A 40,826-nucleotide genomic window follows, 5' to 3' on the forward strand; every position below is an offset into this window, starting at 1 on the left:
CAGCAAGTGACGGATTTGTCGTAACGAATACTATCACGGGTAAAGTCAGTGTAGGAGTCACGAAAGAATGGGTAGGCCCCAAAGCGAAAAGTGTGACGATTCAATTATTAGCGAATGATAAAGAAGTATCAAAAGCGACATTAACAGCTGAAACAAATTGGCAACACACATTTGATAAGTTAGATCAGTATGACAAAGATGGAAAAGAAATCACATATCGAATAACCGAAACGAGTATCAAGGGATATGACAGTGAAATTAGTGGAAACGTAGCCGAAGGCTTTGTGGTACGCAATACGAATACTGAAACAGTATCCATCCCAGTTGAAAAACGTTGGGTAGGAAAAGCTGGAGAAACAGCAGAGATTCATCTAAAAGCAGACGGTCAAACCATTGCGAGTCAAACAGTGACAGCGAAAACAAACTGGGAACATATCTTTAAAGAGTTGCCAAAATATGATGCGACAACAGGCGAAGTCATTGATTATACGATTACTGAAACACCAGTTAACGGTTATAATACAACCATTAGTGGGACAGCAAGTGACGGATTTGTCGTAACGAATACTATCACGGGTAAAGTCAGTGTAGGAGTCACAAAAGAATGGGTAGGCCCCAAAGCGAAACATGTGACGATTCAATTATTAGCGAATGATAAAGAAGCGTCAAAAGCGACGTTAACAGCTGAAACAAATTGGCAACACACATTTGATAAGTTAGATCAGTATGACAAAGATGGAAAAGAAATCACATATCGAATAACCGAAACGAGTATCAAGGGATATGACAGTGAAATTAGTGGAAACGTAGCCGAAGGCTTTGTGGTACGCAATACGAATACTGAAACAGTATCCATCCCAGTTGAAAAACGCTGGGTAGGAAAAGCTGGAGAATCAGCAGAGCTTCATTTAAAAGCAGACGGTCAAACCATTGCGAGTCAAACAGTGACAGCGAAAACAAACTGGGAACATATCTTTAAAGAGTTGCCAAAATATGATGCGACAACAGGCAAAGTCATTGATTACACGATTACTGAAACGCCAGTAGACGGTTATAATACAACCATTAGTGGGACAGCAAGTGACGGATTTGTCGTAACGAATACTATCACGGGTAAAGTCAGTGTAGGAGTCACGAAAGAATGGGTAGGTCCCAAAGCGAAAAGTGTGACGATTCAATTATTAGCGAATGATAAAGAAGTGTCAGAAGCGACATTAACAGCTGAAACAAATTGGCAACACACATTTGATAAGTTAGATCAGTATGACAAAGATGGAAAAGAAATTTCATATCGAGTGACGGAAACACAATTAGAAGGTTATACAACTGAAATAGTTGGTGATATCTTAACAGGGTTTAGAGTAATAAATACAAAAATTTCTAAAACAACAGAAGAATCTTCAACTAATAGTTTGAATCATCCAACTTCTAAGAAAACAACTAAGAAGCAAAATGATATTAGTAAACTTCCACAAACAGGTGAAAAAGAAACAAGTATTTTAATGTTGTTGGGGGTTATATTACTATTAGGTTTAGCATTACCTCTATATAACAAACTAAATCATTAATTAAAAATCCATATTTATCGAGAAGATACTCTCGATGGATATGGATTTATTTATATTATTTTGCTTGAAGCAATTCTTCTTTTGAATGAACCAGCTGTGTCAATAGTTTGCAATAAGGAGTAGGAATATTGTATTCTAATCCTTTTCTTACAACTTCTCCATTAATGTAGTCTATTTCAGTTAGGCGATGCTTGATAATAAGATCTTGATACATGGAAGGATGATGAAGACCAACTGTCTCTCTATTGAAACAACAAGTGATTTGCTCGATAATATCTGGTTCATCAAGATAGATTTCTTCGTGCTTTGCAACAGCTAAAAATTCTGACACAATTTCTTTAATAATAGGAAGGGCAGGTTTCGTATCGCCAAAATCTGCTACATTAGAATCAAGAATAGTGCATAAACAATTAAGTGTTCCATTAACACAGGCTTTACGATATATTGTCGCTAATATGTTTTTTGATACTTTGGCATTTAAATTAGCATGTGAAAGTGTCATAGCTATTTTTTCAGCCATATCATGTTTAGTTGGACTAAGATTTTGTAAAGCGACACTACCATCACCAAATAAAGTGACTTTTCCAGGACCATCAAGACTAGCCGTCCACATGGTGTTTCCAATAAAAATATTATCGTACAGTATCTATTGCAATAAAAAAATTAGAAAATGAATTAAATACAACTTTATTTGATCATCGAGTAGAACCGTTCAGATTAACTGATTCAGGTACTTTTTTATATGAAAAAGGTTCAACTATTGTTGAGATGTTTGACGATTTAGTCGATGACATGCATCAACTAAATCACATATCAAAAAAGAAAAAATAAAAGTGGGTTTAATAACAATTTTCTCAATTCAATTTATGAAAGAAATTTCGATTTTTCTACAAACTCATCCTCATATCGATTTAAGTCTTATTCAAGATGGTTCCCCTGAACTACAAAAAAAATAAAAAATCAAGAAATTGATATTTGTTTAACGTCATTTCCTAACCTGTTTTCAAAATATATCGATATAGAGCCACTAGAAACAACTACAAATGGGTACAATATTCATGTGGTTGTTCCAGAAAGTAACCCGTTATCTAAAAAATCGTTCTTAACGTATAAACAACTTGAAAATCAACGTTTTTCGACTTTGACGATTGAAAAGTATACTATAAGTCGTCTCCTTTTAGATCGAACTCGTTATTATGGATATGAACCAAATATCGTGTTAGAACATGATGACTTACAAGTGTTAGTGAGTAGTCTTGATAATAGTCAATCAATTTGTTTGTTGCCTATAGAGTATAAAGATATAGGTAAAAGTAGTGGTGTGAAATGGATTCCTTTAAAGGATAAATATGCTCATTTCTCTATAGGGATTGCTTTGAGAAAAGATTTTATATTAAGTCCTGATATGGAAGGATTTATTCAATTTATCAAAAAAATTGATGCATCTTGGCTGTAAAAAAAGGGTACAAGACGTTAAGTGTAATGCAGTGTAAGAAAACATATCGATATGCTAAGTAAATTACATTAATACTTTAACAACGGATATATGCTCTGACAATTTAATCTTTTTTATGAAGGTATTAACAAGTTTTATAACAAAGAAAAAAGCTTCGAGCCTTGGGTTATTCCATGGTTCGAAGCTTTTATAGATTAGTCCACCCAATTTTTTGTTAAAAACTCATAGGTTAATTCGTCGGTGGTTGAAACTAGTGTGATGTCTGTACCTAAATCTTGGCTGTTACCAACACCAATTGGTAGAGCGCCACTTTTTTTGATTGCTGTAATACCTGCTTTTGAATCTTCAATCCCAATACAACTTGATATCGGACAATCAATGGCTTTTGCAGCAGCGATAAAAATATCTGGTGCAGGTTTGCCAGAAGCCACACTACTAGGATCGACAATAGCATCAAAATAACTCGTTAATTTCATTTTTTCTAATAATAATGGGCCATTTTTACTGGCGGAGGCTAAGGCTATTTTTATATGATGTTGCTTTAATTCTTTTAGTAGGGGAAGAATTCCTGGGAAAATATCGTCTTCTGAAAAAGATTGTATCATCTCAACGTAAACATCATTTTTTTTTGCAGCAAGCTCTTTAAAGGTATCGTCATCAAAATCAGACCTCTTGCTACCGTGTTTTAAAATTAAGTCTAACGAATCTTCGCGACTCACACCTTTTAATTGCTCATTAAATTCTCGGTCGATGTCAATTCCTAACTCCTTAGCTAAACTCTTCCATGCTCTATAATGGTATTCTGCCGTATCTGTGATGACACCATCTAAGTCAAATAGTACTCCTTGAAACATATTATTTCACTCCTTTAGTCATTAGTTTAACTGTTAATGAGTCGGTTAGTGTGTGCGTATTACCATAAATTGTGACATCTAAAGGTTCGCCATTTAATAAATCAATGTTAATGTTGTCTGATACACTGATATAAAGTAGACGACCTCGATAGTTTATATGGAAAGCATAACTGTCCCATTTTGTTGGTAAGAAAGGAGCAAAGCTAAGTGATTCGTTGAAAACTTTCATCTGAGCAAAGCCTTGTACGATGGTCAACCAACTTCCAGTCATTGATGTGATATGTAGCCCGTCATCTGTGTCATTATTGTAGTTATCTAAGTCTAGTCTGGCAGTTCGTTGATACATTTCTACCGCTTTTTCTTCCATCCCTAATTCTGCAGCTAATATGGAATGGATACATGGAGAAAGGGATGATTCATGTACGGTCATTGGCTCATAAAATTCAAAGTTTTTACGTTTTTCTTCAATAGTGAATTGATCGTTAAAGAAATAAATTCCTTGTAGTACATCTGCTTGTTTGATAAAACAAGAACGTAAAATTTTATCCCAAGACCAGTTTTGATTCAACGGAACATCTTTTTTATCTAAATTAGTGACAGGCATTAAATCCTTGTCTAAAAAAGTATCGTGCTGAACAAAAATGCCAAGTTCTTCATCTTTCGGTAAATACATTTTATCGATAATATCTTGCCAATGTGCCATTTCTTCTTCAGACAAGGATATAGTTGTATCGTTTTTATAAAGTTGATAATTTTCGAGTGTGTAGCTTAATACCCAGCGTGCAATATAGTTTGTGTACCAGTTATTATTAATATTATTTTCATATTCATTTGGTCCAGTAACACCATGAATCATATAAGCATCATGACGTTTAGAAAAATGAACTCTGTCAGCCCAAAAACGTGAAATTTCAGATAATACTTCTAGTCCTTCGTGTTTCAAGTAAGAGGTGTCACCGGTATAGTTTGTATAATTATAAATAGCATAAGCAATAGCACCGTTTCGGTGGATTTCTTCAAAGGTGATTTCCCATTCGTTGTGGCACTCAACACCTGTGAAAGTAACCATTGGATAGAGAGCGCCTTGTAATCCTTGTTGTCTGGCATTGTGCTGTGCTTGAGGCAACTGATTATGACGATATTTTAATAAGTTTTTCGTTACATTCGGTTCTGCTAAAGATAAATAAAGCGGAACAGCATAGGCTTCTGTATCCCAATAAGTAGCACCGCCATATTTTTCACCAGTAAATCCTTTTGGACCAATGTTTAGGCGTTCATCTTCACCATAGTAAGTTGAAAATAATTGGAATAAATTGAAGCGAATGCCTTGTTGAGCTTCGTCATCTCCTGTAATAACCACATCTGCTACTTCCCAACGTTTTAACCAAGCGTTTTTATGTTGAGAGATTAATTCTTCTACAGTATTTTCGTTAACTTGATTTAATAAATTTTTAGCATGATCTAATTGATTATTTTCTGAAATGTCTCGGCTTGTAACGACAATCACTTTTTTATCTAATGAGATGACGTCGCTAGTTTGTAATGTCGTAGTGATTATCTCTGAAGCTTCAAACTCTTTAAATTCTTTTTTAGTAGGTAAGTTTGGTTGAGATAAATCATTTTGCATGAACGTTGTCACACAGAATTCATCTATGCCGAAAGGGTTGCTGATAGTTTTTGCTGTGACAAAGTTCTCACCACTTTGTCTATGTTCCCAAAACATATCATCGTAATTGCTATCTTCATTATGAACATGATTGTCTAATTTAGAGACTAATGTAATCTCACCTGATCCTTCTATCATTTCGACAGATACGTTAACTAAAGCAAGTTCTTTAATAGTTAAGCTAAGCAAGCGTTTAAAAGAACATTTTATAGTACAGTTTTCTAAGGTTACTGTAAAATGACGTGACAGAATGCCATGTTGCATGTCCAATTCTTGATAAAAATCTGTAGGTGCTATCGTGTTTAAATCGATTTTATGAGTGTTAACATATATATCAACAGCAATAAAATCAATTGCGTTAATGACTTTTCCAAAATAGTCAGGGTAACCATTTTTCCACCAACCGACACGTGTTTTATCAGGATACCAAACACCTGCCAAATAAGTTCCTTTGTGATTATCTCCTGAGAAACCTTCTTCAAAGTTTCCTCTTAATCCCATATAGCCATTTCCAATACTTGTTAAAGATTCTTGCAAACGGATGTCTTCTTTGTGTAATGAGTGAGTGGTTAATTTAAATGGGTTAATGTCAAACAGTCTTTTTAAATGAGTCATATTATTCCCTCCATGAATTAAAGTTGTTAATTACATAATATACGCAAACGATTGCGAAAGCAATATAAAAAATAAAAATGTTTTGTTTGCAACATTTGAATATCAATAAAAAAAGTATTTACTTTTCATAAACTGATACGTATAATATGAATTACGCAAACGATTTCGTTTAAGATTAATTTAAGGAAAGAGGTAAGGAAACAATGAAAAAGTTGCTAAGTTTTGAGTTTTGGCAAAAATTTGGAAAAGCATTAATGGTCGTGGTAGCTGTCATGCCTGCTGCTGGATTAATGATTAGTATCGGAAAAACGATTCCGATGATGTCACCAGATATGGCATTTTTAGTAACAACTGGTGGGGTAATTGAAAATATAGGATGGGGAATTATTGGAAATCTTCATTTATTATTTGCACTAGCAATTGGTGGTAGTTGGGCTAAAGAACGTGCAGGAGGAGCTTTTGCTGCAGGTATTTCATTTATTTTGATTAATCGTATTACTGGTTCAATTTTTGGTGTGACTTCAGAAATGCTAACAAACGATGAAGCATTTACTCACACATTATTTGGAACTAAAATTATGGTTAAAGGATTTTTCACTAGTGTACTTGAAGCACCAGCGTTAAATATGGGAGTGTTTGTCGGAATTATTGCGGGATTTGTCGGAGCGATGGCATATAACAAATATTATAATTATAGAAAATTGCCAGATGCTTTGTCTTTCTTCAATGGTAAGCGCTTTGTTCCATTTGTTGTCATACTTTGGTCAACGCTAGTTTCTATTGGTTTAGCGATTGTATGGCCAGTTATTCAATCAGGAATTAATAATTTTGGTTTGTGGATTGCTCAATCACAAGAATCTGCACCAATTTTGGCACCGTTTTTATATGGAACACTTGAGAGATTATTATTACCATTTGGATTGCATCATATGTTGACCATACCAATCAACTATACTCAACTAGGTGGAACCTATGAGATTTTATCTGGGGCACAAGCAGGAACACTTGTTTACGGACAAGATCCTCTATGGCTCGCTTGGGCAACTGATTTATTTAACTTAAAAAATGCTGGAAATGTCGAACAATATAATTATGTGTTATCAAACTGGACACCAGCTCGTTTTAAAGTAGGACAAATGATTGGTGCATCTGGTATTTTAATGGGCTTCACTTTGGCGATGTATAAAAATGTGGATAGTGATAAGAGAAAACAATATAAATCAATGTATGTCTCAGCAGCGTTGGCAGTATTTTTAACAGGTGTTACAGAACCGTTAGAATTCATGTTTATGTTTGCAGCAGTTCCGTTGTATCTAGTGTATGCAGTGATTCAAGGAGCGGCATTTGCGATGGCCGACATCATCTCGTTACGCGTCCATTCATTTGGAAATATTGAGTTGCTAACAAGAACACCATTAGCCATTAAGGCAGGATTAACACAAGATTTGATTAACTTTGTGATTTGTATTATCGTGTTTGCTATTGTTTCTTATTTTATTGCTGGATTTATGATCAAGAAATTTAATTTAGCAACACCAGGAAGAAATGGAAACTATGATGTGGATACGTCAGATAACCCAACTTCATCAGGAAGTTCTGAAGGAATCTCTCCGCAAATCGTATCAATCATCCAACTACTCGGAGGAAAATCAAATATTTCTGAAGTAGATGCTTGTATGACTCGTTTAAGAGTAAGTGTCAAAAATGCCGATTTAGTTGGAACAGAACAAGAATGGAAAAAAGCTGGTGCACTAGGGCTAGTCTTAAAAGATACAGGAGTACAAGCCATTTATGGCCCTAAAGCAGATGTTATTAAATCTGATGTACAAGATGCGTTAGATAGTGGCGTTGATATTGATTCTCTTATTGTCGATACTGTTATTGATGAACCAAATGACCAAACAGCTGTTCAAAAAAATGTTATTATTCCATTTGTTTCTGTAGCAGATGGGGAAGTCATTTCGATAGAAACTGTTTCAGATGATGTGTTTTCGCAAAAAATGATGGGCGATGGTTTTGCGATAAAACCGTCGAATAATCAAGTGGTTTCACCAGTATCTGGTGTGGTTCAGTCTATTTTTCCAACAAAACATGCCATAGGATTATTAACATCTGAAGGATTAGAAGTGTTAGTACATATGGGACTAGATACTGTAGAGATGACTAAACAAGTATTTGACGTATCAGTTAAAGAAGGTGATACTGTAAAAGCGGGTCAATTATTAGCAACAGTCGATTGGGAAACAGTTGAGAATGAAGGAAAGGGTACCACGATTGTAGTAGTTTTTACAAATACACAAGAAATTAAAACGCTCGAGTTATCAACTGTTGGTGAACATAAATCATCAGAAAAAATTGGTCAAGTATCATTATAAAGTGAGGAAAAAAAGATGAAGTGGTTAACACTAAATGTACATAGTTGGATGGAAGAAGATACTGAAGAAAAGATGGATATATTGGCGCACTATATTATATCTAGTGGGTTAGATGGAGTGTCTTTACAAGAAGTCAATCAACGAATTGATGCGTTACCAGAGGAGAAGCCACTTCATTTTGTTCCATCAATCAATGAAAAGACAATCATTAAACAGGATAATTATGCGTTATGCTTAGTTAAACGATTAGCTGAATTAGGGGAAAGTTATCATTGGAGTTGGACTTATAGCCATGTGGGATATGATATCTATGAAGAAGGTGTGGCAATTTTATCAAAAAAACCTTTACAATCACAAGCAGTGTTAGTATCATCAGTGGATAAGAAGACAGATGTAAAACGACGAATGATGCTTTGTTCAAAGCTAACAGTGGAGGATAAAGAACTATTTGTAACAAGTAGTCATTATTCTTGGTGGAGTGAAGAAACAAAACAAGGATTTCAAGATGAATGGACTTTAAGCAAACTCTTTTTAGATAAATTATCTGGTTTCATGTTGCTATGTGGAGATTTTAATGGCCCTGATACGATTAAAAATGAAACATATGATTTAGTCACGAAAAGTTTTGTGGATACATTTGAATTAGCCAAGCATCCAAGTGGGCGTTACACCATTCCAAAAGAGATTGATGGGTGGAAACACACGAAAGAGCAGTTAAGGATAGATTATATATTTGCTTCTGAACCTTGTCAGGTGAGGTCGCATGACGTGATCTTCGATGGAGAAAATTATCCATGTGTTAGTGATCATTATGGTGTCGTTGTATCGATTGATATGGAATAACTAATGGGAGAGTAGATTATGGGAGTTACAATTAAAGATGTTGCAAAAGAAGTAGGTGTTGCCCCTTCAACTGTATCGCGTGTTTTGAAAGATCATCCAAGTATTTCAGCAGAAACAAAAGAGCGCGTAAGAAAAGCAATGGACAAGTTAGGCTATGTTCCAAATATTTCAGCAAGAAACTTAGTTAGTAAACTATCTAATGCTATTGGGGTAGTCTTGCCAATTATTGAAACCAAAGAGCGAGCAAGTGAGCCGTTTTATTTAGAAGCGATTACGGCAATGAATGAAGAAGCAAGTAAACATCAAGTAAGTATCGCTATAGCATCAGGTAATACCGAAACGGAATTACTGGAAGCAGTAACACTACTTTATTTGCAAAGACGAGTGGACTCTTTTATCTTGATGTATGTAAAAGAAAATGATCTCATTTTAGACTTTTTAATTGAGAAGAATATCCCATTTACAATTATTGGACACCCATATCGTTATTACAATGACACTAGCTGTGTTGATAATGACAATCAGCTACTAGGTAGGAGTGTCACACAGTACCTTATTGATAAGGGACACAAGGATATTTTATTTGTAACAAATAATTCAACTGAAAATTTCTTTAAGGAACGTTTTTATGGGTATGAAATGTGTTTAAAAGATAATCACTTACCCTGTTATCCGGTATGTGATTTAGAAAAAAGCAATGAATTTATTCAGCTAGATAGCTTATTAAGTGAAAGGAAAATCTCAGCATGTATTGCGATTGATGATATGTTTGCTTTAAAAGTGATTCAGTTTATCCAATTGAGTGGTCTAACAGTTCCTGATGATGTATCGGTTATTAGTTTTAATAATTCTATTTTTTCAACCTTGATTCACCCTTATATTACGTCAGTCGATATTAATACACGTGAACTAGCGAAGTCTGCTGTATTAGAGTGTCTAAACCAAGTTAATTATCCAGATGAGTTGAAAAAGAGAGTGATTATTCCACACAAATTAATTGAACGAGAAAGTGTCATAGACTGTTAATAAAAAAATTCACCAAATTCTTTTTAGAATATTGGTGGATTTTTTTATATAATACAAGAAAGACAACTTGAGATAATTAAGGAGGGAAGATAATGAGTTTATATTTAGAAATACCAGAATGGGATAATAGCCTACCTTTTAGGGCATTTGAAAACCAAGGTGAGATTGTTGTACCACCACATTGGCACAAAGAAATTGAGATGATATATGTGACGAAAGGGCTAGTCAATATTGGTTATGATAATCAGTTGTTTCAAGTGCAAGAAGGGGAAATTTTTATTTTTGGTAGTGGTGAGTCTCATTATTTTTTAGCTTCGCCAGGCAGTACACGGATTGTTTATCAATTTGATTTAGCCGTTTTTCAAAATTATTTAGTGAATCAATCAGATTATAAAGACATTGTCACGCTATTTGAAAAAGCGGAAAATCTTAGTCGGTTTTGGGAGAAAGATGTCGAGCAAGAGATGAGAAGTCTTGTAGAAAAACTATTTAAAGAAGTACAGCAAAAAAAATTTGGCTATGACTATGCTATATTAAGTCTGTTGCATCAACTATTGGTCTTCTATTATCGTGAGATTCCTCAAAAAAATCGTACACTCAAAGAAGGGAATTTTGTTGAATCAACCCATCAAAAACAGACGCTAGAAAGACTGAACGATGTGTTTATTTACATAGAAAATCATTTTCAAGAGGTGATTACACTAGAGGATGTTGCCAAATATGTGGGATTTAGCCCATATTATTTTTCACGCTTTTTTAAAAAAAATACAGGACAAAATTTTAGTCATTTTTTGACAGAATACCGTTTAAATCAAGCAAAATATATCTTATCCCATGAAAATATTCCAATGATAGAAGTGGCAGAACGTTCAGGATTTAATAGTGTTAAAACCTTTCATCATGTATTCAAAGAACATGTTGGACTATCCCCTTTAAAATACCATAAGACAATATATGGGAATAATTGACCAAAATAACAGGAAGAAAACCTTATCATTTTTTTGTATGATGAATGTATCAACAAGAAAACGATGGAGGTTTTTTTATGACATTAAAAGTAGGGATTATTGGTTGTGGTGGTATTGCTAATGGAAAACATATGCCAGCATTAAGCAAAGTAGAAGAAGTTGAAATGGTCGCATTTTGTGATGTGATAGTGGAACGTGCTGAAAAAGCAAAAGTAGAGTATGGGACGATGGATGCAACTGTATATCAAGATTATCATGAGTTATTAGCAGATAAAAGTATCGATGTGGTGCACGTTTGTACACCAAATAATTCTCATGCGGAAATTTCCATCGCTGCAATGAAAGCGGATAAACATGTGATGTGTGAAAAACCAATGGCTAAAACAAGTGAAGAAGCCAAAGCAATGCTAGAAGCCGCAAAAGAAACAGGAAAAAAATTAACAATTGGGTATCAAAATCGCTTCACAACAGCTGCTAGCTACTTACATCAAGTATGTGAAGAAGGCGAGTTGGGAGATATTTATTATGGAAAAGCACATGCGATTCGTCGCCGTGCGGTACCAACTTGGGGAGTATTCCTTGATGAAGAGGCACAAGGTGGAGGTCCGTTGATTGATATTGGGACACATGCACTAGATTTAACATTGTGGATGATGAATAACTACAAGCCAAAATATGTGGTAGGAAATACGTATCATAAATTGTCACCAACAAAAAATGCTGCCAATGCATGGGGACCTTGGGATCCAGAAAAATTTACTGTAGAAGACTCAGCATTTGGTTTTATTACGATGGAAGATGGCGCAACGATTTCTTTAGAATCAAGTTGGGCATTAAATAGTCGTCAAATCGGAGAAGCCAAAACCAGTTTATCTGGCACAAAAGGTGGGGCAGATATGTTTGATGGCTTGACTATTAATGGTGAGGATCATGGTTTACTATATGAAAAACACATTGAATTAGAAACAGGCGGCGTTGATTTTTATGATGGTGAAGGAAATGACCCAGCCTTTTTAGAAGCACAATCTTGGGTACAAGCTATTTTGAATGACACAGATCCAGTGGTATTACCAGAACAAGCCTTAGTTGTCACAGAAATTTTAGAAGCGATTTACCAGTCTTCAAAAACTGGCGAACCAGTATATCTTAATAAGTAGGTGAAAAGATGATTCACGTAACAGTGTGGAATGAATACAGGCATGAAAAGACAGACGAAGAGGTAAAAAAAGTTTACCCAGAAGGCATTCATAACCAATTAGCTTCTTTCTTAGAAGAAGAGTTTGACGTTAAAACAGCGACACTTGATGAAGCAGACCATGGTTTAACGGAAGAGGTATTAAATAATACAGATGTATTGGTTTGGTGGGGACATATCGCCCATAATGAAGTGAGTGATGAAATCGTTCAACGCGTGCACCAACGTGTCTTACAAGGTATGGGATTGATAGTGTTACATTCTGGTCATATGTCTAAAATTTTTATGACTTTAATGGGAACGTCATGTGATTTAAAGTGGCGTGAAGCGGATGAAACCTGTCGTATTTGGAATGTTAATCCTAGTCATCCTATTGTAGAAGGGGTTGGAGAATACATTGAACTAGAAAAAGAAGAAATGTATGGCGAACATTTTGATATACCAGCACCTGATGAATTGATTTTTGTGAATTGGTATAAAGGTGGCGAGGTATTTAGAGGAGGGTGTACCTTTAGACGTGGAAACGGTAAAATTTTCTATTTCCAACCTGGGCATGAAACGTATCCATCATATTACAACGAACAAGTTCAACTAGTGATTAAAAATGCAGTGAAGTGGTGTCAGCCAATGGATAGTACTTATCCAACATATGGTCGTCATGCACCATTAGAAGAGTTATAAAAGGAGGAAACAAACATGAAATTAGGCGTTTTTACCCCATTATTTAATAATTTGTCATTCGATGAGATGATTGAAAAAGTAGCAGAGCAAGGGTTACAAATGGTTGAGATTGGAACAGGTGGCTCTCCAGGAAGTGCTCACTGTGATGTCGATGCGTTACTTGCGAGTAGTGATAAACGAAAAGAATATCAAGCAAAATTAAATGATAAAGGATTAGAAATTAGTGCTTTTAGTGCGCATCATAATCCTATTTCACCAAAACCAGCAGAAGCAAAAGAGGCAGACGAGTTATTAAGAAAAACAATTAAATTAGCCTCTTTAATGAATGTGCCAGTGGTGAATGGCTTCTCTGGTGTGGGTGGAGGGAACGACACAGACACTTCAGTGAATTGGCCTGTTTTACCATGGCCAACAGATTATACAGATATCTATCACTATCAGTGGGAAAATAAATTAATCCCTTACTGGAAAGACATTAATAATGACTGTCAAACAGCTGGAGTGAAAATTGGGATTGAACTTCATGGAGGTTTTTTAGCTCATACACCATATACTATGTTGAAATTACGTGATGCAGCTGGGGACAACATTGGGTGTAACTTGGATCCCTCTCATTTATGGTGGCAAGGAATTGAACCAGTTGGTGCGATTAAAATTTTAGGAAAAGAAAATGCGATTCATCATTTCCATGCAAAAGATACTTACCTAGATCAAGATAACATGAATATGTATGGTGTAACTGACATGCAACCTTATACAAACGTTCAATCAAGAGCGTGGACATTTAGATCAGTAGGATGTGGTCATAGTTTACAAGATTGGTCAGATATAGTTAGTGCGTTGCGTTTGTATGGTTATGATTACGTATTAAGTATCGAGCATGAAGACCCATTGATGTCAATCGACGAAGGATTTTCTCGAGCAGTAACTAATTTAAAATCAATCATGATTAATGATAAACCAACAGACATGTGGTGGGCATAGGAGGTTTTCAAATGCTTAATATAGGAATTATTGGGTATGGTGGTATGGGAAGCTATCACCATCGTGAATTAATAAAAAAAGAAGACGGTGTACAAGTAGTCGGTGCGTATGATATAAAAAAAGATCGTTTGGATGCAGCAAAATATGCGGGACTAAAAACGTATGAGTCATTAGAAGCGTTATTATCAAATAATACGATTGACGCAGTGCTGATTGCGACACCTAATGATGTCCATAAAGACTTGGCTATTCAAGCAATGACAAGTGGAAAACACGTGATTTGTGAAAAGCCAGCCATGATGTCAACCGAAGAATTAGATGATGTGATTCTGGTATCAAACGAAACGGGCCAAGTGTTTATGGTGCATCAGAATAGACGTTGGGACAATGACTTTTTAATCATTCAAGACATGTATCAAAAGAAACCGATTGGTGAGTTGTTTCAAATTGAGTCACGTGTTCATGGAGCGAATGGCATTCCAGGAGATTGGCGTCATTTAGAAAAACACGGTGGGGGAATGTTGCTTGATTGGGGTGTTCACTTACTGGATCAACTGCTCTTTATGGTTGATAGTCCAGTAAAAGAGGTATCAGCTGATTTAAGCTATATCTTAGGTGATGAAGTGGATGATGGCTTTATTGCTTACATTACTTTTGAAAATGGTGTCAAAGCATTAGTTGAAGTTGGCACAACTAATTTTGTGAAATTGCCACGTTGGTATGTCAAAGGTCTTGAAGGAACGGCTGTCATTGATGATTGGGATTTGTCGGGTAAAATAGTGAAACAAACCGGCGTGATTGATCATCACAATTTAGTACCAATTAAAGCGGGACAAGGATTAACTAAAACAATGTCCCCACCTTCAGAAGATGCGACTACAACCTTACCAATCGTTGAAGTAGACGCAGATTATGATGGATTTTATGAAAATTTCCATGATGTCGTTGTTAATAATGCAACACCAATTGTAAAAAATGACGAAGTTAGAAATGTATTAGCACTGATTGAAAGAATATTCGAAGTGGCGCAAAGTTGTATATAGTTAACAGTATAAGAATAATATAGAAAATAATGCATCTGATAATACAATCAGATGTATTTTTTTATATCTATTTAAAAATCTATTAAATGGTAAAATTGAAAAAAATAAAAAAATTATCTATAATGATTTAACAAATAACCTAGGAGATGATTATTATCAATAATCGTAAATATAGAGATATTTTTTTTAATGAAGAAATATTTTCAGAATTATTATTCTTGAATGTTGGTCATGAAACATGTTTACCTAAACATTCTTATGGACCTAAAATAAGAGAACATTATGTGATTCATTATATAATTAAGGGAAAAGGTATATTTAAGATTAATGGGAAAACATATCATTTAAAAGAGAAAAACTTTTTCCTAATTCGTCCAAATGAGCTAAGCTACTATGAAGCAGATGCAGAAGAACCTTGGGAATATTATTGGTTGGGATTTAATGGCTCTAGAGTAGAAGAGATATTACTCAGCCGATTTATTGATCAATTTACTGATACGGGTATGTTCCATTCAAAAGGGAATAATTTGAACTTTAAATTTGAAGATTTACTTAATAGCAATCCTTTTGATTATTCGAAAATGCTTTTTCGTTACTCCATATTTTTTGACTTGATTCGTATGGTAAACGGCGGGATACCAAGTACAAAATATTATGAAGGAATTAGCATGAAAAAAATGTATAGTAAAACATTTATGTTATATATTCAGAATAGTTATCATTTAAAAGAGTTAACTATCTCAAGTATAGCGAACTCAATGAATTTAAATCCATCTTATTTAAGCCAAATAATTAAAGAAGAGTTAGGAATTACACCGATAGGATACTTAAAAGAATATCGTTTACAAAAAGCATCAGTGTTATTGGAATTAGGAAATATTACAGTTACTGAAGTAGCTGATTTAGTTGGTTATGAAAGTGTACCGTCATTTTCACGAGCTTTTAAAAAATTATTTGGTCAAGCTCCATCAGTGTATAAAGGCCAACATTAAAGCAAACTTACGTATATAAAAGTTTTATAATCTAAAATAAGGATAAATATATCTAAAATAGGGAGAGTATCTTTGTAAGCGCTTTATGTTAAAGTGGAATTACATTAGAGAAAGGCGTTGGGATAAATGAAAAAGAAATGGTTACTTAAAAGTTTAGGATTAATGTTTATGGGAAGTATGCTAGTAGGTTGTTCATCAAATAATTCACAAAAGGATAGTAAAAATGAAAAAGCAACTATAACTTATGCTATATGGGATACTAACCAAGAATCAGGGATGAAAAAAATGGCATCGGAATTCGAAAAGGAGAATCCTAATATTAAAGTAAATGTGGAAGTAACACCTTGGGATCAATATTGGACTAAGCTTGATGCTGCCGCAACAGGAGAAAGTTTACCTGATGTATTTTGGATGCATTCAAATGAAGCATATAGATATATGAGTAATGATATACTACTTGATTTGACAGAATCTACTAAAGATAATATTGATTTAACTAAATTTCCTAAAGAAATAACTGAGTTATATTCTCTAAATGATAAGCAGTATGCCATTCCAAAAGATATCGATACAATAGGACTTTGGTACAATAAGGCATTATTTGATGAAGCAGGAATAGAGTATCCAAATGAGAATTGGACTTGGGATGATTTATTAAAAGCGGCTAAAAAAATAACTAATACTGATAAAGGAATTTATGGTATTGCTGCACCAAATAATGGTCATGAGGGATACTGGAATTTTGTTTATCAAAATGGTGGAGAAATGTTAAATGACTCTAGAACTAAATCTGAAATCACTAATCCAGCAACAAGAGAAGCACTACAGTTTTATACAGATTTAATTGTGAAAGAAAAAGTATCACCAAGTATTGATCAATTAGCTGAAAATAAACCTGTTTCATTTATGCAATCTGGTCGGTTAGGTATGGGGTTATTTGGTTCTTGGATGTTAGCAGATTTTAAATCTAACGAATACATGGTGAAAAATACTGATGTTGCTGTATTACCAAAAGGAAAACAAAGAGCATCAGTCTATAATGGTTTAGGAAATGCCGTTTCAGCAACTACAAAAAATAAAGAAGCTGCGACCAAGTTTGTTGAGTTTTTAGGTTCGGAAAAAGCTAACTTGATTTCTGCAGAAGAAGGATCAGCTATTCCTGCATATTCTGGAACTGCTGATAAATGGGTTGAAAGTGCAAAAGATTTTAATGTTAAAGCCTATATTGACATGATGGATTACTCAGTCATTAGACCATTCTCAAAAGAAACAATTAAAGTAGAAACAATTGAAACTGATAATTTATCTGAATTATTTAATGGAAAAAAATCTGTGAACGAAGTAACTGATAAAATTGCTACGGAAGTTGATGCTGTTCTAAAATAGACAAACTATAAAGGAAGATCAGTATGAAATTTAAGAGAAAAAAATATGAAAAAGAGCAAGTTATGTGGGGTTGGCTTTTAATAGCGCCAACCCTAATTGGCTTATTAGTGCTTAATATTATACCTGCAGTACAATCGTTAGTATTGAGTTTTCAAAAGTCCAGTGGCTTTGGAAAAACCACATGGGCCGGATTAGCAAATTATGAAAGATTAATCGCAGATAAAGAAGTATTGCAGGCGGTGATTAACACATTGATTTATACTCTGATTTCAGTACCATTTATCATTGTGCTTTCGATGTTGGCTGCTGTGTTAATGAATCAAAAAATTAAAGGTATTTCAGTATATAGAACACTATTTTTCTTACCAGTTGTTGCCACTCCAGCAGCTGTGGCTATGCTTTGGAGATGGTTATTTAATTCTGATTATGGAATTATTAATCATTTGTTAAGTAAGATAGGTATTACAGGACCAAATTGGTTAACAGATCCTAAAACAGCAATTATTGCGATTGCAATTGTAGGGATTTGGAGTACTGTTGGTTATAATATGGTTCTATTATTATCAGGATTACAAGAAATACCGAAAGATTACTATGAGTCTGCGGATATAGATGGAGCGAGTAAATTAAAACAATTTTTTTCAATAACTTTACCACTTGTAACCCCAACATTATTTTTTGTGTTAGTGACTACTGTGATTAATTCTTTACAAGTGTTTGACCTTATTTTTATGATGATTGATAAGACTAACCCAGCGTTGCCAAAAACTCAGTCTCTAGTATATCTATTTTATAAACACTCGTTTATTATGAATGACAAAAGCTATGGTTCAGCAATTGTAATGATATTATTATTAATTATTATGGTTGTAACGATGATACAAGTAAAAATACAAAAGAAATGGGTAAATTATTAGGAGGGAATAAAATGAAAAAGATAAATACAAAGCGTAAGCTAATTATCCATATAATATTAATTTTAGGTTCTCTTTTGATGGTATTACCTTTTGTGTGGATGGTTTTAACTTCAGGCAAAACATTGGCAGAGTCAGTAGCAATACCACCTAGTATTTTTCCTGAATCATTTCAATGGAATAATTTTTCGGTTGTCTTAAATAAGCTTCCTTTTATTTCATTTTATATTAACACATTTTTAATGATAGGGTTTCGAGTTATAGGATCAGTTTTATTTAGTGCAATGGCTGCATATGCATGTGCTAGATTAGAATTTCCAGGAAGAAATTTATTTTTTTCATTAGTACTACTACAAATGATGATTCCTACTCAAATTTTCATCGTTCCTCAGTATTTATTGGTACAGAATATGGGATTATTAAACTCAGTTCCTGCTTTAGTTTTACCAGGTGTTGTCAGCGCTTTCGGTACGTTTTTACTGAGACAATTCTTTTTAGGATTACCAGATGAATTAGAAGAAGCTGCTAAATTGGATGGTTGCAATGTATGGCAAACTTTTTTCAAAATAATGCTTCCATTAGCTAAATCAGGTTTGATTGCATTAGCCATTTTTACAGGATTGTTTGCATTTAAGGATTTGATGTGGCCGCTAGTTGTTAATATGTCAATGGATAAAATGACTTTATCCTCAGGACTAGCTAATTTACAAGGACAATATACGACTCATTATCCACAGTTAATGGCAGGTTCACTGTTGGCAATATGGCCGATGATTCTTTTATTTATTATTTTTCAGAAAAAATTTATCGAAGGAATTGCAACTTCGGGTGGTAAACTTTGATTTGGAGGAACCAGTAAAATGAATTTAATAAAATTTGATAGTAAGAATAATATATTTCACTTAAGTAATGATACAGTAAGTTATATATTTGAATTGTACGAAGGTAACTTAATTCACAAATATTATGGTAAAAAAGTTTTAGATTACTCAGGTGGAAGAGATTATCCTAGTAAGACGAGAGGTTCTTTTGCTCCAGATATTTCGTATAATAATGATTTAGGTTATAGTTTGGCATCGCTTCTTCAAGAATACCCTGGAGCAAATCAAGGCGATTATAGATCATCGGCATTTGAAATTAGATATAGAGATGGATCTTATAACTCACAGTTTAGATATTTAAATCATGAAATAGTGAAGGGGGTAATAGGGTTAGATAATATGCCTTATTGCCATGACAATAAAAATGAAGCAGAGACATTAATAGTGTATTTAAAAGATAATACATCAGAAATTGTTATTTCTTTATATTACACAATATATGCTGAATCAAATATTATTGTTAGGAAGACAAGTGTTACTAATCAATCTAGTGAATCCGTTATGATTAATAATATAAAATCTTTCAGTCTAGATTTTCCGGAATCTTGTATGGAATTAATTCAATTACCAGGTACTTGGGGAAGAGAGAGACAAATTGTCAGAGAAAAAATAAGTGATGGTATTAAGAGATTATGCAGTGTAAGAGGGACTAGCAGTCACAATCAAAATCCTTTTATGGCCATTTGTAATGAAGGAACTACAGAATTTTATGGAAACGTTTATGGAATCTCGTTAGTTTATAGTGGAAACCATGAAATGATTATACAAAAAGATTCATATTCTCAATTGCGAATTCAAGCTGGGATAAACAGTGAGACATTTGAATGGGAATTAAATCCTGATGAGACTTTTTATACTCCTGAAGTAGTTTTAAGTTTTTCTACTCAGGGATTAAATGCATTATCACAGACGTTGCATGAGTTTATTAATGGAAATATTGTTCAATCGACGTATAAAAATAAAAAACGCCCTATTTTATTAAATAATTGGGAAGCAACATATATGGATTTTGATGAAAATAAAATAATAGAGCTAATGGAAGAAAGTAGTAAACTTGGTATAGAATGTTTTGTTTTAGATGATGGCTGGTTTGGACAAAGAAATGATGATACCTCTAGTTTAGGTGATTGGTTTGTTAACTTAGAGAAGTTACCAAATGGTCTTTCTAATTTATCTAAAAAAGCTAGAGATTTAGGTATGGACTTTGGTTTATGGTTTGAACCTGAAATGGTATCGCCAAATAGTGAGCTATATAGATGTCATCCTGATTGGACTATACATAATTCAAATAAAGAAGTCTCTTTAGCTAGAAATCAAAAAATATTGGATTTAGGTAGAAAAGATGTTAGAGATTATTTATATAAGTCATTATGCGATGTTTTAGACAGTGGTAATATTTCTTATGTAAAATGGGATATGAATAGGAATTTTTCAGAAACGTATTCTTTAGATTTACCACCAAACCGTCAAAAAGAAGCAAATCATAGATATGTACTAGGTTTATATGAGTTGTTAAGTAAGATAGTGAAGAAATATCCTGATATTTTATTTGAAAGTTGTTCAGGTGGTGGTGGCAGATATGATTTGGGTATGTTGTATTATATGCCTCAAACTTGGACTAGCGATAATACAGATGCTATAGAACGATTAAAAATACAGTATGGTACGAGTCTTGCTTATCCTATTTCATCAATGGCAGCTCATGTTTCGGCTTCTCCAAATCATCAGAATGGAAGGATTACTCCATTAAAGACAAGAGGCGATGTAGCTATGTCAGGTGTACTAGGTTATGAATTGAATGTGATGTTGCTATCAAATAAGGAAAAAGAAATAATTCGTAGACAAATACAAGAATATAAGAAATATCGTGAGCTTATTCAATATGGAATTTTTTATCGATTGATATCACCTTTTGAAAGGAACAAAGCTAGTTGGATGTTTGTTTCTACGGATAAATCAGAAGCTCTAGTATTTTATTGTAATATACTATCTGAAGCGTCACCGACACTGGATCTTTTATATTTAGCAGGTCTTGAAGAGGATTCAAAATATCAAGATATTAATGGTAAAATAGTAAATGGCGATGAGTTAATGAATATGGGATATTATGTACAAACTAAATCTCATCAGAAACCATTTGGGGATTTTGAAAGTAGTCTGACATATTTAAAAAAGGTCTAAGGAGGAAGCAAGATGGTTAAAATTACATTTATAGGTGCAGGTAGTACTATTTTTGCAAAGAATGTTCTTGGCGATGCGATGTTAACTGAGAGTCTTAGTGATGCAGATATTGCCTTGTTTGATATAGACGAGAAACGCTTAAGAGAATCAGAATTAATGTTAAAAACAATTAATAAAAATATGAATAATAACAAAGCAAAAATAACAACGTATAGTGATAGAAAAGAATCATTAAGAGATGCCGATTTTGTGATTAATGCTATTCAGGTTGGTGGATATGAACCATCTACTGTTATTGATTTTGAAATACCTAAAAAATATGGGCTACAACAGACTATTGGGGATACGTTAGGTATAGGTGGCATTTTCAGAGGTTTAAGAACTATTCCAGTTATGTTAGATTTTGCAAGAGAAATGGAAGAAGTCTGTCCAAATGCTTGGCTACTAAACTATACTAATCCTATGGCGATATTAACCATGGCAATATTAAAGGAAACAAAGGTTAAAACAGTTGGATTATGTCATAGCGTACAGGTATGTGTACCAGAGTTATTTAGTTACTTAGGTATAGATAATGAATATAATTTAGAAGAGTTTCAATGGAAAATAGCAGGAATTAATCATATGGCATGGTTGTTAGAAATAACAAAAAATGGGGAAGATTTCTATCCATTTATCAAAGAAAAAGCGCTCGAAAAGGTAGGTCCTCATGATGATTCTGTTAGATTTGAACTTATGAAATATTTTGGTTATTACGTGACAGAATCAAGTGAACATAATGCTGAATATCATCCTTATTTTATTAAAAGTAAGTACCCTGAATTGATAGAAGAATACAATATACCTATAGATGAGTATTTAAGACGTTGTGAAAAGCAAATTAATGATTGGGAAGAGCAAAGAGATAATATTATTCATAACGGTGAGTTAACACATTATCGTAGTAGAGAGTATGCTTCTTATATTATGGATGCTATAGTAACTGGCAAACCAACAACTATTGCTGGAAATGTTCTGAATACAGGATTAATTTCAAATTTACCAAAAAATTGTTGCGTAGAAGTTCCTTGTTTAGTTGATAAAAATGGAGTTCAACCAATATATTTTGGAGATTTACCAACACAACTAGCTGCCCTCAATAGAACAAATATTAATGTCCAAGAATTAACAGTAGAGGCAGCGATAACATTGGATAAACAAAAAATTTATCAAGCAGCGATGTTAGATCCACATACATCATCTGAATTATCGTTAGAAGAAATATATAATTTGGTTGATGATCTGATTGAAGCTCATGGAGATATGTTGCCTAAATATAATTAGGTTGTCTTATGGTATGTGCAATCATATAAACTAAAGTGAGCAAGTTACAATAAACCTTTGTATTATTAAATATCTGTTATAATTATCATAGAACATGAATTAATTATATTAATCAAATTGTAGACAAATTAGCTATTTAATTGAGAATAGTTAGTTTGTCTTTTTTTATTTTTAATATAATTCTTTTAAATTTTTAGAGTAAATTTTATAAAAGGACTGTGATGAGTAAACATTTATTTAAGGATTACTATTTTTTATATTTATCTTATGAAACAAAGTGTCAAGCTATGACACTTTGTTTTATCACAAGAACCTTGTTCTTTAAGCATTGTAAACGGTTGCTTAAGTTGTTGGATTCTTGCATAATTTAATTATAAATTGAAAGGAGTTGTATCCAAATATGATGGAAAAAGTTCAGCGCTTTGGTGGCGCAATGTTTACACCAGTTCTTTTGTTTTCATTTTCCGGAATCATGGTTGCATTATGTATTATCTGTAAGAATCCACTTCTTGTAGGAAGCATTGCAACTGAAGGGACTACTTGGTTTAACATTTGGTCGATTATAGAAGATGGAGCTTGGACAGTATTTAATCAAATGGAATTATTATTCGTTATAGGTCTTGCAATCGGATTAGCAAAAAAAGCCAATGCCAGAGCAGCAATGGAAGCTTTTGTTATCTATACAACATTTAATTATTTTGTTAGTGGTATGATTAAATATTTTGGTTCATTCTTTAATGTAGACTTTGCTTTGGAAGCAGGTGGTAATAGTGGATTGAAACTGATTGGAGGAATCAAAACACTAGATACAGGTATTGTTGGAGCAATTATTATTTCAGCTATTGTTGTTTATATCCATGACCGCTTCTTTGATACTAAATTACCAGACTTCCTTGGAGTGTTTCAAGGATCATCACTTGTTGTTATTATTGGATTTTTCGTCATGCTACCCATTGCTTTTATTACCGCAGTTATTTGGCCTAAGTTACAATTAGGGATTGCTTCAATGCAAGGGTTCTTAGCAGCATCTGGAGTATTTGGGGTTTGGCTTTATACGTTCTTAGAGCGAATATTAATCCCAACAGGACTACATCACTTTATATATACTCCTTTTGTATTTGGACCAGCCGTCGTAGAAGAGGGAATTACAAAATATTGGATGGCTCATTTAAATGAATTTGCTCAAACAAAAGAACCATTGAAAAAATTATTCCCTGAAGGTGGTTTTGCCTTACATGGAAACTCTAAAATCTTTGCTTCTCCTGGTATTGCTGCGGCGTTTTACTTTACAGCTAAGCCAGAGAATAAGAAAAAAGTACTAGCTATTTTAATTCCAACTACTTTAACAGCGGTGCTTGCAGGAATTACAGAGCCGCTAGAATTTACATTCCTATTTATTGCACCAGTTCTTTTCTTAGTACATGCACTACTTGCCGCAACGATGTCAGCAACAATGTTTGCTTTTGGTGTTGTAGGTGACATGGGTGGAGGGTTTATCGATTTATTAGCGAAAAACTGGATTCCACTATTTACAAATCATAAAGGCATGATTTTTACTCAGTTAATTATTGGATTAGCCTTTACTTTAATTTACTTTGTGGTCTTTAGATTCTTAATTTTGAAATTTAATTTTGAGACTCCTGGTAGAGAACCAGATAGTCAAGATATTAAATTATATAGCAAAAAAGATTTCAAAGAGAAACAAGCAAAAGGGACAGGGGCAACAGATACACAATCACAATATCTTGATCGTGCGATTATTTTCTTAGAAGCATTTGGTGGCTCAGAAAATATAGCTAAAGTAAACAATTGTGCAACACGGCTTAGAATTACAGTAAAAGATGAGAGTTTAGTGCAACCTGATGCTGCTTTTAAAGCAGGTGGAGCGCATGGTGTGGTTCGAAATGGAACAGCCTTCCAAGTTATCGTAGGATTGGATGTCCCACAAGTGAGAGAACAGTTTGAAAAAATTATGTAACTAAAAAAATTAAATGATAGAAATGGAGAGTTTTATTATGAAGAAATTTTCAATTGTTATTGCAGGTGGAGGAAGTACATTTACACCAGGGATTGTATTAATGTTACTCAATAATTTGGATCGTTTCCCAATCAGACAAATTAAATTTTACGATAATCTAGATAGCAGACAAAGACAAATTGCTGATGCGTGTGAGATTTTAATTAAAGAAAATGCTCCAGATATCAAGTTTTTAGCAACAACAGATCCAAAAGAAGCCTTTACTGATGTAGATTTTGTGATGGCACATATCCGTGTCGGATTATATGCAATGCGTGAATTAGATGAAAAAATCCCATTGAAATATGGAGTAGTTGGACAAGAAACATGTGGGCCTGGTGGAATCGCTTATGGCATGCGCTCAATTGGTGGCGTATTAGAATTAATTGATTATATGGAAAAATATTCACCAGATGCTTGGATGTTAAATTACTCAAATCCTGCAGCCATTGTAGCTGAAGCAACGAGAAAATTACGTCCAAACTCTAAAATTATTAACATTTGTGACATGCCAGTTGGTATTGAAGAACGAATGGCAAAATCAATTGGACTAAATTCAAGAAAAGAAATGGTAGTACGTTATTACGGATTAAATCATTTTGGTTGGTGGACAGACATCAGAGATTTAGAAGGAAATGACTTGATGCCACAAATCAAACAACATGTTTCTCAGTATGGCTACTCTTTAAAAGAAGAAGTAGAAGAGTCACAACATACAGATGCTAGCTGGATGGATACATTCTCTAAAGCAAAAGACTTGTATGCAGTTGATCCAGATACGTTACCAAATACTTACTTGAAATATTACTACTATCCACAAGAAGCAGTAGAGCATGCAAATCCTGACTATACTCGTGCAAATGAAGTCATGGATGGTCGTGAAAAACACGTCTTTGGTGAATGTGCGAAAATTGTTGAAAAAGGAACATCTGAAGGAACAGCACTAGAAATTGATGAACATGCAAGTTATATTGTTGACTTAGCTCGTGCGATTGCGTACAACACACATGAAAGAATGCTTTTAATTGTTGAAAATAATGGTGCAGTAGTTAACTTTGATGACACAGCGATGGTTGAAGTACCATGTATTGTAGGGGTAAATGGACCTGAACCATTAGTGCAAGGTCAAATTCCACGTTTCCAAAAAGGTTTAATGGAACAACAAGTAGCTGTGGAAAAATTAGTTGTTGAAGCTTGGGCTGAAAAATCTTATCAAAAATTATGGCAAGCTTTGACATTATCAAAAACTGTACCAAATGCTGGTGTGGCAAAAGAATTATTAGATGCGTTAGTTGAAGCAAATAAAGATTTCTGGCCAGAATTAAAATAATTCAGAATAAATTAATTTAATAAATTGTTAACACCTTCCCTTATTATTAACTCATTTTAAGGTATAATTAACTATAGTTAATGCCTAAGGGGAGGTTGTTTTATCATTGTTAGCAAAAATTTTATTAAATATTAATCAAGATGAATTTAGTGATTTGGAAAAAGGGTTGTTGGCATTTATTAATTCTAATAAAGAAGTAGTCGTTAAAATGAGTATTGGAGAGTTAAGTGAAGCGACATATGTGTCTAAGTCAACGATTGTGCGATTAATGAAAAAGTTAGGTTTTTCTGGTTTTTCTGAGTTTAAATTCTCACTAAGTCAGGATATAAAACAAAAGAAAATGAATAATAAAACAACGTTCGATTTATTTAAAAGTCAAAGTGCAGATATTCAAAATACGTTAAGAAATATTGACATTGATAAAATGAAAGAAGCATCAATGTTAATAAAAAAAAGTCAAATTACTTATTGTTATGGTACAGGATACTCTCAAAGAAAAGCGATGGAAGAGTTTGGAAAACAGTTGATTGCTTGTGGAAAAAAAGTCATTTTGATACCAAATGAAACGGAATTAGAAATAATGACCAATATTATGACACCGCAAGACGTGTTAATGATTTCTTCATTAAGTGGGGAGACAAAGGATATTAAGGAAACGATATTGGACTTAAATATTCGAAATATTGATATTGTATCGTTTACTCAAAATCAGAATGGCTCTAATTTTATTTCACAACATTCAAATTATGCTTTTTTCTATAATCTAACTAAATTTGAAGTGGTGGACAATAAAAACACACTTTCTTTTATCACACTACATTTAATATTGGATTATTTATTGAGAGTTTATGTTACAGAAACGAGGAGCATAAATAATGATGATGATAAAAAAACAAACTAAATGTTATAAATTATTGATGGGATATTGGTTTTTAGTTCCTGCACTTTTTTTAACTTATACTGGGTTAACTTGTTTGAAGCAAAATATTAGTTTTCAAGAATTATTAACCACAACTCCCACGTTTTCAGTTGGCTTTTTATTAAGTTGTGTGATGCTTGTCATGGGCTTAATGTTGGTTAAAATAGATAAACGTGATGCTAGTAGAAAAAGTCTATTCGGAAAATTTATTTTATTTTCTTTGATCCAACAATTAATGACATTTAATATCGTTGGTGTGATACTTTCTGGGTTAACATTCTATTCATTGTCACATACTTCTTCTGAGAACGAGTCATTAACCTTATCAACTAAAATTGTCATGGGGTTGATATTGTTTTTATCATTATTGATGGGTTTGATAAGTTTTAATGTGTTTAACAAGTAATAGATTTGAAAGGATGATTCTATTGTTTAATAGGTTTAAAAAGAATAAAAAAGAAAAAGAAGCGGTCGAATTGAGTGCGCCTGTTACAGGAACATTTATTAACATTACAGAAGTAGAAGACCCTGTTTTTTCTGAAAAAATGATGGGTGACGGATTTGCTATTAAACCTTTTGATAAAGAGATTTATTCTCCAATAGAGGGAACTGTGACATCTGTTTTTCCAACAAAACATGCTATTGGATTTATCACTACTAATGGTGTGGAAGGGTTAGTACATATGGGATTAGATACGGTTGATTTAGATGGACGTCCTTTTACGGTATGTGTTAATGAAGGAGATACGATTACTTCAGATACAAAATTAGCATTAGTTGATTTAGATATGTTGAAGACTGAAAATAAATCATCAGATATTATTGTTGTTTTCACCAATTTAAATGAGATGAATCAACAACTTGAATTTTTAGGAAAGACTGACGTTTCTAAGGGAGATATAGTTGGAAAAATGAGACAATAAAAGATACCTCAAAACAAAGTTGAGGTATCTTTTTTCATTTATTTGGTAGTCTAAATGTAAATATCACACCTGTTGGAGAAACATTTTTTGCTTGAATATTCCCCCCATGTTCCTCAATAATTTGCTTAGCAATGGATAATCCCAAACCATTTCCACCCGTTTCTTTACTTCTCGAATCATCCTCACGGTAAAATCTAGTGAAAATGTGACTTAATTTATCTTCGTTAATATGTGGTCCAGAATTTTTAATGGAGACTTCCCATTGTTTTTTAGAAGTAAGCGAGGAGGTAACCGTGATATCGTCACCACTTTTAGTATATTTAAAGGCATTATCCAAGAGGATTAATAACACTTGATGAAGTTTCGCTACATCTATGTTTGCATTAAACGAATCATTTTCTTTAAAGATTAATTGTTTTTCTTGTTCCTCAGCCAATAATTGGAAAGGATCTAATACCTTATGGATAAAGGTATTTGTGTCAATGATTTCTTTATCAAGGACCAATGTATTTGAGTCTCCTTTTGCTAAAAGAAGTAAATCACTTGTTAATTTGGTAAGTCGTTGAGCTTCATTGAGTGCTTGAGCAATGTGTTCTGATTCATCAATGATGGTGTTATTTGGATGTGTAAATAATTTTTCTAAATTTAAACGAATAATCGTTAAAGGAGTACGTAATTCGTGAGAGGCATTTTCAACAAACTCTTGTTGCTTTTTCCATGATTTTAGTATAGGTCTCATGGCGAATTCAGATAATCCGTAACTGATGACTAAAGATAGAATCCAAAAAATAAACATACAAATCAAAATAATCAGACGAGACTGTTTAACAGCTTCATCAATTTGGTTGATATTAACTAATACTTGTATATAAGCAATGTCTAGATTGTTCTCACTTGTTGGGATGGTAATGCTACGAAAAGAAAATTTTGAGTCTGTATTTGTGTTTTTTAAAGCTAATGTTGAAATAGTATCGGTATTTTTTTTATCAAATACTGGTTCTTCCAAATTTTCTAATTTGTCATTAACAGAAGAATCATTTAAAATTTTTCCATTTTTATCCCAAAGAACAATGACGGTATTAAATTTATTTGGTCCATCAAAATCAAATTTTGGTGTTCCAATAGGGCCATCTTTTCCTTCCGTATTTAACATACCAATTTCTCTATCTAGTAAACGTGGATTATTGGCCATTCGCTCTAAAGTTGAATCAGTTTCAGTATAAGCAGAATATTGGATAACTTGAATGGTAATAAAAGATAACAAAGAAAAGATGATAGCAAATGCACCACAGTTAATAAGGAAAAATTTTAGACGTTGCTTTTTTGATGCTGTTGACTTCATAACGAATCCTCTTTTTGTAAGATATAACCAACATTACGTATCGTTGTGAGCTGTTTGTTTAGATTAGTTTCTTTTAAGTGTTTTCTCAAATGACTCATATAGACCTCAACAACAGATAATGCGGTATCAGAATCGTAACCCCAAATACGATTAAAAATTTGCTCTTTGGTTAAAATAATCCCTTTATTCTGTAAAAGATAAACGAGCAAATCATATTCTTTTCCTTGTATCGGTAAAATATCCTCTTTATATTTCACTTCTCTTTGCAATAAAAGGCATGTTAAATCGCCATAATTAAGCGTATTATCTTCGTACAACTCAAATGTTCGCTTTAAAATAGCCTTACTTCTCATAAGTAATTCTTCACGGTGAAATGGTTTAGTTAAATAATCATCTGCACCAACTTCAAATCCTTCAAGTTTATTTTCAAGACTATCTTTAGCGGTTAGAATTAAAATAGGAATATTATTTTTGTCATTTCTTAATTTTTTTAAAATAGACAAGCCATCCATATTTGGAAGCATTAAATCAAGAACAACAAAATCATACTCGCCAGACTCCACTTCATAAAGAGCCTCATCACCGTCATATACTTGGGTGACATTTCCTAGTTCTACTAAAATATCTCGAATATGTTGTGATATTTCTTTTTCGTCTTCTATAACTAATATGTTTATCATGGTTTCACTCCTTTATGTTCACTTCTTTTGTACCTTAAATACACAAAAAAAACAAATAATAACTAACCAGTTATATGTTTAACTGGTTAGTTTTATTATACTATCTTGGTCCGCCCATACCGCCTGACATTCCTATGCCACCTTGAACAGTATTTCCATCTTGATCAACATTTAATATATTTGTCCCATCAAACTTAATGGTACTAAGTATTTGGCCATTTGTTTTAGTACCAGATTGATATAAACCATTTTCGTCTTTTTCAGCTGTTGTTCCACCTGTTAGTAATGTATATGTTTCAGAGTTAGTTAAATCTGGACTAGAAATAAGTAAGTGTTGGAATTCTTTCTTTGATTTAAAGGTTACTAGAGATTTGCCTTCATTATTGGTTAAGCTGTATAAAGTATTAGCTGATTGAGTTGTATTAAAATAAATACCGACACTTGCTTGTGTACTATCATCACTGACATTCATCGCCATATCCGATGTACCAGTTGTAATAAGTGTTCCACCAGTTAAATTAAATGTCCCATCATAATCAAGAGCCCCGTTACCACCATCAGTTGGACCATACACAAGAACCGTACCTCCAGACATAGTGATAGAACCGTTGCTATCTAAACCATCACCAGATGCATTAACCGTAATTGTACCACCAGTAATTTCGAGAGATTTACTATCATCTGCTTGTCCAGGAGGGGTTCCACCTTTACCAAATGAGTCAGCACCAAATTGTCCTGTTCCGTCATCTTCACTGCTACCACCAGCGTTAATGCCATCATCTGATGCTGTAATGAGTAGATTCCCACCATTTAGTTTAATGACACTAGACTCAATACCTTCATAACTATGATTTATCGTTATATTGCCATTGTCAATTGTTAAACTATTATCTGCGTGAATCCCATCATCTCCTGTATCAAGGGTATAATCACCGTTTTTAATCGTTAACGAGTCATTACTATGTATGGCATCATCTAATGTGTCAAGGGTATATGACCCACTAAGTAGCGTTATCTTGCTTGCTTTAAGTCCTTTATAACTTTCATTTGTGTCAAATTGTTTTGTGTTATATCCACCACCTGTTTTGATTGTAAAAGTTGCTTGTTGGATAGAAAGAGCAGTTTCTGCCTGAATGCCATCACGACCACTGTCAATCGTGAAATCACCATTGTCTATTACGATAAATCCTTTATCTTCTTCCGTTGAATTATTGGCTTGAATGCCATCCCCTTCTTTAGTTGTTAGATGATATGTTCCATCTTTAATTGAAACAGAATCTTTCCCTTTTAAGGCATTGTTTTTAGCGTTAATAGTGTAGTTTCCTGAAATAAGTGTTAAGTCATCTTTACTACGAATGCCATTGCTATAATTTGCTTCAACATTGAGGGATCCCTCACCATTAATTGTCAAATCATCTTTACTAAAAATAGCAGCATCAGGTTCTGTTTCACCTTCGGATAAATTATAGTCATTGCCGTCAGATACGGTATTTTTAGAATCTTTGGCAAGAGTGATAATGGCTTTATCCGTTTGCTCAACTAAAATAGCAGGACCATTATCATTTTTTATTGTGGTATTGTTGAGAACTAAGTGAACTTTCTCTGTTTTATCGACATTGACTATGAGCTGTCCATTACTTAATTCTCCCTCAATGATGTATGTGCCACCTTTTGTGATGGTCACGACTTTCCCATCAGTACTTGCGCCTTCACCAGAGATTTTGACATTATCACTTAAAGCAATACTAGTTGCAGAGCTCTCATCATAACTGTCATCTAAATCTGACTCTGAGTATGAACCCAGTAAGCCAGATGTATCTGTCTCAATTTTAGTAGAGGATGACGATGTACTGGCTTTGGAAGTTGTGGTGGAGTTAGTTTGTGAGCTTTGACAAGCAGTTAATAGCATAATAGGGCTTATTAATAACATAAATAGGTGTGCTTTTTTCATAAAAAAATCTCCTTTCTGTGGTTATAATGTGTCATTATGAGTTTTACATCGACCAAGCACAACCGGAAGATTGCCATTTCTTACTCGGATAGCGTCTAATAATTCTTTTTCATTGGTCCCTTCTTTTAGAACTAAGTGATATCTAAGTTCATAAAGACTCCCCATAGTAGTTGTTCGAACAGAATCAAGTTGTTGACTTGTGACATAAGAATCAAAAATATCTTGGAATAAATTGGGATAATCTAAATCTTCTGAGATGGTAATTTTTAATTCTCTTTCTGTTAATTTCTGCTTACTACCAAAGGGTGATAGATACAGAATCATTAAAATAATGGTGACAAAAAGAGAGAAGATAATAGCGTATACGATAAATCCCATTCCTGTTGCCAACCCGATTCCCATTGACCAAAAAATACTAGTAATTTCTCGTGACCCACCTGCCACAGAACGAAACCGTACCAAACTAAATGCTCCTACAACGGCCATTCCAGTTCCAAGGTTTCCATTTACCAGCATGATAACGGATTGAACTAAAACAGGGAGAACGGCCAACGTGACGATAAAATTTTTAGTATATATATTATTGACTGTATGAATATAGGAAACAATAATACCTAAACCAATTGATGTTAAGGTACATAATAGTAATTGAGTTAATTCAATAGTGGAACTGCCATCTGGAAAAATACTAGCTAACATGTGTCATCACCTCAATATTATGTTTATGGATATAACGAGTGTAAGTTTGTGAGTATTTTGAAAAACTTGTCTTTCTTAAATGGTATTTATTAAGTAAGTCAACAAACCATAAAGGATAGGCACCTAACACTTTAACTTCCATTAATACACCTGCTTCTGGAGCTACGAGTTTTCCATAACTTCCATTATTAAGAGAAAGGTCATGGGTTCTAAAGCGAATATTATGATCAAAGGTTACTCGGAAATCTGAATCTTCAGGTGTAAAAAAAGAAAGGCGATCATATGCGATTAGAACTCTAGGCTTTAGCGTTTTATAGCGTTTATACACCCAATCAATTTCGCGGTAAGTTTGTATTTGTTCTGTATTTTGGGATAGTGTTTTTGTAGTTTCGAATCTTAGGTAGTCTTTATACGGTAACTCAATGCGTCTTTTATAAACTGTTCCTTGGATTTTTTTCTTTAATTCTAGAAATACAATGGTATCTTTGCTAGGAGTTTGATAACTTCTAACGCGTAATTTTTCTTTATAGGTAGGTTTTTCCATCGAACGTCTAATTAGTAGAAAATCATCAGTATCATAATAAAGAGACATAATCGTATGTAATCCATACTTATCAATAGACATGTGTTTTTTTAAATCAGTTATGAATTGATCATATAAATTTTTATCAATCATGTATTTATGTTCTTTTCTTTTAAATTCTTTCTTTGCTTTCATTGTTAATCGACTCCTTTAAATAATGTCTGAATGTAGTTTAAGATATTAAACTTAAACAGAGCTTAAGGTAAAAAAACAATAGTGATTAAAAACACAAGTTAGTGGGTATTAAGGATTTTTATTATTTTTTATAATGATAAAATTAACTAAAATAGTTATTTTTAAAGGATTTATTAAGGAAAACGTATTCATTTTATTAAAGTGAAAAAAATCACATAAAAGTATTTACAAGGTTAAGTAAATGTTGTATATTATATTTGTGAAATACATAACGAATTAAATTCAGGAGGGTATTACTTTGAAAGATAAAAATAAAAAAGCAGAAGTGAAAGAACAATCAGTAACAGAAACAATTGATCATTTGGTAGCTAATGCACAAGAAGCATTAAAAGAAATGAAAACTTTTGATCAAGAAAAAGTGGATCATATCGTTCACCAAATGGCAATGGCAGCTTTAAACGAGCATATGCCTTTAGCTAAATTAGCGGTAGAAGAAACTGGCCGTGGTATTTATGAAGATAAAGCCATCAAAAATATGTTTGCTTCTGAAAGTATTTGGAACAACATCAAAAATGATAAAACAGTTGGCGTGATTAATGAAGATGAACAAAAACAAATCATTGAAATTGCTGACCCAGTCGGAGTTGTATGTGGGGTAACACCAACAACTAATCCAACATCAACAACTATTTTTAAATCAATGATTGCGATTAAAACTCGTAACCCAATTATCTTTGCTTTCCATCCAAGCGCTCAAAAATCATCTGCAGCAGCGGCAAAAGTTGTAAGAGATGCAGCAGTAAAAGCTGGCGCTCCTGAAAACTGTATTCAATGGATTGATACGCCATCTATTGAAGCGACTAATACATTAATGAATCATGAAGGTGTGGCGATTGTTCTTGCAACTGGTGGTTCTGGAATGGTTAAAGCAGCTTACTCAACTGGAAAACCTGCACTTGGTGTAGGTCCTGGTAATACACCAGCTTATGTTGAAAAAACAGCTAAAATTAAACGTGCGGTAAACGACTTAATTACATCTAAATCATTTGATAATGGGATGATTTGTGCGTCAGAGCAAGGTGTGATTGTTGATAAAGAAATCTATGATGCAGTGAAAAAAGAATTTGAAGCACATCAAGTATACTTTGTTAAACCAAACGAATTAGAAAAATTAGAAAAAGCAGTGATGAATGAAACAAAAACAGCTGTTAACCCTAAAATTGTAGGACACTCAGCAGTATCTATTGCTAAAGATGCAGGAATTAAAGTACCGGAAGGAACTAAAATTTTAGTAGCTGAATTAGAAGATGCTGGTCCAGATTACCCATTATCACGTGAAAAATTATCTCCAGTATTAGCAATGTTTAAAGCTAACAATACTGAACATGGTTTAGAATTATGTGAAAAAATGTTAAAACTTAATGGTGAAGGACATACAGCTGTTCTACATTCTGAAGATGAAGACTTACAATTAGCCTTTGGTTTAAGAATGAATGCTTGTCGTATTTTAATTAACTCTCCAGCGGCTCAAGGTGGTATTGGTGATATCTACAACGAAATGATTCCATCATTAACATTAGGTTGTGGATCTTATGGTAAAAACTCAGTATCTAAAAACGTTTCAGCAGTTAATTTGATTAACACTAAAACTTTAACGAAACGGAGAAATAACATGCAATGGTTTAAATTACCTGAAAAAATCTACTTTGAATTAAACTCTATTCAATATTTACAAAAAATGAAAGACGTTGAACGTGTATTCATCGTGTGTGACCCTGGTATGGTTGAATTTGGATACGCTCAAAAAGTCATTGACGAATTAATGAAACGTCAAAACAAAGTGAAATTCGAAATGTTCTCTGACGTTGAACCTAACCCTTCAACAGATACAGTTTACGCTGGTACAGAACAAATGATGAAATTCCAACCTGATACAGTTATTGCTATCGGTGGTGGTTCTGCTATTGATGCGGCTAAAGGTATGTGGTTATTCTACGAACATCCAGAAACAGAATTCTTTGGCGCTAAACAAAAATTCTTAGATATTCGTAAACGTGCTTACAAAATTCCTGAAGCTAGAAAAGCTAAAATGGTTGCTATCCCAACAACATCAGGTACTGGTGCAGAAGTAACACCATTTGCGGTTATTACTGACAGTGAAACTCACGTGAAATACCCATTAGCAGACTATGCTTTAACTCCAGATGTGGCAATCATTGACCCACAATTTGTTATGAGTGTTCCTGCTTCTGTTACAGCTGATACTGGTATGGACGTATTAACGCATGCAATTGAATCATATGTTTCTGTTATGGCAAGTGATTACACTAGAGGTTTAAGTTTACAAGCTATTAAATTAGTCTTTGAAAACTTAGAAGACTCAGTTAAAAACCCTAATTTAGAAAACCGTGAAAAAATGCATAATGCTTCTACAATGGCTGGTATGGCGTTTGCCAATGCGTTCTTGGGTATTTGTCACTCAATCGCTCATAAAATTGGTGGAGAATATGGTATTCCTCATGGACGTACTAATGCAATTCTTTTACCACATATTATTCGTTACAATGCAAAAGATCCTTCAAAACATGCATTGTTCCCTAAATATGATTACTTTAGAGCAGATACAGATTATGCAGACATCGCTCGTTTCTTAGGACTTAAAGGAAATACAACAGAAGAATTAGTAGAATCTTTAGCTAAAGCTGTTGATGATTTAGGAAAACGTGTTGGAATCGATATGAACTTATCAGCTCAAGGATTAAGCAAAAAAACATTAGATGACACGGTTGATCGTATGGCAGAACTTGCTTACGAAGATCAATGTACAACTGCTAACCCTAAAGAACCATTAATTAGTGAATTAAAACAAATTATTATTGATTCTTACGAAGGTAACTAAAAGAATCATGTTAAAAAAGGTCGTCCCAAACGTTGGGGCGACCTTTTATTTTAATAAATCATAAGTTTTTGTTTTAGGTTGATAGGTCACATTTTCTTTAGCTATGGGAACAATAATAGAGGATATACCTGGTCCAATTTTTTCTTTGAAGCCAACAGATGTAAAAGAGGCATCAGTTAAAACAGCGTATTCTTTGGTAACAGCTACCTGATGGACAGGTTTAAACTGAATTAGGTCACTGGATATATCCAATTGATAGATATCCTTATCATCTGTAAAATAATAAAACACGTCATTTTTTCCAAGATATTTTATGCTATTTTTTTCTGTTGAGACATCTTTTTTATAAAATGGAAGATTTAATGTTTTATCTACATCGTATAATGAGGCCCGATTTGAGGAATCGTTAGGTCGTGTTTGATAATGTAAAACAGCCATTTTTATTTTTCGATTAGCATTTGTTTCAAAAGAAATGAGTTTACGATAATCCTTTGTTATTAAAAAAATAGTGGAAATACATATAGTAGTAATAATAAGAACTAGTCCAATTATTTTATAAATTTTTTTAGCATTTGTAGTTGAAGAGATGATACCAAATAAAATAAATAGAATGATAGCTACTATAAATAAGATAACAGGTAATACAACGTTAATTAAATGTTCGGAAAGGTACCAATAATTACCATTGATTGTCATAATACACCCTCCTGATGAGTTGATAATCTTATTATAGTCTAAAGAGTCTGATAATAGTAAATTAGTTTATTAAAATTTTGAAAACAAATAGGTAGTTATGTGGTTTATATTGAAGAATAATGGTAAAATCAAGGATGTATGTTTTTTAGATTATAAGATATTACGGGGTGAAATAGTGAGAAAAAATAATTCGAGTCGAAATATCATTATAGCGATCACTGTTGTGATTGTTATTATTTTATTAGTGACATTTAGTGCGATGCAACGAGATAATAATAAAAAAAGTTTACCAGGTCAGTCGCAAACGAATAATGTGATTGCAAAAGTGGACTATGTAGTGAAAGCTCCTTTTAGAATGCTTGAAAGCGGAGTAAAGAGTATTAATAATTTATTTAATACCTATACAGAAAATGAAGAATTAAAAAAACAAATTGATAAAAGTGTTTCTTTAGAAGCTGAGTTGGCAAGTCAAAAGGCTGAAACAAGAAAATTGAAAGAGCAATTAAAATTGAATGATACATTAACTGATTATGATGTGATTAATGCCAGTGTCATTAATCGGTCACCAGATAGTTGGCAAGATGTTTTAATTATTGATAAAGGAACAAAAGATGGCATAGAAGTTAATATGGCGGTAATGGGTGATAAAGGGCTAATTGGTCGAGTGATTATTGCTGAATCTAGTAGTGCAAAGGTAGAATTATTAACCACTCAAAATCAAAATACCAATCATTTTCCTGTGATGATTCAGACAAAAGATGATAAATCAGCATATGGATTAATGGAAGGTTATAATAGTAAAACACATACTTTAGTTGTATCTCAATTGACGAGTGTTGATAATATTAAAAAAGGAGATTTAGTGTCGACTTCTGGTTTAGGAAATAATTCTCCTGAAGGTCTTGTCGTTGGTGAAGTTAAAGAAGTTAAGAAAAATAAAACAGGACTTAATGCTGAAGTATTAGTAACCCCAGTTGCTGATATGTACGATGTGTCAAGTGTAACAGTAATTAAACGCCTTGCTGGAAATCAAGAGGTGGAATAATGGAAAAAAATTCATATTATCCATACTATTTACCAGTGTTGTTATTTGTTGCTATGCTAGTTGATGGACATGTGAGTAGTGCGATGATGGGGATGTTATCTATTCCTATGACGTTTACTAGTCATTTAGTTTTACTGATTTTAATGTTTTCAACGTTTAAAGTAAGTCAAACCTATTTAATGATTTGTGCAACAGTTATTGGGTTACTATATGATTCTTATTTTTACAATGTTTTAGGTATTAATTTAATACTTTTGCCTATTCTTGTTTTTTTAATGTATAGACTCTTTGAATACGTCGAACCAAATACTTTAACTCTTATATTAAGTTTCATTGTTTTTGTGACCTTAATGTCAATAGGTAGAGCTGTTTTACTGAGTGTCTTTAAGCTAACCAATGCTAATTTTTTGGATTTTTTTACACGAAATTTAGCACCTTCTCTATTGATTAATATTCTGTATATATGTCTATTAGTAATCCCCCTATCAAAGATATATGGAATTTATAAAAATAAATGATTATTTGAAATGTTTTTGTAACATTCCTATCATCAAAGTGACATGTATCTATGTTAGAATTTGATTATTGTTAAAGTTAACGTAAATTTAAAAAAATGAATAAAAACTTAATCAAATAAAAATAAATGTGAAATGAAAAAATGGAGGATGGCTAGCTTTGAAGAAGAAAGTATTATCGACGGTTTTATTAAGTAGTATGTTATTAAGTACTGTGGGTGCACCAGCAGTTGCTACTGCAGCTAACACAGACTCAAAAGTAGAAGAACAAAATAAAAAAATTAAAGAATTGGCTTCTAAAGAACAAGAAGCAACGAATCAATTATCAAGTATAAAAGAAAATATTTCATCAATTAAGGAAGAAGCATCAGCTTTACAATCAAAACAAGCTGAATTAACAAAAGAAATTTCTAGTCTAAATGGAGAAGTTCAAGACTTAGAAGCACGTATTGCTAAACGTGATGCATCAATTAAAGAACAAGCAAGATCAGTACAGGTAGATTCAAATAGCTCAAATGTTGTTGATTTAGTATTAAACGCAGACTCTGTTTCAGATGCTTTGACAAAGGTTATGGCAGCTAGTCGTTTAGTAGGTGCTAACAATGATATGATGAAACAACAAAAAGAAGATAAAGACGCTGTTGAATCTAAAAAATCATCAGTTGAAGAAAAAGCAAAAGAAGTTCAAGAAACAGCTATCACTTTGGAAGCTAAAAAAGGTGAATTAGAGGATCAAGAGCTTGCTCAACAAGCGGCAATTAGTCAAATTTCTGCTGAAAAAGCAACAGAAGAAAGTAAAAAAAATCAATATTTAGCTGAACAAAAGGCTGCAGAAGCAAAACGTGAAGAACAACGTAAAGCAGTTGAAGTTGCCAATCAAGCTGCTAAAAATGAACAGGTAAATACTGATAATTCTGGAAAAATTGATAAACAAGAAACAGTTGTGACACCGAATGATATTAATACAACAAAACCAACTGAAACAAAACCAGAAGAAACAGTAACACCAAATACACCTGAACAAAGTACGCCTGTTGCAACGACTCCTACACCAGCACCAACTCCTGCAGCACCAGCTGCAAATGGTAATGCTATCGTGTCTGAAGCGTACAAACATATTGGAAAACCATATGTTTGGGGAGCTAAAGGACCTGAATCATTTGACTGTTCAGGATTTACGTCTTATGTATTCCGTCAAGCAGCAGGAAAAGAAATTGGTGGATGGACTGTCCCACAAGAAAGTGCTGGAACACAAATTTCATTAGGTGAATTACAACCAGGAGATTTAGTATTCTGGGGTTCTAGAGGTTCAACGTATCATGTAGGTATATATGTAGGTGGTGGACAATACATTCACGCACCACAACCAGGAGAATCAGTTAAAGTGACAAGTATGTCATATTATTCACCAGATTTTGGTGTAAGAGTTAACTAATTTAATGGCTCTTTGTCAAATAGGACTGATGAGTTAAATCTATAAGATGATGAATTTGAGAGTAATCTCAGATTTATCATCTTTTTTAGTTAGTTAATTTTTATAAGACCGTTTATCAAGAAAATTCTTATTCTCATGTTGCTGAATGATTTGAATCCGTATGATACTCTTTTAAGGGTTTTTATATGAGTATTCTTAGCTTCAATTTTTCCATTGGAAAAATCATAAAGAAGGGCATTGCGAATACCAGTTTCATATGCAAGTAAGTTTTCTAATTTATCTTTAAATAACCTATCTAAGCTATTAGGTAAGTTTTTCAACAGTTCAAAAAATGAATCAGCCTCTTTATTTCTAAAATGATACGTTAGTAATTGGAAGCTATCGTAGGCTTCTTTTAGATTTGGAGAGAATGAAAGTAGTCGATTAATCATCATTGATTCTGTTAAAAGTGGATATTTAGGAGAAGGAAAACTTCTCCATGTTTTGAATTCAGAAATAGAAATAGTTAGTTGATTTTTTAAAATAAATTTCCAATTTGTTTTTAGTTTATTCGCTTCTGATTTTTTATTCTCACTAATTAATACTTTCATTTCTCGTACTCTAAATTCATTAAAAGCAGTGTTTAGATGCTTTATAACATGGAATCGATCAATGATAACACCCGCAGTAGGAAACACTTTTTTAGTTAATTGAAAATAGGCAGCAT

At 33.2% G+C, this 40,826-nt stretch carries 35 protein-coding genes and 1 pseudogene; 26 read left to right on the top strand and 10 right to left on the bottom strand.

Annotated elements, in window-relative coordinates; genetic code table 11:
• A partial coding sequence (locus CBF36_RS09100; RefSeq protein WP_125958147.1) for a Cna B-type domain-containing protein occupies positions 1-1,568 on the top strand: 1,568 nt, incomplete at its 5' end.
• A 55-nt stretch (positions 1,569-1,623) separates the two neighbouring features.
• On the opposite strand, the pseudogene CBF36_RS09105 reads toward CBF36_RS09100, so the two are convergent.
• Positions 1,624-2,205, bottom strand: a pseudogene (locus CBF36_RS09105) (ketopantoate reductase C-terminal domain-containing protein); the annotation flags it as partial.
• Between the two features lie 17 nt (positions 2,206-2,222).
• Here CBF36_RS09105 and CBF36_RS12590 point away from each other — a divergent pair.
• Together CBF36_RS12590 and CBF36_RS09110 are read left to right on the top strand one after the other, a co-directional pair.
• Positions 2,223-2,399: a hypothetical protein gene (locus tag CBF36_RS12590; RefSeq protein WP_420824013.1), complete on the top strand. Its 177-nt coding sequence runs from the start codon at positions 2,223-2,225 to the stop codon at positions 2,397-2,399.
• A 121-nt stretch (positions 2,400-2,520) separates the two neighbouring features.
• Positions 2,521-3,024 carry a LysR family transcriptional regulator substrate-binding protein gene (locus CBF36_RS09110; protein WP_125958149.1) on the top strand — a complete coding sequence of 168 codons (504 nt, stop codon included), beginning with the start codon at positions 2,521-2,523 and terminating at the stop codon, positions 3,022-3,024.
• 194 nt (positions 3,025-3,218) lie between these two features.
• Here the strand turns inward: CBF36_RS09110 and pgmB are convergent, their stop codons facing one another.
• Together pgmB and CBF36_RS09120 are read right to left on the bottom strand one after the other, a co-directional pair.
• Positions 3,219-3,878, bottom strand: coding sequence for a beta-phosphoglucomutase (pgmB, locus tag CBF36_RS09115; protein WP_125958150.1), 660 nt, complete (start codon positions 3,876-3,878; stop codon positions 3,219-3,221).
• Between the two features lies 1 nt (position 3,879).
• Entirely contained in the window at positions 3,880-6,159 is a 2,280-nt protein-coding gene (locus CBF36_RS09120; protein ID WP_125958151.1) for a glycoside hydrolase family 65 protein, read from the bottom strand.
• Between the two features lie 203 nt (positions 6,160-6,362).
• On the opposite strand from CBF36_RS09120, the gene CBF36_RS09125 reads away from it, so the two are divergent.
• From CBF36_RS09125 to CBF36_RS09215, 19 genes are all read left to right on the top strand, one after another.
• Positions 6,363-8,534 carry a PTS transporter subunit IIBC gene (locus CBF36_RS09125; protein WP_125958152.1) on the top strand — a complete coding sequence of 724 codons (2,172 nt, stop codon included), beginning with the start codon at positions 6,363-6,365 and terminating at the stop codon, positions 8,532-8,534.
• A gap of 15 nt (positions 8,535-8,549) precedes the next feature.
• Positions 8,550-9,377: an endonuclease/exonuclease/phosphatase family protein gene (locus tag CBF36_RS09130; protein WP_125958153.1), complete on the top strand. Its 828-nt coding sequence runs from the start codon at positions 8,550-8,552 to the stop codon at positions 9,375-9,377.
• 18 nt (positions 9,378-9,395) lie between these two features.
• Positions 9,396-10,403, top strand: coding sequence for a LacI family DNA-binding transcriptional regulator (locus CBF36_RS09135; RefSeq protein WP_125958154.1), 1,008 nt, complete (start codon positions 9,396-9,398; stop codon positions 10,401-10,403).
• Between the two features lie 92 nt (positions 10,404-10,495).
• The gene (locus CBF36_RS09140; RefSeq protein WP_125958155.1) at positions 10,496-11,371 is read left to right on the top strand and encodes an AraC family transcriptional regulator; all 876 of its coding nucleotides are present in this window, start codon (positions 10,496-10,498) and stop codon (positions 11,369-11,371) included.
• Between the two features lie 77 nt (positions 11,372-11,448).
• A complete protein-coding gene (locus CBF36_RS09145) occupies positions 11,449-12,528 on the top strand; it encodes a Gfo/Idh/MocA family protein (protein ID WP_125958156.1) in 1,080 nt (359 codons plus the stop codon).
• An 8-nt stretch (positions 12,529-12,536) separates the two neighbouring features.
• Positions 12,537-13,247 carry a ThuA domain-containing protein gene (locus CBF36_RS09150; RefSeq protein WP_125958157.1) on the top strand — a complete coding sequence of 237 codons (711 nt, stop codon included), beginning with the start codon at positions 12,537-12,539 and terminating at the stop codon, positions 13,245-13,247.
• Positions 13,248-13,262: 15 nt separating this feature from the next.
• A complete protein-coding gene (locus tag CBF36_RS09155; protein ID WP_125958158.1) occupies positions 13,263-14,231 on the top strand; it encodes a sugar phosphate isomerase/epimerase family protein in 969 nt (322 codons plus the stop codon).
• 11 nt (positions 14,232-14,242) lie between these two features.
• Positions 14,243-15,274 carry a Gfo/Idh/MocA family protein gene (locus CBF36_RS09160; protein ID WP_125958159.1) on the top strand — a complete coding sequence of 344 codons (1,032 nt, stop codon included), beginning with the start codon at positions 14,243-14,245 and terminating at the stop codon, positions 15,272-15,274.
• A gap of 146 nt (positions 15,275-15,420) precedes the next feature.
• Complete coding sequence (locus tag CBF36_RS09165) at positions 15,421-16,266, top strand: AraC family transcriptional regulator (RefSeq protein ID WP_125958160.1); 846 nt, start codon at positions 15,421-15,423, stop codon at positions 16,264-16,266.
• A 126-nt stretch (positions 16,267-16,392) separates the two neighbouring features.
• Positions 16,393-17,652: an ABC transporter substrate-binding protein gene (locus CBF36_RS09170; protein WP_125958161.1), complete on the top strand. Its 1,260-nt coding sequence runs from the start codon at positions 16,393-16,395 to the stop codon at positions 17,650-17,652.
• Between the two features lie 23 nt (positions 17,653-17,675).
• Positions 17,676-18,569 (top strand): carbohydrate ABC transporter permease, encoded by an 894-nt coding sequence (locus tag CBF36_RS09175; RefSeq protein ID WP_125958162.1) that lies wholly within the window; start codon positions 17,676-17,678, stop codon positions 18,567-18,569.
• A gap of 11 nt (positions 18,570-18,580) precedes the next feature.
• Entirely contained in the window at positions 18,581-19,408 is an 828-nt protein-coding gene (locus tag CBF36_RS09180) for a carbohydrate ABC transporter permease (protein WP_125958163.1), read from the top strand.
• 18 nt (positions 19,409-19,426) lie between these two features.
• Entirely contained in the window at positions 19,427-21,628 is a 2,202-nt protein-coding gene (locus tag CBF36_RS09185) for an alpha-galactosidase (protein WP_125958164.1), read from the top strand.
• A gap of 12 nt (positions 21,629-21,640) precedes the next feature.
• Positions 21,641-22,951 (top strand): alpha-glucosidase/alpha-galactosidase, encoded by a 1,311-nt coding sequence (gene melA, locus CBF36_RS09190; protein ID WP_125958165.1) that lies wholly within the window; start codon positions 21,641-21,643, stop codon positions 22,949-22,951.
• A gap of 400 nt (positions 22,952-23,351) precedes the next feature.
• Positions 23,352-24,929, top strand: coding sequence for an alpha-glucoside-specific PTS transporter subunit IIBC (locus CBF36_RS09195; protein ID WP_125958166.1), 1,578 nt, complete (start codon positions 23,352-23,354; stop codon positions 24,927-24,929).
• A 37-nt stretch (positions 24,930-24,966) separates the two neighbouring features.
• Positions 24,967-26,298 carry a 6-phospho-alpha-glucosidase gene (locus tag CBF36_RS09200; RefSeq protein WP_125958167.1) on the top strand — a complete coding sequence of 444 codons (1,332 nt, stop codon included), beginning with the start codon at positions 24,967-24,969 and terminating at the stop codon, positions 26,296-26,298.
• Between the two features lie 106 nt (positions 26,299-26,404).
• The gene (locus tag CBF36_RS09205) at positions 26,405-27,199 is read left to right on the top strand and encodes a MurR/RpiR family transcriptional regulator (RefSeq protein WP_125958168.1); all 795 of its coding nucleotides are present in this window, start codon (positions 26,405-26,407) and stop codon (positions 27,197-27,199) included.
• Positions 27,174-27,623: a hypothetical protein gene (locus CBF36_RS09210; RefSeq protein WP_125958169.1), complete on the top strand. Its 450-nt coding sequence runs from the start codon at positions 27,174-27,176 to the stop codon at positions 27,621-27,623. The genes CBF36_RS09205 and CBF36_RS09210 overlap by 26 nt, the downstream gene beginning before the upstream one ends.
• Before the next feature lie 13 nt (positions 27,624-27,636).
• The gene (locus tag CBF36_RS09215) at positions 27,637-28,140 is read left to right on the top strand and encodes a PTS sugar transporter subunit IIA (protein WP_125958170.1); all 504 of its coding nucleotides are present in this window, start codon (positions 27,637-27,639) and stop codon (positions 28,138-28,140) included.
• Positions 28,141-28,174: 34 nt separating this feature from the next.
• Here CBF36_RS09215 and CBF36_RS09220 read toward each other — a convergent pair whose 3' ends face one another.
• The 5 genes from CBF36_RS09220 to CBF36_RS09240 all read right to left on the bottom strand — a co-directional run bounded on the left by CBF36_RS09220 (position 28,175) and on the right by CBF36_RS09240 (position 33,530).
• A complete protein-coding gene (locus tag CBF36_RS09220) occupies positions 28,175-29,482 on the bottom strand; it encodes a sensor histidine kinase (protein ID WP_125958171.1) in 1,308 nt (435 codons plus the stop codon).
• Complete coding sequence (locus CBF36_RS09225; protein WP_125958172.1) at positions 29,479-30,162, bottom strand: response regulator transcription factor; 684 nt, start codon at positions 30,160-30,162, stop codon at positions 29,479-29,481. The genes CBF36_RS09220 and CBF36_RS09225 overlap by 4 nt, the downstream gene beginning before the upstream one ends.
• Positions 30,163-30,262: 100 nt before the next feature.
• Entirely contained in the window at positions 30,263-32,113 is a 1,851-nt protein-coding gene (locus CBF36_RS09230; protein ID WP_125958173.1) for a carbohydrate-binding domain-containing protein, read from the bottom strand.
• A gap of 21 nt (positions 32,114-32,134) precedes the next feature.
• A complete protein-coding gene (locus CBF36_RS09235; protein ID WP_125958174.1) occupies positions 32,135-32,812 on the bottom strand; it encodes a DUF4956 domain-containing protein in 678 nt (225 codons plus the stop codon).
• Positions 32,802-33,530, bottom strand: a complete 729-nt coding sequence (locus tag CBF36_RS09240) for a polyphosphate polymerase domain-containing protein (RefSeq protein WP_125958175.1) — start codon at positions 33,528-33,530, stop codon at positions 32,802-32,804. Before CBF36_RS09240 ends, CBF36_RS09235 begins: the two co-directional genes overlap by 11 nt.
• A gap of 298 nt (positions 33,531-33,828) precedes the next feature.
• Between CBF36_RS09240 and adhE the strand changes: the two genes are divergently transcribed.
• Positions 33,829-36,429, top strand: coding sequence for a bifunctional acetaldehyde-CoA/alcohol dehydrogenase (gene adhE, locus CBF36_RS09245; RefSeq protein ID WP_416340700.1), 2,601 nt, complete (start codon positions 33,829-33,831; stop codon positions 36,427-36,429).
• A 45-nt stretch (positions 36,430-36,474) separates the two neighbouring features.
• On the opposite strand, the gene CBF36_RS09250 is transcribed toward adhE, so the two are convergent.
• Complete coding sequence (locus tag CBF36_RS09250; protein ID WP_125958176.1) at positions 36,475-37,125, bottom strand: hypothetical protein; 651 nt, start codon at positions 37,123-37,125, stop codon at positions 36,475-36,477.
• A gap of 175 nt (positions 37,126-37,300) precedes the next feature.
• On the opposite strand from CBF36_RS09250, the gene mreC reads away from it, so the two are divergent.
• The 3 genes from mreC to CBF36_RS12535 all read left to right on the top strand — a co-directional run bounded on the left by mreC (position 37,301) and on the right by CBF36_RS12535 (position 40,120).
• The gene (gene mreC, locus CBF36_RS09255; protein ID WP_125958177.1) at positions 37,301-38,170 is read left to right on the top strand and encodes a rod shape-determining protein MreC; all 870 of its coding nucleotides are present in this window, start codon (positions 37,301-37,303) and stop codon (positions 38,168-38,170) included.
• Positions 38,170-38,688, top strand: a complete 519-nt coding sequence (mreD, locus tag CBF36_RS09260) for a rod shape-determining protein MreD (protein ID WP_125958178.1) — start codon at positions 38,170-38,172, stop codon at positions 38,686-38,688. Before mreC ends, mreD begins: the two co-directional genes overlap by 1 nt.
• 157 nt (positions 38,689-38,845) lie before the next feature.
• Positions 38,846-40,120: a C40 family peptidase gene (locus tag CBF36_RS12535; protein WP_125958179.1), complete on the top strand. Its 1,275-nt coding sequence runs from the start codon at positions 38,846-38,848 to the stop codon at positions 40,118-40,120.
• Positions 40,121-40,209: 89 nt separating this feature from the next.
• Here CBF36_RS12535 and CBF36_RS09270 read toward each other — a convergent pair.
• On the bottom strand, positions 40,210-40,826 hold a 617-nt coding region (locus CBF36_RS09270), incomplete at its 5' end, for a transposase (protein WP_165865446.1).

The organism is Vagococcus bubulae, from assembly GCF_003950315.1.
Classification (GTDB): Bacteria; Bacillota; Bacilli; order Lactobacillales; family Vagococcaceae; genus Vagococcus; species Vagococcus bubulae.

Excerpts from the sequence above, each read along its gene's own strand:
- pgmB (WP_125958150.1), bottom strand. The coding sequence starts at position 3,878 with ATGTTTCAAGGAGTACTATTTGACTTAGATGGTGTCATCACAGATACG.
- CBF36_RS09120 (WP_125958151.1), bottom strand. The coding sequence starts at position 6,159 with ATGACTCATTTAAAAAGACTGTTTGACATTAACCCATTTAAATTAACC.
- CBF36_RS09125 (WP_125958152.1), top strand. The coding sequence starts at position 6,363 with ATGAAAAAGTTGCTAAGTTTTGAGTTTTGGCAAAAATTTGGAAAAGCA.
- CBF36_RS09130 (WP_125958153.1), top strand. The coding sequence starts at position 8,550 with ATGAAGTGGTTAACACTAAATGTACATAGTTGGATGGAAGAAGATACT.
- CBF36_RS09135 (WP_125958154.1), top strand. The coding sequence starts at position 9,396 with ATGGGAGTTACAATTAAAGATGTTGCAAAAGAAGTAGGTGTTGCCCCT.
- CBF36_RS09140 (WP_125958155.1), top strand. The coding sequence starts at position 10,496 with ATGAGTTTATATTTAGAAATACCAGAATGGGATAATAGCCTACCTTTT.
- CBF36_RS09145 (WP_125958156.1), top strand. The coding sequence starts at position 11,449 with ATGACATTAAAAGTAGGGATTATTGGTTGTGGTGGTATTGCTAATGGA.
- CBF36_RS09150 (WP_125958157.1), top strand. The coding sequence starts at position 12,537 with ATGATTCACGTAACAGTGTGGAATGAATACAGGCATGAAAAGACAGAC.
- CBF36_RS09155 (WP_125958158.1), top strand. The coding sequence starts at position 13,263 with ATGAAATTAGGCGTTTTTACCCCATTATTTAATAATTTGTCATTCGAT.
- CBF36_RS09160 (WP_125958159.1), top strand. The coding sequence starts at position 14,243 with ATGCTTAATATAGGAATTATTGGGTATGGTGGTATGGGAAGCTATCAC.
- CBF36_RS09165 (WP_125958160.1), top strand. The coding sequence starts at position 15,421 with ATGATTATTATCAATAATCGTAAATATAGAGATATTTTTTTTAATGAA.
- CBF36_RS09170 (WP_125958161.1), top strand. The coding sequence starts at position 16,393 with ATGAAAAAGAAATGGTTACTTAAAAGTTTAGGATTAATGTTTATGGGA.
- CBF36_RS09175 (WP_125958162.1), top strand. The coding sequence starts at position 17,676 with ATGAAATTTAAGAGAAAAAAATATGAAAAAGAGCAAGTTATGTGGGGT.
- CBF36_RS09180 (WP_125958163.1), top strand. The coding sequence starts at position 18,581 with ATGAAAAAGATAAATACAAAGCGTAAGCTAATTATCCATATAATATTA.
- CBF36_RS09185 (WP_125958164.1), top strand. The coding sequence starts at position 19,427 with ATGAATTTAATAAAATTTGATAGTAAGAATAATATATTTCACTTAAGT.
- melA (WP_125958165.1), top strand. The coding sequence starts at position 21,641 with ATGGTTAAAATTACATTTATAGGTGCAGGTAGTACTATTTTTGCAAAG.
- CBF36_RS09195 (WP_125958166.1), top strand. The coding sequence starts at position 23,352 with ATGATGGAAAAAGTTCAGCGCTTTGGTGGCGCAATGTTTACACCAGTT.
- CBF36_RS09200 (WP_125958167.1), top strand. The coding sequence starts at position 24,967 with ATGAAGAAATTTTCAATTGTTATTGCAGGTGGAGGAAGTACATTTACA.
- CBF36_RS09210 (WP_125958169.1), top strand. The coding sequence starts at position 27,174 with ATGATGATGATAAAAAAACAAACTAAATGTTATAAATTATTGATGGGA.
- CBF36_RS09215 (WP_125958170.1), top strand. The coding sequence starts at position 27,637 with ATGATTCTATTGTTTAATAGGTTTAAAAAGAATAAAAAAGAAAAAGAA.
- CBF36_RS09220 (WP_125958171.1), bottom strand. The coding sequence starts at position 29,482 with ATGAAGTCAACAGCATCAAAAAAGCAACGTCTAAAATTTTTCCTTATT.
- CBF36_RS09225 (WP_125958172.1), bottom strand. The coding sequence starts at position 30,162 with ATGATAAACATATTAGTTATAGAAGACGAAAAAGAAATATCACAACAT.
- CBF36_RS09230 (WP_125958173.1), bottom strand. The coding sequence starts at position 32,113 with ATGAAAAAAGCACACCTATTTATGTTATTAATAAGCCCTATTATGCTA.
- CBF36_RS09235 (WP_125958174.1), bottom strand. The coding sequence starts at position 32,812 with ATGTTAGCTAGTATTTTTCCAGATGGCAGTTCCACTATTGAATTAACT.
- CBF36_RS09240 (WP_125958175.1), bottom strand. The coding sequence starts at position 33,530 with ATGAAAGCAAAGAAAGAATTTAAAAGAAAAGAACATAAATACATGATT.
- CBF36_RS09250 (WP_125958176.1), bottom strand. The coding sequence starts at position 37,125 with ATGACAATCAATGGTAATTATTGGTACCTTTCCGAACATTTAATTAAC.
- mreD (WP_125958178.1), top strand. The coding sequence starts at position 38,170 with ATGGAAAAAAATTCATATTATCCATACTATTTACCAGTGTTGTTATTT.